The 53,734-nt window shown below is 71.5% G+C and carries 57 protein-coding genes, 1 tRNA gene, 1 pseudogene and 1 riboswitch (2 of these 60 cut by a window edge); of the genes and pseudogenes, 30 read left to right on the top strand and 29 right to left on the bottom strand.

Translation table 11 applies throughout. From position 1 onward, the window contains the following. Positions 1 to 27, bottom strand: partial view of a PTS transporter subunit EIIC gene (locus OIE75_RS13980; RefSeq protein ID WP_307012476.1) — the 5' end (the start) only. It extends 1,269 nt beyond the left edge of the window; the window shows 27 of its 1,296 coding nt (coding positions 1-27); its start codon is at positions 25 to 27; its stop codon lies off the left edge, out of view. 158 nt (positions 28 to 185) lie between these two features. Between OIE75_RS13980 and OIE75_RS13975 the strand changes: the two genes are divergently transcribed. The 4 genes from OIE75_RS13975 (at position 186) to rdgB (ending at position 2,478) form a co-directional block, all read left to right on the top strand. After that, positions 186 to 419, top strand: coding sequence for a glucose PTS transporter subunit EIIB (locus tag OIE75_RS13975; RefSeq protein ID WP_003975905.1), 234 nt, complete (start codon positions 186 to 188; stop codon positions 417 to 419). Between the two features lie 96 nt (positions 420 to 515). After that, positions 516 to 1,253 (top strand): ribonuclease PH, encoded by a 738-nt coding sequence (gene rph, locus OIE75_RS13970; protein WP_329471093.1) that lies wholly within the window; start codon positions 516 to 518, stop codon positions 1,251 to 1,253. 170 nt (positions 1,254 to 1,423) lie between these two features. Continuing rightward, complete coding sequence (locus OIE75_RS13965) at positions 1,424 to 1,828, top strand: hypothetical protein (RefSeq protein WP_122619859.1); 405 nt, start codon at positions 1,424 to 1,426, stop codon at positions 1,826 to 1,828. 47 nt (positions 1,829 to 1,875) lie between these two features. After that, a complete protein-coding gene (rdgB, locus tag OIE75_RS13960; protein ID WP_307012468.1) occupies positions 1,876 to 2,478 on the top strand; it encodes an RdgB/HAM1 family non-canonical purine NTP pyrophosphatase in 603 nt (200 codons plus the stop codon). A gap of 54 nt (positions 2,479 to 2,532) precedes the next feature. On the opposite strand, the gene OIE75_RS13955 is transcribed toward rdgB, so the two are convergent. The 4 genes from OIE75_RS13955 to bcp form a co-directional block, all read right to left on the bottom strand. Beyond that, positions 2,533 to 2,616 (bottom strand) — tRNA-Leu (locus OIE75_RS13955). Next, the gene (locus tag OIE75_RS13950) at positions 2,582 to 3,292 is read right to left on the bottom strand and encodes an HNH endonuclease signature motif containing protein (RefSeq protein WP_329471092.1); all 711 of its coding nucleotides are present in this window, start codon (positions 3,290 to 3,292) and stop codon (positions 2,582 to 2,584) included. Before OIE75_RS13950 ends, OIE75_RS13955 begins: the two co-directional genes overlap by 35 nt. Beyond that, positions 3,289 to 3,942, bottom strand: a complete 654-nt coding sequence (locus OIE75_RS13945; protein ID WP_329473985.1) for an HNH endonuclease signature motif containing protein — start codon at positions 3,940 to 3,942, stop codon at positions 3,289 to 3,291. The genes OIE75_RS13950 and OIE75_RS13945 overlap by 4 nt, the downstream gene beginning before the upstream one ends. A gap of 131 nt (positions 3,943 to 4,073) precedes the next feature. After that, positions 4,074 to 4,541, bottom strand: a complete 468-nt coding sequence (gene bcp, locus OIE75_RS13940) for a thioredoxin-dependent thiol peroxidase (RefSeq protein WP_122619862.1) — start codon at positions 4,539 to 4,541, stop codon at positions 4,074 to 4,076. Between the two features lie 92 nt (positions 4,542 to 4,633). On the opposite strand from bcp, the gene OIE75_RS13935 reads away from it, so the two are divergent. The 3 genes from OIE75_RS13935 (at position 4,634) to OIE75_RS13925 (ending at position 5,820) form a co-directional block, all read left to right on the top strand. Continuing rightward, positions 4,634 to 4,966 (top strand): DUF3618 domain-containing protein, encoded by a 333-nt coding sequence (locus OIE75_RS13935; protein WP_307012461.1) that lies wholly within the window; start codon positions 4,634 to 4,636, stop codon positions 4,964 to 4,966. Positions 4,967 to 5,043: 77 nt separating this feature from the next. Next, positions 5,044 to 5,346 (top strand): GroES family chaperonin, encoded by a 303-nt coding sequence (locus OIE75_RS13930; protein WP_167307483.1) that lies wholly within the window; start codon positions 5,044 to 5,046, stop codon positions 5,344 to 5,346. Between the two features lie 60 nt (positions 5,347 to 5,406). After that, positions 5,407 to 5,468: riboswitch (guanidine-III (ykkC-III) riboswitch) on the top strand. 31 nt (positions 5,469 to 5,499) lie between these two features. Then, positions 5,500 to 5,820, top strand: a complete 321-nt coding sequence (locus OIE75_RS13925) for a DMT family transporter (RefSeq protein ID WP_055417143.1) — start codon at positions 5,500 to 5,502, stop codon at positions 5,818 to 5,820. Here the strand turns inward: OIE75_RS13925 and OIE75_RS13920 are convergent. Continuing rightward, positions 5,814 to 8,240, bottom strand: a complete 2,427-nt coding sequence (locus tag OIE75_RS13920; protein ID WP_329471091.1) for a transglycosylase domain-containing protein — start codon at positions 8,238 to 8,240, stop codon at positions 5,814 to 5,816. The genes OIE75_RS13925 and OIE75_RS13920 overlap by 7 nt on opposite strands. Positions 8,241 to 8,444: 204 nt before the next feature. On the opposite strand from OIE75_RS13920, the gene OIE75_RS13915 reads away from it, so the two are divergent. Genes OIE75_RS13915 through OIE75_RS13900 form a run of 4 tightly spaced genes read left to right on the top strand, consistent with a single transcriptional unit; the run spans position 8,445 to position 11,928 of the window. Then, a complete protein-coding gene (locus tag OIE75_RS13915; RefSeq protein WP_307012456.1) occupies positions 8,445 to 9,251 on the top strand; it encodes an ABC transporter permease in 807 nt (268 codons plus the stop codon). Then, entirely contained in the window at positions 9,244 to 10,086 is an 843-nt protein-coding gene (locus OIE75_RS13910) for an ABC transporter permease (RefSeq protein ID WP_307012454.1), read from the top strand. The genes OIE75_RS13915 and OIE75_RS13910 overlap by 8 nt, the downstream gene beginning before the upstream one ends. Before the next feature lie 21 nt (positions 10,087 to 10,107). Further along, positions 10,108 to 11,103 carry an ABC transporter ATP-binding protein gene (locus OIE75_RS13905; RefSeq protein ID WP_307012452.1) on the top strand — a complete coding sequence of 332 codons (996 nt, stop codon included), beginning with the start codon at positions 10,108 to 10,110 and terminating at the stop codon, positions 11,101 to 11,103. A 33-nt stretch (positions 11,104 to 11,136) separates the two neighbouring features. Then, positions 11,137 to 11,928 (top strand): DUF1707 SHOCT-like domain-containing protein, encoded by a 792-nt coding sequence (locus OIE75_RS13900; protein ID WP_307012451.1) that lies wholly within the window; start codon positions 11,137 to 11,139, stop codon positions 11,926 to 11,928. 71 nt (positions 11,929 to 11,999) lie between these two features. Here the strand turns inward: OIE75_RS13900 and OIE75_RS13895 are convergent, their stop codons facing one another. Beyond that, the gene (locus tag OIE75_RS13895) at positions 12,000 to 13,364 is read right to left on the bottom strand and encodes an SGNH/GDSL hydrolase family protein (protein WP_307012449.1); all 1,365 of its coding nucleotides are present in this window, start codon (positions 13,362 to 13,364) and stop codon (positions 12,000 to 12,002) included. 162 nt (positions 13,365 to 13,526) lie between these two features. On the opposite strand from OIE75_RS13895, the gene OIE75_RS13890 reads away from it, so the two are divergent. The 3 genes from OIE75_RS13890 to OIE75_RS13880 all read left to right on the top strand — a co-directional run bounded on the left by OIE75_RS13890 (position 13,527) and on the right by OIE75_RS13880 (position 16,916). After that, on the top strand, positions 13,527 to 14,945 hold the full coding sequence (locus tag OIE75_RS13890; RefSeq protein ID WP_373462957.1) for a DUF445 domain-containing protein: 1,419 nt from the start codon (positions 13,527 to 13,529) through the stop codon (positions 14,943 to 14,945). 106 nt (positions 14,946 to 15,051) lie between these two features. Continuing rightward, complete coding sequence (locus OIE75_RS13885; RefSeq protein ID WP_329471090.1) at positions 15,052 to 16,530, top strand: MFS transporter; 1,479 nt, start codon at positions 15,052 to 15,054, stop codon at positions 16,528 to 16,530. A gap of 26 nt (positions 16,531 to 16,556) precedes the next feature. After that, complete coding sequence (locus OIE75_RS13880) at positions 16,557 to 16,916, top strand: VOC family protein (protein ID WP_329471089.1); 360 nt, start codon at positions 16,557 to 16,559, stop codon at positions 16,914 to 16,916. 79 nt (positions 16,917 to 16,995) lie between these two features. Here OIE75_RS13880 and OIE75_RS13875 read toward each other — a convergent pair whose 3' ends face one another. Beyond that, a complete protein-coding gene (locus OIE75_RS13875; protein ID WP_125494338.1) occupies positions 16,996 to 17,298 on the bottom strand; it encodes a hypothetical protein in 303 nt (100 codons plus the stop codon). Positions 17,299 to 17,502: 204 nt separating this feature from the next. Between OIE75_RS13875 and OIE75_RS13870 the strand changes: the two genes are divergently transcribed. After that, positions 17,503 to 18,411: an alpha/beta fold hydrolase gene (locus OIE75_RS13870; RefSeq protein ID WP_329471088.1), complete on the top strand. Its 909-nt coding sequence runs from the start codon at positions 17,503 to 17,505 to the stop codon at positions 18,409 to 18,411. Between the two features lie 136 nt (positions 18,412 to 18,547). Continuing rightward, positions 18,548 to 19,021, top strand: a complete 474-nt coding sequence (locus tag OIE75_RS13865; RefSeq protein ID WP_307012441.1) for a carboxymuconolactone decarboxylase family protein — start codon at positions 18,548 to 18,550, stop codon at positions 19,019 to 19,021. Between the two features lie 62 nt (positions 19,022 to 19,083). Here OIE75_RS13865 and OIE75_RS13860 read toward each other — a convergent pair whose 3' ends face one another. The 8 genes and pseudogenes from OIE75_RS13860 to OIE75_RS41440 form a co-directional block, all read right to left on the bottom strand. Further along, positions 19,084 to 20,310 (bottom strand): cytochrome P450 family protein, encoded by a 1,227-nt coding sequence (locus tag OIE75_RS13860; RefSeq protein WP_329471087.1) that lies wholly within the window; start codon positions 20,308 to 20,310, stop codon positions 19,084 to 19,086. Positions 20,311 to 20,321: 11 nt separating this feature from the next. After that, the gene (locus tag OIE75_RS13855) at positions 20,322 to 21,542 is read right to left on the bottom strand and encodes a cytochrome P450 (RefSeq protein ID WP_329471086.1); all 1,221 of its coding nucleotides are present in this window, start codon (positions 21,540 to 21,542) and stop codon (positions 20,322 to 20,324) included. After that, the gene (locus tag OIE75_RS13850; RefSeq protein WP_185832602.1) at positions 21,539 to 22,180 is read right to left on the bottom strand and encodes a GTP-binding protein; all 642 of its coding nucleotides are present in this window, start codon (positions 22,178 to 22,180) and stop codon (positions 21,539 to 21,541) included. Before OIE75_RS13850 ends, OIE75_RS13855 begins: the two co-directional genes overlap by 4 nt. Next, on the bottom strand, positions 22,158 to 22,511 hold the full coding sequence (locus tag OIE75_RS13845; protein WP_125494343.1) for a DUF742 domain-containing protein: 354 nt from the start codon (positions 22,509 to 22,511) through the stop codon (positions 22,158 to 22,160). Before OIE75_RS13845 ends, OIE75_RS13850 begins: the two co-directional genes overlap by 23 nt. After that, complete coding sequence (locus OIE75_RS13840) at positions 22,508 to 22,948, bottom strand: roadblock/LC7 domain-containing protein (protein WP_122619876.1); 441 nt, start codon at positions 22,946 to 22,948, stop codon at positions 22,508 to 22,510. Before OIE75_RS13840 ends, OIE75_RS13845 begins: the two co-directional genes overlap by 4 nt. A 2-nt stretch (positions 22,949 to 22,950) precedes the next feature. After that, positions 22,951 to 24,609, bottom strand: coding sequence for an ATP-binding protein (locus tag OIE75_RS13835; protein ID WP_329471085.1), 1,659 nt, complete (start codon positions 24,607 to 24,609; stop codon positions 22,951 to 22,953). A gap of 514 nt (positions 24,610 to 25,123) precedes the next feature. Continuing rightward, the gene (locus OIE75_RS13830) at positions 25,124 to 26,707 is read right to left on the bottom strand and encodes a hypothetical protein (protein WP_329471084.1); all 1,584 of its coding nucleotides are present in this window, start codon (positions 26,705 to 26,707) and stop codon (positions 25,124 to 25,126) included. Between the two features lie 252 nt (positions 26,708 to 26,959). Then, positions 26,960 to 27,088: pseudogene (locus tag OIE75_RS41440) on the bottom strand (GNAT family N-acetyltransferase); the annotation flags it as partial. 331 nt (positions 27,089 to 27,419) lie between these two features. Here OIE75_RS41440 and OIE75_RS13820 point away from each other — a divergent pair. Next, positions 27,420 to 28,721, top strand: a complete 1,302-nt coding sequence (locus OIE75_RS13820; protein WP_329471083.1) for a hypothetical protein — start codon at positions 27,420 to 27,422, stop codon at positions 28,719 to 28,721. Positions 28,722 to 29,167: 446 nt separating this feature from the next. Here OIE75_RS13820 and OIE75_RS13815 read toward each other — a convergent pair whose 3' ends face one another. From OIE75_RS13815 to OIE75_RS13805, 3 genes are read right to left on the bottom strand one after another with little or no spacing between them, the layout of a single operon-like run. Further along, positions 29,168 to 29,449 (bottom strand): DUF6247 family protein, encoded by a 282-nt coding sequence (locus tag OIE75_RS13815; protein WP_329471082.1) that lies wholly within the window; start codon positions 29,447 to 29,449, stop codon positions 29,168 to 29,170. 49 nt (positions 29,450 to 29,498) lie between these two features. Continuing rightward, positions 29,499 to 29,705, bottom strand: a complete 207-nt coding sequence (locus OIE75_RS13810) for a DUF397 domain-containing protein (RefSeq protein WP_329471081.1) — start codon at positions 29,703 to 29,705, stop codon at positions 29,499 to 29,501. Positions 29,706 to 29,708: 3 nt separating this feature from the next. Next, positions 29,709 to 30,551, bottom strand: a complete 843-nt coding sequence (locus OIE75_RS13805) for a helix-turn-helix domain-containing protein (RefSeq protein ID WP_329471080.1) — start codon at positions 30,549 to 30,551, stop codon at positions 29,709 to 29,711. A 198-nt stretch (positions 30,552 to 30,749) separates the two neighbouring features. On the opposite strand from OIE75_RS13805, the gene OIE75_RS13800 reads away from it, so the two are divergent. Then, positions 30,750 to 31,412 (top strand): ATP-binding protein, encoded by a 663-nt coding sequence (locus OIE75_RS13800; RefSeq protein WP_329471079.1) that lies wholly within the window; start codon positions 30,750 to 30,752, stop codon positions 31,410 to 31,412. Between the two features lie 30 nt (positions 31,413 to 31,442). On the opposite strand, the gene OIE75_RS13795 is transcribed toward OIE75_RS13800, so the two are convergent. From OIE75_RS13795 to OIE75_RS13780, 4 genes are all read right to left on the bottom strand, one after another. After that, the gene (locus tag OIE75_RS13795) at positions 31,443 to 34,574 is read right to left on the bottom strand and encodes a DUF3427 domain-containing protein (protein WP_329471078.1); all 3,132 of its coding nucleotides are present in this window, start codon (positions 34,572 to 34,574) and stop codon (positions 31,443 to 31,445) included. Positions 34,575 to 34,652: 78 nt separating this feature from the next. Continuing rightward, positions 34,653 to 35,159, bottom strand: coding sequence for a hypothetical protein (locus tag OIE75_RS13790; protein WP_329471077.1), 507 nt, complete (start codon positions 35,157 to 35,159; stop codon positions 34,653 to 34,655). A gap of 166 nt (positions 35,160 to 35,325) precedes the next feature. Further along, entirely contained in the window at positions 35,326 to 35,793 is a 468-nt protein-coding gene (locus OIE75_RS13785; RefSeq protein ID WP_329471076.1) for an SRPBCC family protein, read from the bottom strand. 177 nt (positions 35,794 to 35,970) lie between these two features. After that, positions 35,971 to 36,792, bottom strand: coding sequence for a helix-turn-helix domain-containing protein (locus OIE75_RS13780; protein ID WP_329471075.1), 822 nt, complete (start codon positions 36,790 to 36,792; stop codon positions 35,971 to 35,973). Between the two features lie 203 nt (positions 36,793 to 36,995). Here OIE75_RS13780 and OIE75_RS13775 point away from each other — a divergent pair, with 203 nt between their 5' ends. Continuing rightward, positions 36,996 to 37,775 (top strand): SDR family NAD(P)-dependent oxidoreductase, encoded by a 780-nt coding sequence (locus OIE75_RS13775; RefSeq protein ID WP_329471073.1) that lies wholly within the window; start codon positions 36,996 to 36,998, stop codon positions 37,773 to 37,775. 30 nt (positions 37,776 to 37,805) lie between these two features. Here the strand turns inward: OIE75_RS13775 and OIE75_RS13770 are convergent, their stop codons facing one another. Both OIE75_RS13770 and OIE75_RS13765 read right to left on the bottom strand, forming a co-directional pair. Next, positions 37,806 to 38,828, bottom strand: coding sequence for an SEC-C domain-containing protein (locus tag OIE75_RS13770; RefSeq protein ID WP_329471072.1), 1,023 nt, complete (start codon positions 38,826 to 38,828; stop codon positions 37,806 to 37,808). Positions 38,829 to 38,929: 101 nt separating this feature from the next. Then, positions 38,930 to 40,333: an MFS transporter gene (locus tag OIE75_RS13765; protein ID WP_329471071.1), complete on the bottom strand. Its 1,404-nt coding sequence runs from the start codon at positions 40,331 to 40,333 to the stop codon at positions 38,930 to 38,932. Between the two features lie 210 nt (positions 40,334 to 40,543). On the opposite strand from OIE75_RS13765, the gene OIE75_RS13760 reads away from it, so the two are divergent. The 4 genes from OIE75_RS13760 (at position 40,544) to OIE75_RS13745 (ending at position 43,391) form a co-directional block, all read left to right on the top strand. Beyond that, positions 40,544 to 41,092, top strand: coding sequence for a winged helix-turn-helix transcriptional regulator (locus tag OIE75_RS13760; RefSeq protein ID WP_329471069.1), 549 nt, complete (start codon positions 40,544 to 40,546; stop codon positions 41,090 to 41,092). Between the two features lie 103 nt (positions 41,093 to 41,195). Further along, a complete protein-coding gene (locus OIE75_RS13755) occupies positions 41,196 to 41,507 on the top strand; it encodes a DUF6412 domain-containing protein (protein WP_329471067.1) in 312 nt (103 codons plus the stop codon). 143 nt (positions 41,508 to 41,650) lie between these two features. Next, on the top strand, positions 41,651 to 42,370 hold the full coding sequence (locus OIE75_RS13750) for a YidC/Oxa1 family membrane protein insertase (protein ID WP_307012408.1): 720 nt from the start codon (positions 41,651 to 41,653) through the stop codon (positions 42,368 to 42,370). 163 nt (positions 42,371 to 42,533) lie between these two features. Further along, positions 42,534 to 43,391, top strand: a complete 858-nt coding sequence (locus OIE75_RS13745) for a fumarylacetoacetate hydrolase family protein (protein WP_329471065.1) — start codon at positions 42,534 to 42,536, stop codon at positions 43,389 to 43,391. A 62-nt stretch (positions 43,392 to 43,453) separates the two neighbouring features. On the opposite strand, the gene OIE75_RS13740 is transcribed toward OIE75_RS13745, so the two are convergent. From OIE75_RS13740 to OIE75_RS13725, 4 genes are all read right to left on the bottom strand, one after another. Further along, positions 43,454 to 44,665, bottom strand: coding sequence for a DUF4185 domain-containing protein (locus tag OIE75_RS13740; protein WP_329471063.1), 1,212 nt, complete (start codon positions 44,663 to 44,665; stop codon positions 43,454 to 43,456). A 123-nt stretch (positions 44,666 to 44,788) separates the two neighbouring features. After that, positions 44,789 to 45,661, bottom strand: a complete 873-nt coding sequence (locus OIE75_RS13735) for an LLM class F420-dependent oxidoreductase (RefSeq protein WP_329471061.1) — start codon at positions 45,659 to 45,661, stop codon at positions 44,789 to 44,791. Between the two features lie 119 nt (positions 45,662 to 45,780). Continuing rightward, entirely contained in the window at positions 45,781 to 46,257 is a 477-nt protein-coding gene (locus OIE75_RS13730) for a heme-degrading domain-containing protein (RefSeq protein WP_307012400.1), read from the bottom strand. Continuing rightward, complete coding sequence (locus OIE75_RS13725; protein ID WP_329471059.1) at positions 46,254 to 47,345, bottom strand: Gfo/Idh/MocA family oxidoreductase; 1,092 nt, start codon at positions 47,343 to 47,345, stop codon at positions 46,254 to 46,256. Before OIE75_RS13725 ends, OIE75_RS13730 begins: the two co-directional genes overlap by 4 nt. A 110-nt stretch (positions 47,346 to 47,455) precedes the next feature. Here OIE75_RS13725 and OIE75_RS13720 point away from each other — a divergent pair, with 110 nt between their 5' ends. The 7 genes from OIE75_RS13720 to OIE75_RS13690 all read left to right on the top strand — a co-directional run. Further along, positions 47,456 to 48,613 carry an ROK family transcriptional regulator gene (locus OIE75_RS13720; protein ID WP_329473984.1) on the top strand — a complete coding sequence of 386 codons (1,158 nt, stop codon included), beginning with the start codon at positions 47,456 to 47,458 and terminating at the stop codon, positions 48,611 to 48,613. A 99-nt stretch (positions 48,614 to 48,712) separates the two neighbouring features. After that, on the top strand, positions 48,713 to 49,546 hold the full coding sequence (locus tag OIE75_RS13715; RefSeq protein WP_329471058.1) for a hypothetical protein: 834 nt from the start codon (positions 48,713 to 48,715) through the stop codon (positions 49,544 to 49,546). Between the two features lie 80 nt (positions 49,547 to 49,626). Further along, complete coding sequence (locus OIE75_RS13710; protein WP_307012396.1) at positions 49,627 to 50,382, top strand: GntR family transcriptional regulator; 756 nt, start codon at positions 49,627 to 49,629, stop codon at positions 50,380 to 50,382. A 132-nt stretch (positions 50,383 to 50,514) separates the two neighbouring features. Then, positions 50,515 to 51,639 carry a TIGR03364 family FAD-dependent oxidoreductase gene (locus tag OIE75_RS13705; protein ID WP_307012394.1) on the top strand — a complete coding sequence of 375 codons (1,125 nt, stop codon included), beginning with the start codon at positions 50,515 to 50,517 and terminating at the stop codon, positions 51,637 to 51,639. 8 nt (positions 51,640 to 51,647) lie between these two features. Next, positions 51,648 to 52,379, top strand: coding sequence for an HAD family hydrolase (locus OIE75_RS13700; RefSeq protein ID WP_329471057.1), 732 nt, complete (start codon positions 51,648 to 51,650; stop codon positions 52,377 to 52,379). After that, complete coding sequence (locus OIE75_RS13695; protein WP_329471056.1) at positions 52,376 to 53,437, top strand: ABC transporter ATP-binding protein; 1,062 nt, start codon at positions 52,376 to 52,378, stop codon at positions 53,435 to 53,437. The genes OIE75_RS13700 and OIE75_RS13695 overlap by 4 nt, the downstream gene beginning before the upstream one ends. Next, a protein-coding gene (locus OIE75_RS13690; RefSeq protein ID WP_307012389.1) for a 2-aminoethylphosphonate ABC transporter permease subunit crosses the window boundary here: on the top strand, positions 53,430 to 53,734 show its beginning. Its footprint extends 601 nt past the window's final position; the window shows 305 of its 906 coding nt (coding positions 1-305); the start codon lies at positions 53,430 to 53,432; its stop codon lies off the right edge, out of view. The genes OIE75_RS13695 and OIE75_RS13690 overlap by 8 nt, the downstream gene beginning before the upstream one ends.

Below are 53,734 nucleotides of genomic sequence, written 5' to 3'. Positions count from 1 at the left end.
CGGGCTGACCGCGTTGTCGGCACTCATCCGGTCTCCATCCGGTCGCCGGTACACTGGTGTAGACCAGTTGACAGACGGCTCCGTCGCCGTGACGCCATCATTCGGCACCCACCGCACGATGGCTCGCGAAGATGGGCCAACTGTGGGTTACTGCGACAAAGCGGTTCGGATCAGGGAGAAGGAACATGGCCAGCAAGGCTGAGAAGATCGTCGCCGGCCTCGGCGGCATCGACAACATCGACGAGATCGAGGGCTGCATCACCCGCCTCCGCACCGAGGTCAACGACCCCGCGCTGGTCAACGAAGCCGCCCTGAAGGCCGCGGGCGCCCACGGCGTCGTCAAGATGGGCACCGCCATCCAGGTCGTCATCGGCACCGACGCCGACCCGATCGCCGCGGAAATCGAAGACATGATGTGACCCGACCCATCGGGTCCACCGGCAAGGGGCCTTGACCGCGGCGGCTTTTCCACTGCGGTCAAGGCCCCTTCCGCTTGGGCCGCTAGGCTCACCCGCATGTCACGCATCGACGGCCGCACCCCCCAGCAGCTCCGCCCCGTCACCATCGAACGCGGCTGGAGCAAGCACGCCGAAGGCTCCGTCCTCGTCTCCTTCGGCGACACCAAAGTCCTCTGCAACGCCTCCGTCACCGAAGGCGTCCCGCGCTGGCGCAAGGGCAGCGGCGAAGGCTGGGTCACCGCCGAGTACGCCATGCTCCCCCGCGCCACCAACACCCGGGGCGACCGCGAGTCCGTCAAGGGCCGCATCGGCGGCCGCACCCACGAGATCAGCCGCCTCATCGGCCGTTCCCTGCGCGCCGTCATCGACTACAAGGAACTCGGCGAGAACACCATCGTCCTGGACTGCGACGTCCTCCAGGCCGACGGCGGCACCCGCACCGCCGCCATCACCGGCGCCTACGTCGCCCTCGCCGACGCCATCGCGTGGGGCCAGACCAAGAAGCTGATCAGGCCCAGCCGCAAGCCGCTGACCGGCACCGTCGCCGCCGTCTCGGTCGGCATCGTCGACGGCACCCCGCTCCTCGACCTGCGCTACGAGGAAGACGTGCGCGCCGACACCGACATGAACGTCGTCTGCACCGGCGACGGCCGCTTCGTCGAGGTCCAGGGCACCGCCGAGGCCGAGCCCTTCGCACGCGACGAGCTGAACACCCTGCTCGACCTCGCCACCGCCGGCTGCGCGGAACTCGCGGAACTCCAGCGCAAGGCGCTCGACGAGACCCTGGAAAGGTAAAGAGAGAGCCAAAGGCGGCTCAAGGAAGTGCGTGCGGGCGCGCAACTCACGCGCCCGCGACCGCGTCCCTAGCAGTACAGCACCACGGGCGTACGGCCACACCGGCCGTACGCCCGACGCCGCACCGCACACGGGCCGCCCGGCCCGGTGCCAAGGGGAGGACGAGATCCATGGCCGCGAGCCGCCACCGCAGCCTTCGCCGCACCGCCACCGTCGCCACCACGCTGGCCGCCGTCGCCCTCACGGCCGGACTCACCACCGGCTGCGACGCCGTCGACAAGGCCCTCGACTGCGTACGCACGGCGGACGCGATAGCCGACAGCGTCACCGAACTCCAGCAGGCCGTGGAGAACACGTCCGACCCCACCCAGTGGGAGGAGTCCCTCGACTCCATCGACAAGAACCTGGACAAGATCGGCGACCAGACCGACAACACGGACGTCAACCAGGCCGTCGACGACCTCGGCAAGGCCGTCGACAACGTCCGGACCTCGGTGGAGAACGGCGACGAGACCCCCGACCTCAGCCCCGTCACCGACGCGGCCGGCGAACTGACCAAGGTCTGCACGCCGTAGGGGAGGGCCCCCGGCCCGGGCGGCGCGGTCCGGCGATACTGGACCCCATGACCCGCCTGATCCTCGCCACCCGTAACGCCGGAAAGATCACCGAACTGAGGGCCATCCTCGCCGACGCCGGCCTGCCCCACGACCTCGTCGGCGCGGACGCCTACCCGGAGATCCCCGACGTCAAGGAAACCGGCGTCACCTTCGCCGAGAACGCCCTGCTCAAGGCCCACGCCCTCGCCCAGGCCACCGGCCTGCCCGCCGTCGCCGACGACTCCGGCCTCTGCGTCGACGTCCTGAACGGCGCGCCGGGCATCTTCTCCGCCCGCTGGGCCGGCCGCCACGGCGACGACCAGGCCAACCTCGACCTCCTCCTCGCCCAGCTCGGCGACATCGCCGACGAACACCGCGCCGCCCACTTCGCCTGCGCGGCCGCCCTGGCCCTGCCCGACGGCACGGAGCGCGTCGTCGAGGGCCAACTCCGCGGCACCCTCCGCCACGCCCCCGCCGGCACGGGCGGCTTCGGCTACGACCCGATCCTCCAGCCGGAGGGCGAGACCCGGACCTGCGCGGAACTGACGGCGGCCGAAAAGAACGCGATCAGCCACCGGGGGAAGGCGTTCCGGGCACTGGTGCCGGTGGTGCGGGAGCTGTTGGGCTGAAAAGGCCGACGAAAACGGCCTGCGCGTCCTCTTTGGATTCGCAGGCCGTTCGTGTGCGGCGGAAGGGATTCGAACCCTCAAGCCCGGTCAGGGGCCACAGATCCTAAGTCTGCTGCGTCGCCATTGCGCCACCGCCGCCAGCGCTTGCCATGCTACCGGGAGTCGCGCGTCGCCTTGTGCCTCCCCTGCACCAGGTGCTGGTCGTCGCGTGACAGTTGGGACACAGGAGCCGTAGATTCTCGCGTCGATTGTCACTCCTGTCCCCGTTGACGTGATCGACCTCCAAGGTCATCGGTTTTCCGAGCCACTCGGATCCAGTGCCACACTCGGCGCACTCCTCGGGTAGGCCGATCTCGCGGAGTGCACGGCGGAGTGGTGCGGTTCGAGTCCGGTTGCCGTCGTCTCGCCTGACCAGAACATCTTCAGGCCTCTTGGCCAACGTCGGACGTGACTTACCTCGTTGATGTGCCTGTCCCAGGAAGTGCGTGGTGGTGAGGCTCTCCTCTGCTACCCACTGGCGCAGGAGCGCGCGTTGCCCGCCATTGTCCGGGCGCTCCAGGTGACGGAGTGTCTCTGCGATCGAGGATGACTCACCGACCGCGGTACGCAACTCGTCCGAAGAGGGTCGCGTTCGTTTACCCCAGGGCCTGAAGTGCGAGGTGTCGATGTCGAAGTGGGCGAAGCGGCGTGCGAGGTAGCGACGCAGCGTGGCGTAGGGCCGGGTGCCGAAGAAGGCGATGACCTCGTCGATGTCGGAACACTGGTTGGCAGCTTCGAAGAGCCGCTCGCGCGAGTACTGAACGCCATTGTTCATGAGGTGGCTCCCCTGGGGCGCCCCTTGCCGCGTCCTCGGTACTCGTCCGTCGTTGAGTGGCAGTTGGGGCACAGGAACCGAAGGTTCTGGATGCGGTTGTCTCGCCAGTTGCCGTCGATGTGGTCCACCTCAAGCGGTAGCGGTTTGCCACGCCAAGTCGTCTGCACACCACAGAGGCTGCACTGCTCCGGAATGCCGAGTGTCGTCATCGCCCATCTGAGACGGTCACTGTGGATGCGTCGGGGCGCTGCGGGAGCCTGCTCGACGAGCAGGGCCTCAGGGGTGCGCGGGCGGCGCGACTCGCCGCGCCGGGACGGCACCCGAAAGTGCGACACATCGATGCCGTATGCCTTGATCCGTCGGCTGATGTGCGCGTGGTGCCCGCCGACGGCGTCCAGTCCCAGATGCCTCAGCACCTCGTACATGTTCGTCGAGGCCGAGACCGCTTCTTGAAGAACGTCCCTGGTCCATTTCACCCCCTCGCGCTGGAAGTGGGATACGTCCACCCCCAGTCTGCGCATACGCCCTCGGATGTAGGCGCGCGTCGAACTCCTCGGATCCACCCCCAACCACACCAACGCCTCCGACAACGTCCGAGCCCCTCGAGCCGCCTCCTCCAGCCGCTCCCTGCTGTACGCACTCGCCCCCATCAGGCCCTCCGTCCCGGCCACGCGTTCGCAGCCTCGTACGGAGTAACGAACCGACTATCGGACAGTCACGCACGGCATGCGGAAGGGCCCGTACCGGAAGGTTCGGTACGGGCCCCGCAGGAGACCGGGGGTCAGATGCCCAGGTCCTTGATGATCTTGGCCACGTGGCCCGTCGCGCGGACGTTGTACAGGGCCCGTTCGACCTTGCCCTCCTCGTCCACGACGATCGTGGAGCGGATGACGCCCATGTAGGTGCGGCCGTAGTTCTTCTTCTCGCCGAAGGCGCCGTACGCGTCGAGGGCCTTCTTGTCGGGGTCGGCGAGGAGGGTGACCTTCAGCGACTCGGCCTCGCGGAACTTGGCGAGTTTCTCCGGCTTGTCGGGGGAGATGCCGATCACGTCGTACCCGGCGCCGGCCAGCAGCTCCAGGTTGTCCGTGAAGTCGCACGCCTGCTTCGTGCAGCCGGGGGTAAGGGCAGCAGGGTAGAAGTAGACGATGACCTTGCGGCCCTTGTGGTCCGACAGGGACACCTCGTTGCCGTCGGCGTCCGGGAGGGTGAAGGCGGGGGCCGGGTCCCCGGGCTGGAGTCGCTCGCTCATCGAATCAGCGTAACCGGGGGTCCTGACAGTGCGGAGCAGCGAGTAGCTGACAGACTGTGCGGGACAGTGTCAGAGGACTTCGGAGGCGTACGGTGGCGGACACGTCGGACATCAGAACCCCGGCGCAGATCGAGGCGGACATCAAGCGCCGCCGCGAGGTGCTGGCCGAGACGCTCGACGAGCTGGGGATGCGGGTGCACCCGAAGACGATCGTGGGCGACGCCAAGGCCAAGGTCGCCTCCAGCGTCGACCACACCCTCGGGCGCGCGTACGTCAAGGTCAACAGCGCGGTCAGCGATGTGAAGTCGCAGTTCGTGGACGCGGAGGGCGCGCCCCGTCTTGAGCGGGTCGTGCCCGTCGCGCTCGTGGTGGTCGGGGTCGTGGGGCTGCTCGCCCTGGGCAGTACCCGGCGGCGCGGTCGTTGAGCCGGGGCGGGTAGGTTCGGGGCGTGAGCGCCAAGAGAAACGAGCACGGCTCCCAGGACGACAAGCTGCCCATCCGGATGCTGCACGACCGCGTACTCGTGCGGCAGGACACCGGTGAGGGCGAGCGGCGTTCCGGGGGCGGCATCCTGATCCCCGCCACGGCGGCGGTCGGCAAGCGGCTGGCCTGGGCCGAGGTCGTCGCCGTCGGGCAGAACGTACGGACCGTCGAGCCGGGCGACCGGGTGCTGTACGACCCGGAGGACCGCGCCGAGGTCGAGGTGCGGGGGGTCGGCTACGTGCTGATGCGCGAGCGTGATCTGCACGCGGTGGCCGCGGACCGGTTCGAGGGGTCCGAGGACTCCACCGGGCTGTATCTGTAGGAGCCCGCGGGACGGAAGAGGGGTCGGTGACCAGTGTCACCGGCCCCTCTGCGTTGGTTTTGCTACCTTGGAGGGACCCGACGAGACGCGCCGTACCGGGCTGAATGAAAAGACGACGCACCACCGTTCAGTTCGTTCCACGGAGGTGCCGTCATGGCCTGGGTTCTGTTGCTCGTCGCCGGTCTGCTCGAGGTCGGCTGGTCGATCGGGATGAAGTACACCGACGGTTTCACCCGGCTCGTGCCCAGTCTGTTCACCGGTGCCGGGATCGTCGCGAGCATGGTGCTGCTGTCGTACGCGGCCCGGACGCTCCCCATCGGTACCGCCTACGGCGTGTGGGTGGGGATCGGCGCGGCGGGGGCGGCGGTGCTCGGCATGGTCGTGCTGGGTGAGCCGGTGACCGCCGCCCGGATCTTCTTCATCTGCCTGCTGCTGGTCGCCGTCGTGGGCCTGAAGGCGACCTCGGGTCACTGACGCCGGGGTGTCACCGGGACGCCGGCGACGGTGCCGGCGGTCGGGTCGGAGCCACCGCCCCCCGCCCCGTCGGTGTCCCCGCCGCCGCCCTCGGTGGTGCCGCCGTTCGTGGAGTCGTCGCCTCCTCCGCCGCCGCCCGTGGGGCCCGGCTCCGTGCTGGCGCCGCCCGAGGGGCCGCCGGTGGTCGGGGCGCCGGTCTCGCCACCGGAGTCGCCCGAGCCGCCGGAGTCGCCGGGCGAGGTGCTGGTGCCGCCGCTGCCGTCGCCCGGGGTCTCGGTGCGGGAGTCCTCGTCGCCGGTGGACTCGTCGTCCGGTTCGCCGCTGCCGCTCTCGTCGGAGCCCGGTTCGTCCGAGGAGTCGGCGGACGGGGGCGCGGTGACGTCGGCGCCCGTCTGGAGCTGGAGGTCGAAGTCGCTGACCGGTTCGCCCTCCAGCGCCTTGCGGGTGTACTGGCCCCAGATCTCGGCGGGCGCGCCGCCACCGTTGATCCTGGCCAATCCCGTCGCGCCGTACAGCGGCTTGTGGGCGGCGGTCTTCGGGTCCTGGCCCATGACGGCGACGACGGTGGCCAGTTCGGGGGTGTAGCCGGCGAACCAGGCGGCGGTGTCCTCCTCCGCGGTACCGGTCTTGCCGGCCGCGGGACGGCCGGCGGCCTGGGCGGCGGTGGCGGTGCCGTTCTCGACGACGCTGCGCAGGACGGACGTCGTGGTGTCCGCGGACTCGCGGCTGACGGCCTGGCGCTCGCGCCGTTCGGGCAGCTCGACCTCGTGCTTGCCGTCCTTCATGACCTTCTCGACCAGTGTGTACGTGCCGTGCCTGCCGTGGTTGGCGAGGGTCGCGTACGCCTCGGCCATGTCGAGGGGGCTGGCGGTGGCGACGCCGAGGGCGATGGAGGGGGAGGGCGTCAGTTCCGGGGTGTTCTTGGAGAGTCCGAGGTCGATGGCGGTCTGCATGACCTTGTCGGAGCCGACGTCCACGGCCATCTGGGCGTACACGGCGTTGATGGACTTGTCGGTGGCCTCGCGGACGGTGACGTCACCGTAGTCGCGGTGGTCCTCGTTCTCGGGGGCGTAGCGGCCGCCGCTCCAGCCCTTGACGGGGCGTTCGCTGGTGCCGTCGTAGCGCGTGTTCGGGTTGATCGTGTCGCCGTCCTGCGTCTCGGAGTGGTTCTCGACGGCGGAGGTGAACACGAAGGGCTTGAAGGTGGAGCCGACCTGGAAGTCCCGGCGGACGGCGTTGGGTGTGTACTGCTTGACGTAGTCGATGCCGTTGTACATCGCGACGACCTTGCCGCTGCGCGGGTCGACGGAGGCGCCGCCCGCGCGGACGTAGGTGTCGACCTTGCGTTCCTTCTTGTCCAGCTGGGACATCAGCTTGTCGTCGACGGCCTTGACGAAGGCGTTCTGCTTGTCCTTCTGGAGGGTCGTGGTGATGCGGTAGCCGCCGCGGGCGAGTTCCTCCTCGTCCACGATCCCGTTCTTGACCAGGTAGTCCTTGACGATGTTGACGACGTAGCCGCGCTGTCCGGACATGCTGGTGGAGATGGTGGACGCCTTGGGCGTCGGGAACTTCGCGGCGTCGCGCTCGGAGCGGCTCAGCCAGCCCTTGTCGGCCATGCCGTCCATGACGTAGTTCCAGCGGGACTCGGCGGCGCCCTTGTTCTCGGGGTGGGCGACGACGTCGTACTGGCTGGGGGCGTTGAGCAGGGAGGCGAGGTAGGCGCCCTGGCCGGCCGTGAGGTCCTTGGCGTCGATGCCGTAGTAGGCCTGGGCGGCGGCCTGGATGCCGTAGGCGCCGCGGCCGAAGAAGCTGGTGTTGAGGTAGCCCTCCAGGATCTCGCTCTTGCTCTTCTCGCGGTCGAGCTTGATCGAGATGAAGAACTCCTTCACCTTGCGGGTGACCGTCTGCTCCTGGGCCAGGTAGTAGTTCTTGACGTACTGCTGGGTGATCGTGGAGCCGGACTGCTTGCCCTTGCCGGTCGCGGTGTTCCAGCCGGCCCGGACCATGGCGCCGGGGTCGATGGCGGACTCGCTGTAGAAGTCGCGGTCCTCGGCGGCCAGGACGGCGTGCTGGGCGTCCTTGGAGATGCGGGCGAGGCCGACGCTCTCCCGGTTGACCTCGCCGTCCCGGGCGAGGACGCTGCCGTCGGCGTACAGGTAGACGTTGGACTGCTTGGTGGCGGCCGCGTTGGCGGCCGGGATCTGCACCAGGTGGTAGCCGAGGAAGAAGCCGCCGACCAGCAGCAGGAGGCCGATCACACAGGTGCTCAGTACGATGCGCCAGGTCGGGATCAGCCTGCGCCAGCCGGTCCGCTTGGGCCGCTTGGGCTTCTTCGCGTCCCCGTCGCCGGCCGCCTGTGGCTCTCTCGGCGCCCAGCCCTGTTCCGGCTGCTGCGGCTGCGGCTGCGGCTCGTCGCTCATCTCGTGCACGGACTCCTGTTTCGCGTCGTACGGTCTGGACTCGTACGGCCTTGTACGCCTCTGCGCCCTCTGGGCCCTCTGAAGAAGACTCTCGCACCGCGGGTTCCGTTCCCACTCGGCGGCACACCCGTGAAAATCCGTGGCACGGGCGGTCGCCGTCGCACTAGGCTCCTGCGCTTTGGTGCCGATCGGAGGGGGAGGGCCGTGCGCGTGGGCTCGGGGCGGTTGTACGTGGCCGTCGCGGCGGGGGGCTTCAGACGGTACGCGACCTATCGTGCGGCCACCGCCGCCGGGGTGTTCACCAACACGGTCTTCGGACTGATTCTGGTCTACACCTATCTGGCCCTGTGGGAGGAGAACCCGCAGCTCGGGGGATACGACCAGGCGCAGGCCGTGACGTTCGTCTGGCTGGGGCAGGCCCTGCTGGCGGCGCTGGCGATCGGGGGCGGGGGGTTCGAGGACGAATTGATGGAGCGCATCCGTACGGGTGACATCGCCGTCGATCTGTACCGGCCGGCCGACCTCCAGCTGTGGTGGCTGGCGGCGGACCTGGGGCGGGCGGTGTTCCAGTTGCTGGGGCGCGGGGTCGTGCCGTTCGCGTTCGGGTCGCTGTTCTTCCCGGTGGCGCTGCCGGGGGAGGTGTCGAGGTGGGCGGCGTTCCTGGTGGCGGTGGTGCTGGCGGCGGCGGTCAGCTTCGCGCTGCGGTACCTGGTGGCGCTCTCGGCTTTCTGGCTGATGGACGGCATGGGGGTGACGCAGATGGCGTGGCTCGCGGGATTCTTCTGCTCGGGGATGCTGCTTCCGCTGAACGTGTTCCCGGGCGCCCTCGGCGAGGTGGTCCGGATGCTGCCGTGGTCGTCGCTGCTCCAGGCGCCGGCCGACGTGCTGCTCGGCGAGGCCGACGCGCTGGGGACGTTCGTCTTCCAGGCCGCGTGGGCGGTGGCGTTGCTGGCGGTGGGGCGGCTGACGCAGTCGGCGGCGACTCGACGGGTGGTGGTCCAGGGTGGCTGAGACGGCGCGGGTGGCCCGGGAGCGCGGCCGGGTCGCGGAGGGGGTGCGGACGTACGGCCTGATCGCCACGATGTGGATCAGGTCGACGATGGCCTACCGGACGTCGTTCGCGCTGACGACGTTCGGGAACTTCGCGGCGACCGCGCTGGACTTCGTGGCGATCCTGCTGATGTTCTCCCGCGTCGACGCGCTGGGCGGCTGGTCGCTGGGCGAGGTGGCGTTCCTGTACGGGGTGGCGGGGGTGTCCTTCGGGCTGGCCGACCTGGCGGTCGGCTCGATGGAGCGGCTGGGCCGGCGGGTGCGCGACGGCACGCTGGACACGCTGCTGGTGCGCCCGGCGCCGGTGCTGGCGCAGGTGGCGGCGGACCGGTTCGCGCTGCGCCGCCTCGGCCGGGTGACGCAGGGGGTGCTGGTGCTGGTCTACGCCCTGGTGCTGCTGGACATCGACTGGACGGCGGCGAAGCTGCTGCTGATGCCGGTGATGCTGCTCAGCGGGGCGGGGATCTTCTGCGCGGTGTTCGTGGCGGCGGCGGCGTTCCAGTTCGTGGCGCAGGACGCGGCGGAGGTGTCGAACGCGTTCACGTACGGGGGCACGACGATGCTGCAGTATCCGCCGACCGTGTTCGCGCTGGACCTGGTGCGGGGGGTGACCTTCGTGGTGCCGCTGGCCTTCGTCAACTGGCTGCCGGCGGGTTATGTGCTGGACCGGCCCTTCCCGCTGGACCTGCCGGAGTGGGTGGCGTTCACGTCGCCGCTGGTGGCGGTGGCCTGCTGCGCGCTGGCGGGGCTGGCCTGGCGGGCGGGGCTTCTTTCGTACCGGAGTACAGGGAGCTGACGAGTGAGGGAGCCGACGGCGATGACCGAGGGGGAGACCGCCGCGCCGCGGGGCGCGGCCTTCATCGAGCTGGACGGCGTCGAGAAGGTCTTCGACGTGCGCAGGAAGACGGGTTTCCTGAAGCGGGAGCGGCGCGAGGTGCGGGCCGTGGACGGGCTGTCCTTCACGGTGGCGCGCGGGGAGATGGTCGGCTACATCGGGCCGAACGGTGCCGGGAAGTCGACGACGATCAAGATGCTCACCGGCATCCTGACGCCGAGCGGGGGCCGGCTGCGGGTGGCGGGGATCGACCCGTCCCGGGAGCGGACGCGGCTGGCGCACCGCATCGGGGTCGTGTTCGGGCAGCGGACGACGCTGTGGTGGGACCTGCCGCTGATCGACTCCTACCGGCTGATGCACCGCATGTACCGGATCCCGGACGCCCGTTACCGGGAGAACCTGGACCGCTGCGTGGAACTGCTCCAGCTCCAGGAGCTGTTGGACGTGCCGGTACGGCAGCTCTCGCTGGGCCAGCGGATGCGCGGGGACATCGCGGCGGCGCTGCTGCACGACCCCGAGGTGCTGTACCTGGACGAGCCGACGATCGGCCTGGACGTGGTGTCGAAGGCCAAGGTGCGGGGTTTCCTGCGGGACTTGAACGCGGAGCGTGGCACGACGGTGCTGCTGACCACGCACGACCTCCAGGACATCGAGCAGCTGTGCTCGCGGGTGATGGTCATCGACCACGGGCGGCTGATGTACGACGGTCCGCTGGCGGGGCTGCACGAGGCGGGGGAGAGCGAGCGGACGCTGGTGGTGGACCTGGAGCGGGAGCTGCCGCCGATCGAGGCGCCGGCGCCGGCGCGGGTGGTGCGGGTGGAGGGGCCGCGGCAGTGGCTGGCGTTCCCGGCGTCGGCGTCGGCTGCGGGGCTGGTGGCGCGGATCGCCGCGGAGTATCCGCTGGTGGACCTGTCGGTGCGGGAACCGGACATCGAAGCGGTGATCGCCAAGATGTACGCGGAACGCGCGAGCGCGTAGTGCCCGGCGCGGTGACCTCGTAGGCTGCTGTACATGACCGACGACGCCCCGGAGCTCCGCGCATCCGACGCCGACCGTGAACGAGTCGCCGAGGTCCTGCGGGACGCCCTCGCGGAGGGCCGTCTCGACATGAGCGAGTTCGAGGAGCGGCTGGACGCCACGTACCGCGCGCGGACCTACGGGGAACTGGCGCCGATCACCCGGGACCTGCCGGACGGTACGGCGGTCGTGGCGCCCAAGGTGTCGATGACCAAGGAGCCGGCGGCCACGGGGGACTGGGCGGGCCGGATCACCGGCGGTGAGCCCTCGTCGACCTGGGCGGTCGCGGTGATGTCCGGGTTCCAGCGCAAGGGGCGCTGGACGGTGCCCCGGCGGTTCAACTCGTTCGCGTTCTGGGGCGGCGGTGACATCGACCTGCGCGAGGCGGACTTCGCGGACGGCGAGGTCGTGATCAACTGCGTCGCGATCATGGGCGGGATGAACGTGGTCGTGCCGCCCGGTGTCGAGGTGATCGTGCGCGGCATCGGGATCATGGGCGGCTTCGACCACCGCGAGGAGGGCGTCCCCGGCGATCCGGGCGCCCCGCGCGTGATCGTGACCGGCTTCGCCTTCTGGGGCGGCGTCGGCGTCGAACGCAAGCTGACCCGCGCGGAGAAGCTCCGGATCAAGGAGGAGCGCCGCCAGGAGAAGCTGGAGCGCCGCCAGTCCCGGGGGCGGGACCCGCTGGAGCGCGACTCCGACCCCAAGGAACTGGACTCCTCCCGCCACACCTTCCACGACCTGCACGGCGACCGGCGGGAACGGGAACGCCGCCGGGACTCCTGACGGTCACCGGGGCGTTCGCGGGCGGCCGGGACGGCGCGTGCCGGGTGTCCCGCGCCGGCGCCGGGAGCGGCTCACGCCTCGACCGGGACCGCGCCCTTCAGGGAGTCCAGGTCGAGGACCTGGCCCATGCGGGCGTACCCCTTGTCGCTGGGGTGCAGGTGGTCCCCGCTGTCGTAGTCGCCGCGGAGCCGGCGGGGGTCGTAGGCGTCGCGCAGGGCCTTGTCGAAGTCGACGACCTCGTCGAACACGCGGCCGGACCGGATCTCCGCGTTGACCTGCTGCCGCATGGCCTCGCGGGCCGGCGTGTAGTTCCGGTAGCCGCCGAACGGCATGATCGTCGCGCCGACGACCCGCAGCCCCCGCGCGTGCGCCCGGTCGGTCAGCGTGCGCAGGCCGGCGAGGATGGAGTCCCGGTCGGCGAGTTCCGGGCTGTTCAGGATGTCGTTGACGCCGAGGACGATCACGACGACCTTGACGTTGGTGCGTTGCAGCACGTCCCGTTCGAAACGGCTCAGCGCGCTCGGGTTGTCGGCGGGCCGCCCCGTCCTGCTGGTCAGGATCCGGTTGCCGCTGATGCCCTGGTTGACGACGCTGTAGCGGGGCGCGTCCCGCCCGTCCCCGGCGGCCTCGTGCAGCCGCTCGGCGAGCACGTCGGTCCAGCGGTGGTTGGCGTTCGTCTCGGAGCCGAAGCCGTCGGTGATCGAGTCGCCGATCGCGACGACGGTGCCGTGGGCCTCGTTGCTCAGCACGTCCAGCGCCGTCAGGTAGCGCCAGAACGGCGTCTCGGTGGTGTACGCGACGGCCGTGACGTCCGCCGTGCGGTCGCCGGCGGCCAGGTAGCTGGTCTGCCGTGCCTGCGGGTGGTAGGTGACCGGGCCGGAGGGCACCGGGGAGTACGTGGTGACCAGGACGTCCGCGCCGTACGGGACGGCGATCCGGGCGATGTCGCTCATCACCTGGCCGCCCGCCGGGATGATCACCCGGGGGCTGCCGCGGAAGGTGAGCCGGCGCATCGTGTCGGCGACCGCGGCCGCCGTGTCCGGGCCGGCGGCCAGGGCGATGGAGGCGTGCGTGACGGTCAGCGGCGACTGCCCGTACAGGTTGGACAGGGTGATCCGCGCGCTGGTGCCGCCGACGCCCGCGTGCACGACGTTGCGGACCGAACGGCCCGCCATGCCCGTCGTCTCGGTGCCCGGTTCGGCGGCCGCGGGCGAGGTGGACCACGCGCCGACCCACGAGCCGGTGGAGGCGGGAGCGGCGTCACCGCGCGGGAGACGACCGCCCGCGAGCGGTGACTGGTTCGTGCTGCCGTCGTCCGCGGACGCTCCGGCGTATATGGCCGCGGAAATCGCCACTATCAAGGTGACGATCGCCGCCAGCAGGGCACGGTGCTTGGTGGGAGGTGCCCCCGCACCCCCGTCACGACCCCGGGTCATGTTGTGCTGTCTCCTCGGGCGAGGGGAGCCCCGAGGCTCCGGTCCGATGAACCCATGATGAGGCATGGGCCGGGGAAAGGCCGCACCAGCCCCGGGCGTTCCCCCTCACGGACAGACGCGGGGAACTTGTGTTCCGTTCCAGGAGTCGGTCAGGAAGGGACAATGTGTGCGGGACGGATCAGCGAACGGGTGGAGCGGATGGAACGCACGAAGGCGGAACTTCCCGGCGGTTCCGGGGACACCGGCGGTGCCGGAGAGCGCACGGGGACCGGGGCGGGCGCCCGCGGACCCGGCGCGGGGGCGTTCCGTGACCGCGCGATGACCTCCTTCAGCCCGGCCGACGAGGAAAAGCGCCGCGGCGTACGCCGAATGAAGCTCACCGCGACCGGACTGCTGCTGTTCGTCGCCGTGGTGTACGTGCTGGCCGAGTGGGCCTCCCACCGCGGCGCGGGCGCCTGGGCGGGCTATGTCGGCGCCGCCGCCGAGGCCGGCATGGTCGGCGCCCTCGCCGACTGGTTCGCCGTCACCGCACTCTTCCGCCACCCGCTCGGCATCCCCATTCCGCACACCGCGATCATCCCCAGGAAAAAGGACCAGCTCGGCGTCTCCCTGGGCGAGTTCGTCGGCGAGAACTTCCTCTCCGAGGACGTCGTGCGGCAGCGGCTGCGCGCCGTCGGCATCGGCAGCCGGCTCGGCGCCTGGCTCGCCGTGCCCGAGCACGCCGACCGGGTGACGGCCGAGCTGTCCGCCGCCCTGCGCGGCGCCCTCACGGTGCTGCGCGACTCCGACGTGCAGGCCGTGGTGGGGGAGGCGATCACGCGCCGGGCCGACGCGCAGGAGATCGCCCCCGGCATCGGCAAGCTGCTGGACCGGATCGTCACCGACGGCGGCCACAAACGCGCCGTCGACCTGGTCGTCTCCCGCGCCCACGACTGGCTGATCCTGCACGCCGACTCCGTGATGGACGCCGTACAGGGCGGGGCGCCCGGCTGGACGCCCCGGTTCGTGGACAAGAGGGTCGGCGAGCGGGTCTACAAGGAGCTGCTGCGCTTCGTCACCGAGATGCGCGACATGCCCGCCCACCCGGCGCGCGGCGCCCTCGACCGCTTCCTCGCGGACTTCGCCTCCGACCTCCAGTCCGACACGGACACCCGCGCGCGCGTGGAGCGGCTGAAGACCGAGGTGCTGGGCCGCGGCGAGGTCCAGGACCTGATCGCGTCCGCCTGGACGGCCGTACGGTCCATGATCGTCTCCGCGGCGGAGGACGAGCGCAGCGAACTGCGGCTGCGGGTGAGGGCCTCGCTGCTCTCCCTGGGCGCCCGGATGGCCTCCGACCCGAAGGTGCAGGGCAAGGTCGACGGGTGGGTGGAGGGCGCCGCGGTGTACGTGGTGACGACCTACCGCCGCGAGATCACCTCCCTGATCACCGACACGGTGGCGAGCTGGGACGCCGAGCACACCACCAAGAAGATCGAGGCGAACATCGGCCGCGACCTCCAGTTCATCCGCATCAACGGCACGGTGGTCGGCTCGCTGGCCGGGCTGCTGATCTACACGGTCTCCCGCATGCTGGGGGCGTAGGCCCCGTCCGGCTCCGGTCCGGCGGGCCCTCTGCCACCCGGCGCGACGGGCGTGTTCCCTCCGGTGCCGGGCACAAGGGAGGCGTTCGCTCGACGGAGAGGGAGCCATGACAGCAGAATCGGCGTCGGGTTCGGTGCCCGCCTCCGCCGGGACCGTCACCACGGCCGTCCCGGCCCGCCTGGACCGCCTGCCCTGGTCGCGATGGCACTGGATGATCGTGATCGGCCTCGGTACCGTCTGGATCCTGGACGGTCTGGAGGTCACGATCGTCGGCAATGTCGCCGGACGCATCGCCGAGGACGGCAGTGGCCTCGACATCACGTCCGCGCAGATCACCGGCCTCGCCGCCGCCCTGTACGTGGCGGGCGCGTGCTCCGGGGCCCTGTTCTTCGGCTGGCTGACCGACCGCTACGGCCGCAAGAAGCTGTTCATGGTCACGCTGGTCGTCTACCTCGCGGCGACCGCGCTGACCGCCCTGTCCTTCGAGTCCTGGTGGTTCTTCCTCTTCCGGTTCCTCACCGGCTTCGGCATCGGCGGCGAGTACGCGGCCATCAACTCCGCGATCGACGAGCTGATCCCGTCCAAGTACCGGGGCCGGGTCGACCTCATCATCAACGGCAGCTACTGGCTGGGCGCCATCGGCGGCGCGCTGCTGTCCATCGTGATGCTGGACACCGACATCTTCCCCAAGGACCTCGGCTGGCGGCTCAGCTTCGGCCTGGGCGTCGTCCTCGGCCTGGTCATCCTGCTCGTACGGCGGCACGTGCCGGAGAGCCCACGGTGGCAGTTCATCCACGGCCAGGGCGAGAAGGCGGACACCCTCGTCTCGTCCGTCGAACGGGAGATCGAGGAGGAGAAGGGGGCGAAGCTGCCGCCGCCGGCCGGTGAGATCACCATCCACCAGCGCAAGAGCATCGGCTTCGGTCTGATCGCCAAGACCGTCTTCCGCCGCTACCCGCGCCGCGCCGTCCTCGGCCTCTCCCTCTTCATCGGCCAGGCCTTCCTCTACAACGCCATCACCTTCGGCTTCGGCACCATCCTCATCACCTTCTTCGACGTGCCGACCGGCAGCACCGGCTACTACTTCGCCGTCATCGCCGCCGGCAACTTCCTCGGCCCGCTGCTCCTCGGCCCGCTCTTCGACACGGTCGGGCGCCGGATCATGATCTCGGGTACGTATCTGCTGTCCGGCGTGCTGCTCTTCGGCACGGCGTACCTGTTCGACCGCGGCTCGCTCACGGCCACGACGATGACGGCCTGCTGGTGCGTGGTGCTGTTCTTCGCGTCGGCCGGCGCGTCCAGCGCGTACCTGACCGTCTCCGAGATCTTCCCGATGGAGACCCGGGCCATGGCCATCGCCTTCTTCTACGCCCTCGGCACCGCCGCCGGCGGCATCAGCGGCCCGCTGCTCTTCGCCGACCTGACGGAGTCCGGCGTGGTCGGCGACACTGTTCTGGCCTTCCAGGTCGGTGCCGGGCTGATGTGCGCGGCCGGTCTGGTGGCGGCGTTCCTGGCGGTGAAGGCGGAACAGCGTTCGCTGGAGGACATCGCCGAACCGCTGTCCTCAGTCAAGGCACAGACCTAGGGAACAACGGGATCAGGAGCCACCCGATGACCATCCGCAGAATCGTCCCCAACCTGCACATCGAGTCCGAGGAGCTGTGGAACTCGAGCCGTGACTTCTACGGGCTCCTCGGCTTCGAGGAGGTCATGGACATGGGCTGGGTGACGACCCTGGCCTCGCCGTCCAACCCGACCGCCCAGATCAGCCTCTTCACCGAGGAACGCACCGCGCCCGTCGTCCCCGACCTGAGCGTGGAGGTCGAGGACGTCGACGCGGTCTACACCCAGGTGGCCGCGTCGGGCGCGGAGATCGTACGGGAGCCGCAGGACGAGGAGTGGGGCGTACGGCGCTTCTTCGTACGGGACCCGAACGGCAAGGTCATCAACGTCCTGACCCACCGCTCCTGACCCGGCCCTCGCACGGCACACCGGCCGGCCCCGACGCCCGCCGCTCAGCGGCCGCCGGTCGGCCCCGACGCCCGCCCGCTCAGCCGCGCCGGTCGGCCACCGCCCAGGAGGCCAGGGCCACCGCGCCGGCCACGCCGAGGACGGCGGGCCAGGCGCCGACCTTCTTGGCCAGGGGGTGGGATCCGGCGAAGCCCGCCACGTAGGCGGCCGTCAGGGCGCCGGCCGCCGCACCGCCGGCCCGCTGCCGCCACTGCTGTGCGGCGGCCGCCCCGGCCACGGCCAGTACGGCCCCGCCCAGCTCCCGCCGCTTGGTCCAGCGGGCCACGCCGTACCCGCCGACGAGCCCGCCCGCGGCGACCGCCGCGCTGGGAACCTTCGCCATCTCTGCCTCCTGCCACGCCTCCGACTGATGGTTCCGAGGCTAATCACCGTCGCGCCCGGCGCACGCGCCGGGGTGAGCGCCTCTCTCGTGCCCGTGGGCGCGGGCGCACCCCCCGTTCGGCCGCAGGCCGTGCCCTGGCCGCGTCACTTCCGGGTATCCGCACGGTTGAGGGGTGGACGGACCGACCGAGGGAGCGCGCAGCCGATGAACACGCAGAGTCCGGGCACGGACCGGCCCCGCGCCCGGTCGGTCCGGGTGGACGGAGCGAGGGTGGCCTGCTGGGAGTCGGGGCCGCCCGACGCCGAACCCGTGCTGCTCCTGCACGGCTACCCCGCGAACCACCACTGCTGGCGCCACCAGGTCCCGCCCCTCGCGGCCCGCCACCGGGTCGTCGCTCCGGACCTCCTCGGCTGGGGCGAGTCCGACCGCCCCCTCCACCTGCCCTTCGACTACGACACCGAGGTCGCCCGGATCGGCCGCCTGCTGGACGCCCTGGAACTCGACTCGGTGAACCTGGTCGGCCACGACTACGGCGGCTTCCTCGCCCTGGGCTTCACCGAGGCCCACCCCGCGCGGGTGCGCAGGCTGGCCGTCCTCAACAGCCGCGCGCACGCCACGTTCACCCGCCGCTGGTACGCCGTCTTCAGCCTGATCGGCCTCGCCGGACGCACCCCCGCACTCCGGCCCGTGGCGCTGCGCCTGCCGTACGCCGCCCTCCACCGCCGCACCTTCGCCCCGCTCGTCCGCGCGGGCCATCTCGACGCCCGCCTCCTGGACGGCTACGTCGACTGGATGGACACCCCGGAGGGCCGCCGCTGGCTGCTCCACTACTTCGGTGACTACCGCACCCCGCCCCGCCCCGAGCTGCGCCGCCGCCTCGGCGCGGTGACCTGCCCGACGGCGGTGGTCTGGGGCCGCGCGGACCCGTACCTGAGCCCGGACATCGCGACCGGGCTGGCCGCGGCCGTGCCCCGCGCCGAACTGACGATGCTGGACGACGCGGGGCACTGGGTGATGGACGAACGCCCGGCCGACGTCACGGCCGCCCTCCTCAGGCTGCTGGAACGGCCCGAACGGCCCGAACGGCCCGAAGGACCCGCCCGGCGCGGGTGAGACGCAGGTCACATGCACGGACCTCCGTGGCCTGTCACATCACGCCCGCGCGCTCCGTCGTACCGGTGTAGCCCCAGAGCGCACCCCCGGCCACCCGGCCGGACCGGTCGGACGACCCACGACGGAGGAACCCCTCATGGAAGCTCGACTCAACCTGTTCTCGAACGCCCTCGCCGGCAAGCTCCTGCGCCACATCAACTCGGCGGGCAAGGCCGTGACCGACTCGGCGCTGCCGGCCGCGACCCAGGAACTGGTCAAGATCCGCGCCAGCCAGATCAACGGCTGCGGCTTCTGCCTCGACATGCACACCAAGGACGCCGCGAAGGCCGGGGAGACCTCCCTGCGCCTCAACCTGATCGCCGCCTGGCGCGAGGCCAAGGTCTTCACCGACGCCGAGCGCGCCGCCCTGGAACTGACCGAACAGGGCACCCGGATCGCCGACTCGGGCGGCGGCGTCACCGACGAGGCGTGGGCGAAGGCCACCGAGCACTACGACGAGGAACAGCTGACCGCGCTGGTCGGACTGATCGCCCTCATCAACACCTACAACCGCATGAACGTCATCACCCAGCAGCCGGCGGGCGACTACGAGCCGGGCATGTTCGGCTGACCGGGGGGCCTCCCGGCCGGTGGACGGCGCGCCCCGAACGCCGGGGCGCGCCGTCCGGCGGGTCAGTCGGCGTACAGCCGGACCGGCAGCCGCTGGTGGCCGTTGCTGATCAGCGAGGGCACGGGCGGCAGTTCCTCCGCCGGATCGGCGAGGTGGATGCCGGGGAAGCGGTCGAAGAGGCTCTGCAGCGCCAGCACGACCTCCATGCGGGCCAGCGGCGCGCCGAGGCAGAAGTGCACGCCGTGCCCGAACGCCAGGTGGTCCTTGACCACGCGCGTCGCGTCGAAGGTGTCGGCGTCGGCGTGCCAGTCAGGGTGCCGGTTGGCGGCGGCGTAGGAAGCGAGGATCGCCTCCCCGCGGGCGATGGTCCGCCCGTCCGGCAGGGCGATGTCCGTGACCGCGTACCGCAACGGCAGGTGCTTGACCGCCGGTTCGTGACGCAGCGTCTCCTCCACCACGTCGCCCCAGGTGACCGCGGACTTGCGGACCAGTTCCAGCTGGTCGGGGTGGGTCAGCAGGGTGTGCACGGCCTGGTCGATGACGTTGACGGTGGTCTCGTAGCCGGCGCTGATCATCAGCAGCAGCGTGTCGCGCAGTTCCTCGGGGGAGAGCCGGGCACCGTCCTCCTCGTCGTCCCGGGCCGCGATGAGCAGGGACGTCATGTCGTCGCCCGGCGTGGCCCGCTTGTCGGCGATCAGCTCGTCCAGGACCCCGTACAGGCGGGCGGTGTTGGTCTGCGCCTCGGCCTGGCTCAGCGTCGTGTCGAAGACACCGTCGACGAGGGCGCGGAAGCCCTCCCGCTGGTCCTCGGGCACGCCCATGAGGTGACCGATCACCGCGATGGGCAGCGGATACGCCAGTTCCTGCCGCAGGTCGACCGGCCGGTCGGCGGGCAGCTCTGCGAGCCGGTCGACGAGCCCGGCGACCATCCCCTCGACGGCCGGCCGCATCGCCTCGATGCGACGGGCGCTGAAGGCCGGGGCCACCAGCCGGCGCAGCTTGCGGTGGTTGGGGCCGTACGCGGTGAACATGTTCTCCACCGCCACCCACAGAGCGAGCGGCCAGGTGGCCACCACCTCACCGAACGCGGGCCAGTGCGCCCGCGCGTCCTTGGAGACGTCCGGACTGGTCAGGAGCTGTTTGAGCAGGGCGGGATCGGTGATCGACCAGGCTTCCACACCGAGCACGTCCACCCGCGTGGCCGCGCCGCGGTCCCGCAGGGCGCGGTGCTCGGCGTGGTGACCGGCACCGGTGGGGTCGAGGACGAGGGGAGACTGCTGGGTCGCCATGACCTGGCTCCTTAGTGTGCGGCGGGGAAGGTGACGGGCAGCGATTCCAGAGCCCGGTGGAACGGGCCGGGACGCCAGGTGAGGTCGGCGAGGGGGCGGGCGAGGTCCGTCTCCGGCAGCGCGTCCAGGAGGTGGGTGACCGCGGTCTCCGCGATGAGGTAGGCGTGCGAACGGGCGGGGCAGGTGTGCGGGCCGATGCTCCAGGCCAGATGGGCCCGGTTGCCCGCGTGCCGGCCCTCGGGCACGCCCTCCGTCAGGGCCGGGTCGTTGTTCGCGGCCGCCATGGAGATCACCACCGGCTGGTCGGCCGGCAGCAGCACCCCCTCCACGTCGATGGGGTACGGGGGATAGGAGATGCAGTAGTTGGCCATCGGCGGGTCGGTGTAGAGGACGGCGTCGAGCGCGTCGCGCACCGTGGACAGCCCGGCGTGCAGGTCGGCGGAGAACTCCTCGTCGGTGAGGATCTTCAGGATCGTGTTGCTGATCAGGTTGGTCAGCGGCTCGATCCCGGCACCGTAGAGCGTGACGAGCTGATGGCCCATCTCCTCGTCGGTCAGCTCGGCGGGGTGCAGCGTCAGCCGGGACGTGATGTCGTCGCCGGGGTGCTGCCGGCGCAGGGTCACGAGGTCGGAGACGGCCTGGGCGAGGATCTCGTTGCCGCGCTGGGCGTTGGTGGTGTCGAAGATCTTCGCCATGCCGTCGGCGATGCGCTGCCCGATCTCGTCCGGGCAGCCCAGCAGCGCGCTGAGGACGCTGAAGGCGATGGGGAACGAGTACTGGGTGAGCAGGTCCGCCGAGCCGGCGGCGCGGAACCCGTCGATGGCACCGTCGGCGACCTTCTCGACGAGGGCGCGCAGTCCGTGCTGGTCGACCTTGTCGATGGCGTGGGTGTTGGCGGACCGGTAGCGGGCGTGCTCGGCGCCGCCCGAGCGCAGCGCGTTGGGCCGCCACTCCATCATCGGCCGGACCGGGCACGTCGCCGGGATCAGCTTCTCCCAGGCACGCGGGTCGGCCGGGAAGCGCAGCGGGTCGTTGAGGATGCGGCGGGCCTGGTAGTAGCCGATCACCAGGGTCGCGGGGACACCGGGCGCCAGATCGACGGGGACGAGCGGACCGTGCGTGCGCCGCATGCGCCGGTACGCGGCGTGCGGATCCGCCGCGAACTCCGGGTCGTACAGGGCGATCCGGCCCGGTGGGGTCGTCGGCGCGGGCTCGGCGGAGGGCAACGTCATGGGCGGGACTCCAGGAGGGCGGCGGCTGAGCGGTGCTCGCGCTGTTGCTTGTGCTCGGAGAGGTACTCCGTGAGCGTGATCAGGGCGTGCAGCGAGGACGTGCGGTCGCGGGCGTCGCAGGCCGTCAGGGGGGTCGCGGGTTCCAGGGCCAGCGCCTCGCGCAGCTCGGCCTCCGGGTAACCCGGCGCGCCGGGAAAGGTGTTGATGGCGACGGCGTACGGGATGCCCGCGCCGTCCAGGAGACCGAGGGCGTCGTGGGAGGCGTCGAGGTCGCGGGTGTCGGCGAGCACGAGACAGCCGAGGGCGCCCTCCGCCAGGTCCTCCCACAGCGGCTGGAACCGGGACTGCCCCGGCAGCCCGAACAGGTACAGCGCGAGCCGCCCGTCGGCCATGTGGATGCGGCCGAAGTCCATCGCCACGGTCGTCGTCGTCTTGTGCGGGGTGCCGCGCAGGTCGTCCACGCCGGCGCTGGCCTGCGTGATGGGTTCCTCCATCCGCAGCGGCCGTACCTCCGAGACGCTGCCGATGAACGTCGTCTTGCCGACGCCGAAGCCGCCCGCGACCACGATCTTGGCCGACCGCGTCACCGAGGCCGGGACGTAGGTGACGGGCGGGTCAGACCATGGAGCGCAGTCCACGAAGTACCTCCTGCAGCAGGTCGAAGTCGGGCTGGTGCTCGGTCGCGGCGACCGGGCTGGAGAGGTGGCCGGAGTCCATCAGCGAGGAGACGAGGATCCGCACCGTGGAGGGCGGCAGCTCCAGCGCGGCGGCGATGTCGGCGACGGCCAGGCCGCCGTCCGCGCCGGCGAACAGCCGCATCACCCGGCGGGCGTCCGGGGCGAGGGTGTCCGTGGGGCCGGTCGCGGCGATGACCACGCTCTCCGGGCGCACGTCCTCGCGCGCCCGGACCTGGCCCCCAGTACGGACGTAGGGCCTGACCATGTCGGGGTCACGCCGCGGCCCCGTCATGCCGTCGAGCCGCCTTCCGCGCCCCCCGCGCCCTCCGCGACCGGCACGCGCTCCGCCGTGCCCAGTTCGTGCCCGACCCGGGTGGCGAGCCGCACCATGTGGTGGGAGATCAGCCCGACGTCGGCGTCGGGGCCGGTCGTGCACACCGACAGCATGGTGTTCTTCGCGGCGGTGGTCGTCAGCCCGATGCAGCCGACCGACTCGATCAGCAGCTGGCGCATGCCCGCCCCGCCGGTGAACTCGTCCCAGGCCTTGCCTGCCGCCCGCAGCGCCGCGGTCAGCGCCGCGAACTTCTCCCCGTCGTCCTGGCCGATCGTCGCCGTACGGGCCTTCAGCAGCCCGTCGCTGCTCATCAGCACGGCGTAGCGGACGCCCTCGACGGTGCCGAGTTCCTGGTCGAGCAGCCAGCCCAGGCTGTTGGTGTGTGTGTCTTGCACGATCAGTGTCCTTCGTCGTGAGCGGCGTCGCGGGCGGCCGGATGGGGGGCGGTGTGGGCGGCGGTGGGGGAGGCTTCGGTGGCTGCGCGGGGGGTGTCCCGGTCCGTGCTTTCGGCACCCGGCGCGGCCGGTGCGGGCTCCTCGTCGCGCCCGCGCCGGGTGCCGGCGGCCCAGGCGGCGGCGACGGCCGGACGGCCGGGCTCGGTGTCGGCGGCCGGTGCGGGGCGCGGCCGCGCCGGGGTCGGGGCGGGCGAGCGGCGGCGGACGGTGAGGCCGCTGGCGGTGGTGGTGGGGGGTGCGGGGGCCGTCGCGGTCGCGGGTGCGGGCGCTGATGCCGGTGCCGGTGCCGGCGCGGGCTCCGGGCTGGGGGTGGCGGGTTCGTGCTCCGGCGTGGGCTCGTGCGCGGGCTCGGTGGTGAGGGCCGGCGCGGGGGTGGGGGCGGGCGCCGGGGGCGTGGGGCCGGCGGCCGACGCGGTCGCGGCGACGGGCTGAGCCGTCCCCGTGGCGGACCCCGTCGCCGTTGCCGCCACAGCCGCGGCGGCGGTCCCCGCCCCGCTCAACGCCGCGGGATCGACGAGCAGGTTCTTCGGCAGGACGACCATGGCCCGGGTCCCCTGGTAGATGTTCGGCGCGGTCAGCTCGACGCGGAAGCCGTAGTTCTCCGCGAGCAGGGACGCCACGCGCAGCCCGGTCTGGGGGTGGGCGCCGAGGCGGGTGATGTCGTCGCGCTGCTCGCCGGACATCACGTTTCCGGCCCACAGCAGCCGCTCGTCGTCCATGCGCAGCCCGGCGTCGTCCACGATCAGGAAGCAGGCGTGGTGCCCCTGTTCGAGTGAGACGTGGACACTGGCGGCGGGCGGGGAGTAGCGCAGCGCGTTGTCCAGCAGGACGGCGAGCGCGTGCACGACCGCCTCCACCGCGCGCCCCTCGACCACCACGGACCCCATCTCGGGGTGCTTGATCCGCTCGTACCCCTCGATCCGGCCCATCGCCGCACGCGTGATGTCGGTCAGCGAGGTGGCGGGCCAGCGCCGGGACAGCTTGTCCCCGGCGAGTACGGAGTACCCCGACGCGGTGAGCAGCATCTGCTGGGCGAGGTGGTCGATCTCCACCAGCGTCGCGTACGCCTCGTCCGAGATGTGCCGCCGTACGCCCTGGCTCACGGCCCGGCCGAGCCGCGCCGACCGCGCGACGACGTTGTTGGCGAAGCCGCGCACGGCGGCCCGGGCCACGCCGACGGACTCGTGCCGCACCTGCGCGACGTACCGCTCGGTTTCCTGCCGGACCTGCTCGGCGGCCTGGGCCGCGGCATGGCCGGCCGCCGCCCGCTCCTGCCCCCGTACCTCCGCCACGGTCGAGGCCACAGCCCCGGCGACGGCACGCAGCCGCTCGGCGAGCGGGGTCCCGTCGAGCTGCGCCGGCACGGGGAGCCCACCCCCTTCGAGCCCTTCACCGCCCTTGGCCGCCGCGGGGATCACGGTGGCCGCGAGGTGCCCCACGCACTGCTCCGCCGCGACGAGTTGCAGGGTGAGCCGGTCGGCGTGCTCGCGCAGTTGCTCGGCCCGGCGCCGGGCCTCGTCGCGTTTGCGCCGGAAGTACCACGCGGCCCCGACTCCGGCCACCGCCAGCAACGCGGCGGCGCTCACTATCAGTTCAGTCATCAGGTCCTCACGGATCGGAAGCCGTCGGTGGGGGTGGGCCGTGACCGGCGGACGGTGGCGCGAAGGCGCGAAGCGCGAGGCGTGGGACGACGCACCGCCACGCCCGTGGCACGGCCGGGGGTCGTCAACAGGCCGAAGAGAACCGGTGCTGTCTCCCGGGACCACCGCGCGCCGAGGAGTCGGCGATCCGTGGGACGGTGAGGGCGACGCACGACATGGGTCTCCAAGCAACACACGAGGCCTGTACGAGCTGGGGGCGACGACGACGCGGACTCGAAGCGCCCCAGGACCCCGCAGGCCCCGCACCGCATCGAACTCCCTTACCCGCGACCGTCGTTCGACGTACGGGAAGGGACCCTACCGCTTGCGCTCACGCCTCGTGTCAGCCTCGTGACCATGAACTGGGGCCGCCGGGGGATTGAGGCGAAAAATGCGCCGATGGCAGTCGACCCCACTTGGCCGAAAAGGGGTTGGCCTTGTGGGATGACACCCTGGTAATTGACGGAGGCGTGTGTCACCCCGACGCCAGCTGCTCCGCGATCTCCTTGATCCAGCCGTCCGTCCTGGAGGGGTCGTTGAGGCTCGCCACCCACGCCTCCTGGTCGAGCTTGTGGTCGGCGGGACCCGACTTGAGCGCGATGAGCAGGGACATGCCGGACTGCCGCATCTCCTCGGTCGTACCGCCGCTTCCGGCGATATCAGGCCCCGCGGCGAGGGCGTAGATCTCCCGCGCCATGGCCGCCCGCTCGCCCTTGGACACCTTCTTCCAGAACTTCAGGGCGTGCTGGAGCGATTCCTTGCGGGACGCCGCCTCGGCAGGGGTCTCGCCCTCCTTCGCCCAGACCTCCGGGTGGCGGACCTCTTCGTAGCGCTTCGTGGCGGCGCGGAGCGCCTTGTAGAGGGTGACGCCGAGGACGAGTCCGGCGCCGGCACCGGCGAGGCCCCAGCCGACCGGATTGGACGCGAGCCCGGCCGTCCCCGCCGCGACCGCGGTCACGACTCCGGCGGCGGCCTTGGTGGACTCGCCCACCGCGCCGCCGACCGTCTCCTTGCCGATCTTGGTGAGCTGCTTCTTCTTCGCGTACCCCTGGACCGTGCCCAGCTTCTCCACGTTCTTCTCCGCGCGCTGGAGCGTCTCGGCGGCGTCACGGGCCTCCCCCATCGCCTCCCAGGCGGCGTCGACGGCCTCGCCGATCAGCTCCAGCCGTCCCTCGCCTTCCTGCTTCCAGTAGGCGTCCAGCGCGACGTACGCCTCCGCCGCGGCCCAGTTGGCGTGCTCCCGCGACTCGTTCAGCCGGGCCAGGGACTCGGCGTGGACGAGCTGCGGATCCCCCAGCTCCTTCACCCGCTTGTACTTGCGGGCCGCACCGCCGACCCGGAACACGGACCGGACGCTCTTCATCCCGGCGACGGCGGCGCTGGCGACACCGCTCGCCTCGGAGGCGACGGCGGCGTCCGCCGCCTTCTGGATCTTCGTCACTTCCTTGGCGATGGCCGCGCTGTAGGCCCCCGAACCGGCGGCCCCGACGACCGCGTCGGTCCCCTTGGTCTTGGCCCTCTTGTTCGCGGTGTGGTGTGCGGCCCCGTCCCCGGCCTTCTTGGCGTCCTTCATGCTCTTGTACGCGTCCATACCGCTGACCACGGTGCCGGCGGCCTCGGTGAGGAGGTTCCCCGACGCGGCGGAGGTCCCCGAGGCGGCGGCGGAGTGCTTGAGCCCCTCATTGGCCGAGACGGCGGCCTGCTGGGTGAAGCCGGCGTTGGTGGGCGTCTGGACGCCCTTGATCCAGGTGTCGATGGGTTCGAGATTCTTCTTGAACCGGTCGAGCAGCCCGGCGATCCGGTCCCGGTAGTTCTTCCGCTTCTTCGCCCCGTCTTCACCGGCCCCCTCCGGCGCCTTGCCCTTGCCCGCGCTGCGCGCACGCTGCACCGCCGCGGTCGCGGCCCGGTTTCCGGCGCTCCCCTGGATCCCTAGCAGCGCCTGCTCCGTCGAATTCCCGTACGGAGCCCCAGCCCGCTGGCTGCCTCCCGGACGCTGCTTGGCCGACGTCAGCGTGGCTACGGATGGCCGAGTCGAGGTGTGCCGAACCGGGGTGCTCATGGACGTACCTCTCCTGCGCAGGACCGGGCGAGGTGAAGGTAGCCAGGCATGGCGAACAGGAGGGGGGCGGCGGGGAAATTCCTCACGGACGGTGCGGAACGAGCTTCCTGTGGTCGGCCGCCTTCTTCGCCGTGGGCGGGCTGATCGCGGCGCTGCTCTACCGGTTCGGCGTTCCCCGCGGCGGCGGACCCCGACGTCGTCCCCGCCGTTCACATGTGGGCGGCGCGCCTTCTGGCTGTCTCTGCCCGCCCCTCAGCGAGCGGGTCCCGGCCCGTCCGACGGCCGCCAGTCCCGCCTGAGCAGCCCGGACACACAGGAGTCGGACACCTCGCCGTCTACGACGCAGTCCTCCCGCAACGTCCCCTCACGCACGAAGCCCAGTAGCGCATCACGGAGGTGCTGCTGTGCAGAGCGAAAAGACGGTCCGCGTCGGCCTCGGCGAAGGGCCGCAGCCGCAACCGACCGGTTCGCAGCACGGGAGTGGTCAGAGGCATGCACCTCATCCTGCGCCCTCATGGAGCAGGCGGAACATCGGATGTCCGCGCCGGTTCCGGTTCCGGTCCCGCTGTCCTGCCCCCCATGCAAGGGCGCCAGGGGCGGAATAGGCCCCTCCGTGATCATTTGTGGCTAGTTCGGGTCTCACACCACCGCCCTGTGTGGCCGCTACATTCACCCCGACCGAACCCACTCGACCAGGGGGGAACAGGCAACGATGCGCTCCACAGGACCCGTCAGTCGCATCGGCAGATCACTCATGGCGGTGACCGCCACGGCGGCCGCTGGGGCGGTTACTGCCTTGAGTCTTGGCGTCTCACCGGCTGCCGCGGCACCCACCGACATGACGGCGCCCCGGCCCGGCGACAGCTGTACGGCGGCCGACCTGGGCACACGCCACCCGTACATCAAGACCACCGAAGTGTCCCCGACGATCACCCACTTCAAGGGCTGGTACGTCACCGAGGGCACCACCGGCCAGCAGACCGTCAGTACCGACACCACGACGGTCATCGCGGTCTCCGTCGGCCTCAACGACACGATCGAGACCAGTTTCGCCGTCGAGGCGCTCAGCAACGTCAAGGCGACAGTCGGCCTGGACGTGAAGCTCGAGTACACCTCCACCAGCAAGGAGTCGAACTCGGTCACCTGGAACTTGACCCAGCCGGGCTACTACGGCTTCTACAAGGGCACCAAGAAGGTCACCGGAACGTACGGCAGCCTCAACTGCAACCGCGCCCAACAGGACGACGGAAGCTGGGCGTTGGAGTGGACCGAGGGTCCCGGTGGTGGCAGCTTCACCACCTTCACCACCCTTGAGGAAGGCGCGGTGCGCTGCCAGGACAGCGTGCCCGCCGACAGCATCATGGCCAGGGCACAAGCCCTCCTCGACTGCGGCTCGGCCGCCGCGAAGGCCGACCACCCGGCGGGCGCGAAGGCCGACCACCCGGCGGGCGCGGTGGCGCAGACGGCTCGGCAGGAGCAGGACCGCGTCGCCCCCAGCCCGGCTCCCACCAGTGGCCCCTCCGCCGAACAGCCCGGGGCCACCGGGACCGGTGCGCGCGCCGCCCTCGACTGCTCGGCCGAGGCGTACAAGATCGCCGTACCCGGCAAGCCCCTGTCCTGGGGCGCGCCGCTCCTGGCGGACGACGGTGTCCGGCTGCGGCCCTCGACGATCTTCAGCGCCCACCTGGACCACTGGCGCCTGTGCGACGTGACGGAGAACAACGGGGTCATCGAGGCGTCCCTGTGGAACTGGGGCAACGGTGGGTGCGCGACCATCGCCGAACAGAACGCGGCCACCGACCGGGCGGTCCTGAAGACGGCCCCCTGCGCGGAGGACGACCTCCAGCGGTTCTACATCTACCGCGACGTACCCGGCAGCTCGAAGATCGGAGTGCAGAACAAGTACACCGGTTCCATGATGGGCTACGACCGGTACGCGGACGGGGAGTTCATACGCCAGTACTCCAGCGGCAGGCAGGACGGTACGGGCACGTTCGATCTGACCGGAGTCTGACAGTCGACATCCCGCGAGCGGCCCCGCGCGTGAACCCAGAGCCTCCGGTTCCGTGCGGGGCCCTTCGTGTGCGGCGCAGAGAGGCCGCCAGGGCACGCGTCACCCGCTCAGGGGTCGTCCATGAGCAAGGGCATCGGTTCGTGCTCGTGGTCGAGGAGTCCGTCCTGCACTAACTGGTGTCGGTCGCAGGCCTTCGAGGAGCTGAGGGGCATGGTCGGCTGCGGGGCGGAGGTACGAAGGCTGATCCTGGAAGCCATTGAGGCGTTGCGGTAGACGTTCGCCCCGCGGCAGTCGTCCGTCACGTGTGCCTCCATCAGCCCCCTCCCGGCATCGGCCACGCCTATTCGATGACGGCAGGCCCCACGCTGTCCGGTGGTGGACCGTGGCGCCCGGCCGCGAGGCCTGAGGGGAGGTGGGACGGCGGGTTTCTTACCTCTTGAAATCGCTCACTCGCCCCTGGCCTCCCGCTTCAGCCGCATCGTGAGGTCGATGCCCTCCTGGACGGCGGCCTCGAAGTCGGGGTCATGGCACAGGCGGATCCGTCCCCGGTAGTCGACGATCACTGTGGCCACGGCCGTGAGATCGGCCTCCGATGAAACCTCCAGAGCGCGCCGCAAATCACTCTCGAAGTTCTCCTTGTCACCGGGGGACCCGAGATCTGCCCTCAGAGCTGCCCTTACGTCCCCGATGGTCCGCAAGGGCAACGGTGAGTACACGTCGATCTCCACGACCTTGCCCTTCGGTGTGAGGTGAACAGGCCGCACCCGCCTCTGTCGGTCAGGAGGACGGCTGCGAGCCGTGGCGCACTGAGCCGATGAACAGGCGCCAGCTGCTCAGCCGCACGTCCAGTGTGGGGCCATCGGCGCACTTGGAGTCGCGTATCAACGCGCCATGTGGGATGTACGCGCACTCAACGCATTCAGTGCCGCTGCCCCCGCTGTAAGAGGACTTGAACCAGCGGGGCTCCGGGCTGGCTGCTATCAAGACTCACTCCTTGCTGACCCGGTCGATGAGTTCGACCGAGGACTCGAGGTCGAGCGCCTGGGCGCTGAGGTAGTCGAAGGCCAACCTATATCGCTCCAGTTCCTCCGGCTTCTCCATGAACACTCCGCCACCGAGGAGGTCCACATAGACGACGTCCAGCTCACGGGCTTGGCCGCGAAGTGTGACGAAGCTTCCGACTGCGGCGGCATGTGCTCCCAAGGAGAACGGAAGGACTTGAATGGTGACGTGCGGTCGCTCCGCGCAGGCCAACAGGTGGGTGAGTTGCTCGCGCATGACGTCACGGCCTCCGACCTGGCGTCGGATGGCGGCTTCGTCGATAACGCACCAGATGCGTGGGGGCTCTTCGCGCTCCAGCAACTCCTGCCGTTTCATGCGGATGTCGACCATGTGCTGGACTTCGCGTTCGTCGCACTGCACCTCTGAAGCGCGATGGACCGCCTCCGCGTAGGTGCGCGTCTGGAGGAGCCCCGGGACGTACATGCACGCGTAGTGGTCCTCGCGTACGACCTCGTCTTCCAAGGTCAGCATCAGGTTCATGGAGTCGGGGATGGGGTCGGCGAGTGATCGCCACCATCCTTGGATCTTGGCGCCCTTCGCCAACTCCACGAGAGCGAGGCGTTCTTCGTCCGTTGCAGAGTACTCACGGCACAGGGCGTCCACGGCCGGCCACTTGACCGTGCCCTCCTTCGTCTCGTAGCGGCTCAACGTCGCCTTCGAGATGCCGACGCGGGATCCTGCCTCTTCGAGCGTGAGTCCCTTGCGTTCCCGGAGCCGTCGCAGATCGGCGCCGAGTTGGCGCCTACGAGTGGTGGGTCCGACTGCCATGTCCTCAGTCCTTCGCGTTGGTCCAGTAGATCGTGATGCTCCGCTGGTGGCGGCGGCAAGACGGTGTGCGCCGGGGGCGCGCGACGAAGTTTTTGCCCCCGCCGATGCCTAGTGAGAGTTCCATTTCGAGAGTTTCAATGCAACTCTGAGTCGCGACCGCATCACAGTGAGGTATCGACGGTGGGGAGTGGACAGGACATGGATGACGTCCTTTGGAGGCCGACGCAGCCGTGGAGGCTGTCGTTTCTGGCGGAGGCCGATCAGGTGTGGGCTCTTCGACGCGCTCTGCGGATCCACCTGGAGTACTGGGGGCTAGGCGAGCTGACGGATGCCGCCGAGCTCTGCGTAAGTGAACTCGTCGCCAATGTGATCAAGCACGTCGGACGGGCGACGCCGACCACGCTGGTCGCTTCGCTCGGGGGCCCCCGCCTGCGCATCGAGGTTCACGATCCCGATGCTCGCGCCCTTCCGACGCTCACGTGCGCGACTCTCGATGCAGCGGCGGGCCGGGGAATGACACTGGTCGACGCCGTGAGTGATCGCTGGGGCGTGGAGCTCACCGGTGATCGCAAAATTACCTGGTGCGAGTTCCGCATGGACGCGATCCGGGTCGAACGGCAGAACATGCCGATGCCGCGGCTGGCGCGAGCCGCGGACGTACTAAGTCTTTACAGCGGTTCGCGACTGACGCAGGAGCCCGTTGCTCCAAGCCGGTTGGCGACGGCTACGGCGGAAGATGCCGCGATCAACGCCATTGCCGACCTGCTCTACTGGTTCCGCGCGCAAGGATGGGACGTAGACGACGCGCTCGACCGGGCGCAGTCGCACTTCGAGGCGGAGTGCGAAGTGCGACTGTCCTGAGTCGTTCCGGCCACGGTCGACGTACGTGGATCAACTTGCCTGGATCGCCGCCGAGTAGGACCACACGTCGGCCGGGAGCGGGTGATCGAGGTGCCAGGTGATCGCCATCGGCTTACTGCCGGTGTGCTCCACGTACGTTGCCGGGCCCAGAAGCATCCACGGCTGAGATTTGCCCGTGTCCGTAGTCGCGTAGCGGCGCATGAACAGCAGGATGTGGGAGCCGCGGCGGGCGTGCTGCTGGTAGCGCTTGCCCGTGGCGGAATCAGGGGAAGTCGCGTTCTGGGACTCCCAGTGAAAGAGGTTCGGGCTGATCGCGTAGTCCTTGTACCGGACGGTGGGCGAGAAGTCCTTCTCGTCTTTCTCAAGCGTGATCAGCAGCGCGTCTGTCTGGAGCTCTTCCGTCCACTGCACGCCCTGGGCAAAGGATCTCGGCATCTGCCCACCGAACCGGGCGATGCCGAGCGCGGCCAGTATCTCCGACCGGTTGTACGAGCTGTGGACCTTCAGCGGCACAGAGCGGAGGCCATCGGACAGCGGGATCGGGACATGGTCGGCTCGGTCGATGACGTACGACAGCACCTGCCGGAGTTCATCCCTCAGGGCTCGCTGCGGACGCAGCGTCGCAAGCCCCTCCGGGTAGCTGGTGAACCCGCCCGCGTTGTCCCACAGGTTGAAGAACAGCATGCGGGCGTAGGCCTGGGCGGTCTGGTCGAGCTCCTCGTACGGAGGGGCGTCGTCCGCCAGAAGGCGCAGGTACGCCTGCGCACGCTCGGGATCGTCCACGTGCAAGAACGCGTGGACTCGCTTGAGTAGGCCCTCCTCGCCCGGCGTAGCCGGTTCGGTGACCAGGCCGGCACGACGCAGCACGAGAGTCCACGAGTTGCCGTTCTTGTACAGCTCCTTGATCTCTCGGCGGCTCTCCCGGAGGTAGTCGGCGAGCAGAGGCGTGCTGTACTCCTTGACCTCCTTCACCAGCGTCTTCACCGTGGCGGCCAATTGCGTCCTGATGTTGTCGAGGACCAGACTCTTGGCCTTTCCCTCCAGGATGATCTGGCAGCCCGACGGCAACTGCGGAAAGCCGCGCTCGATGTGCTCGACCAGTCGATTGCGCGACAGGTTGGTCATGGCTCGGAACTGTTCCTCGAAGCGGAACTCCGCTCGGTGCTGCCCGATGAAGTCCAGGACCGTGAGCACCGGCTTCGTGTCTGTACGCCGTAGTCCCCGTCCCAGCTGCTGGAGGAAGACGGTGGCGCTGTTGGTGGGCCGCAGCAAGAGCAACGTGTCCACGTCCGGGATGTCGAGACCCTCGTTGAACAGGTCCACCGAGAAGATGACCTGGAGCTTGCCTTCCTGGAGGTCACGCAGCGCTTGAGCGCGCACCTCGGATGACGAGTCGCTGTCGAGGGCCGCAGCCTGGAAACCGGCCTTGCGGAAGTAGTCGGCCATGAAATGGGCGTGCACTTTGGTGACGCAGAAGCCGAGCGCCCGCATGGTGCCGGGGTCGGAGATCTTGTCCCGGACCTGCTTGACGATGATGCGCGCTCGCGCGTCGTTGCCCGTCAGGACGTTTCCGAGCTCCTGATCCGTGTACGAACCCTTCTGCCAAGTGAGGTTGGTGAGGTCGGTTCCGTCAGGGATGCCGAAGTAGTGGAAGGGAGACAGTAGGTCGTTCTCCAGGGCTTCCCAAAGCCTCATCTCGGCGGCGATGCGGCCGTCGAAGAATTCGTCCTGGACATTGAGCCCGTCCATCCGCTCCGGGGTGGCGGTGAGTCCCAGCAGCTCCTTCGGCGCGAAATGTTCGATCACTCGGCGGTACGTACCGGCCGTGGCGTGGTGGAACTCGTCGATGACGATGAAGTCGAAGTGGTCTGGCGCGAGCTGCTCCAGCCTCTGGACGTTGAGTGACTGGACGCTGGCGAAGACGTGGGTCCACTCCTGTGGATCGGCCCCGCCGTACAGCAACTCGCCGAACGAGGCGTCGTCCAGCACTTCGCGATACGTACGCAAGGACTGCTTGAGGATCTCCTTGCGATGCGCCACGAACAGCAGCCTGGGTCGACCGGAGGTCGCCTGATTGCTCAGATCGCGGTAGTCGAGGGCGGCCATCACTGTCTTCCCCGTGCCGGTCGCCGCGACCAGCAGATTGCGGTGTCGCCCGCGGATCTCGCGCTCTGCACTGAGGCGCTCCAGCATGTCCCGCTGGTGCGGGAAGGGGTGCACCTGAAGACCGGAAAGGTTGATCTTCAAGTCTGTGGTCGACGCCGTCCCACCCGCCTGGGCCAGCGCCGCGTCGAGGCGCTTGCCGTCCTCATCCGGGTCGTACGTCTCGAACGCCGCGTCGTTCCAGTACGCCTCGAAGGTAGCCTCGAACTTGTCCATCACCGCGGGTGTGGCCACCGACGACAGTCGTACGTTCCACTCCAGGCCGTCGAGTAGCGCCGCACGGGACAGGTTCGAGCTCCCGACATACGCCGTGTCGAATCCGGTCCCGCGCCGGAACAACCACGCCTTGGCGTGCAGCCGGGTCGAGCGGGTCTCGTAGTTCACCTTCACGGTGGCGCCGAATTCGCGCACCAGCCTGTCGAGCGCGCGTCGGTCCGTGGCGCCCATGTAGGTCGTGGTGATGATCCGGATCGGGACGCCCCGCTCCTTGGCTGCGAGGAGTGAGTCCTCCAGTACACGGATGCCGTACCACTTCACGAAGGCACAGAGCAGGTCGATCCGATCGGCAGTGGCCAACTCTGCCCGCAACTCCGCGCCCAGGTTGACGTCCTCGGGGGAGTTGGTGAGAAGAGAGCTCTCGGAGAGAGGCGTGAGCGGACGGATCGCGTACGCGCCGGGCGCCTCCTGCTCCGCCAGAGCAAGCAACTGCCGAGGCCCCTCGATGATGGCGCTGACGGGGTCGGTATCACTTCGCTCACTTGCGTCCGCGGCCAGAGACTCAAGAATGCGGTTCGCAAAGGGAACTCGCTGATCAGGGCGGAGTTGGTTGAGGCGGCGGGCCACTATGTCACCGATGTGCCGGGCCAGCACGTGGGGTGACGATTCTGCCCCGACCTCCGTGTCGACGGCCTTCCATCCTGCTGCCTCAAGGCGTGCCAGTTCACCGCGAACTTGATCCGTGATCAGCTGTTCGTAGACCCCCGCGACCGGCTTCTCCACTATGCCCCCTTCATCACCCTGTTGGCGTGGTGGCAGTTCTAGCAGGAGCCACTGACACCCGGAGCGGGGTGGGCAACCTCAGGACGTATCGCGGAGCCGTTCCAACTCGGCTGCCCGGCGTAGGTCCTTCGGGCGGCCCAGTGCGCGTTGCATGTGGATGAGGTCCGGGAGGGTCGGGATTCGGATTTCGAGGCCGTCGGGGGCGGTCGCGGTCTCGGACCTGGCGAGGACGGCCCGTAGGTCCACTCCGCCCCACGGCAGCGATGGCGTGCAGCAGTCCCCGCATGCCCGTTCGGAGTCGAACGTGGCCTTGGGGCGCAGTAGCAGCTCCGGGTCGGTCGACGCGTCGGATGCGTCGTCCGCCCGGAGCTTGCAACCCGCGGCGGCGAACGCTGCCCCGAGTACCGAGGCGCTCCTCGGGTCCGCGTCCCACAGCAGGTCCAGATCTCCGGTCAGCTCGGTGAATCCGTGCATGATGCCGGCCACCTGACCGATGACGATCACGTGGGCGCCGCTCGCCTGGAGCGCCGCGAGTAGGGGGAACGGGTCGACGCCCCTGGCGCTGTCGGTTGCGATGGTTCCCACGGTGTCGTCGGCGGCGTCGTGCGTCCGGCCGGCGGTTGGGCGCGTGCTGGTCAGCGTCTCGATACGGGATACGGCGTCGCGCAGCTCTGTACTCGCATCCGTACAAGAAACCACTCGCGGCGCGCGAGCCGCATCCCTGTTTGCCGACCACGACGGAAGAGGGCTGTCAGGCCTTCGTCCCGTCCGCCAGGAACGCCGTCAGCCCGTCCAACAGCATCCCGCTTCCCTCCTCCGCCATCTCCCGCTCCTCCACCGAGTCGCAGGTCTGGCGCAGGACGAGCAGCGTGTTGCGCGGGCCCTGTTCCGTCAGTTCGACGGTCATCGTGGCCTGGTCCGGGCGGCCCGGGACGTCCATGCCGATGGTGAGGGCGCGGTTCTCGGTGACCTCGACGTAGGAGCCCGTGAGGGGGAACTCCGTGCCGTCGGGTGTGCGCATCGTGGCCTTCCAGGGGCCGCCCGGGCGGACGTCCATCTCGACGGAGCCGGGGGCCGCGTGGGCCCATTGGGCGTACTGGTCGGGGGTGGTCCAGGCCTGCCAGACCTTGGACGCGGGGGCGTCCAGGGTGCGGGTCAGGGTGTAGGAGAGGCCGTCGGCCGGGGCGGGGGCCGGGGTGGGGGTCTGCTCGGTGCTCATGGCGTTTCTTCTCCTCGTGTGCCGCGGAAACCGCTCCGGTTCCGGCGGGATCCGTCAGGGATGTCGCACCTGTAGACGTCCGGCACGGCGGGAACTCATCGGTCCGACCAAGCCGCCTCGGGGAGACAGAGAGATGGCGCCCAGTGTCCGGGGCCCCGGTCGACCACCCGCCCCCCGTCAGCGGCCCGCCGCCGTCGATCCGAGCAGCGCCAGCCGTTCCGCGTCCGGCGTGCCCGGGACCGGGTGGAAGGCGACGAGCATCATGCCGTCCGTGTCGGTGATGTGGAGCTTCTCGCGGCTGAGGGTGAGGTCGCCGACCTGCGGGTGCCGGAAGAGCACGGTGGCGCTGCCGCGGGGGCGTACGTCGTGCCGGGCCCAGAGTCTGCGGAAGAGCGGGCTGGCCAGGGACAGCTCCCCGACGAGCTCGATGCAGCGGGGGTCGTCGGTGTCCGTGCCGACCGCTTCCCGGAAGCCGGCGACGAGGGCCGCCGCCGCTCCCTCCCAGTCGGGGAAGAGGCTCTGCTCGGCCGGGTCGAGGAACACGTCCCGCAGCCGGTTGCCGCCCGTGACCAGGCGCGGGGAGAGCGCGGCGGCGAGCGGGTTGGCCGTGAGGACGTCGAGGTGGCGGCCCTCGACGAAGGCGGGCACGGGCAGCAGCTCGACGAACCGGGCGGTGCTGGGCGGCACCGTCTCCCGGTGCCGGCGCCGGGTACGGCGGGGTCGGTCGGCGGCCAAGCCGAAGAGGTGGGCGCGGGTGTCGTCGTCGAGCCGCAGTACCCCGGCGAGCGATTCGAGGACCTGGAGGGACGGCCTGCGGTCCCGGCCGCGCTCCAGGCGCAGGTAGTAGTCGGCGCTGATGCCCGCCAGCATCGCCACCTCCTCGCGCCGCAGCCCCGGCACCCGGCGCACGCCCCTGACGGGGATGCCGGCCTCCTCGGGCGTCACCAGCTCGCGCCGGGCGCGCAGGAACTCGCCCAGCAGATTCGGCTGCTCGTTCATACGTCCACGCTCATAGGTCCACGCTCATAGGTCCACGCCTATACGTCCACGCCAGGCCGCCTCCGGGCCGGCGGCGGGCCGGGAGAGGGGGTCCTGTCACTCCCCCGGATACGCGGGGAACTGGCTGGGCGCGCGGACCGGGGCGAGGGTGGGAGACGTCCCGAACCTGCCGGCCGCAGCGCCGGTCACCGACAGGAACCCACATGAGCAAGCTCGCACTCGTCACCGGCGCGACCTCCGGCATCGGCCGGGCCTTCGCCGAACGCTTCGCCGCCGACGGCTACGACCTGATCGTCGTCGGCCGCCGGGAGGACCGCCTCGCCGCGTTCGCCGCCGCGCATCCCGAGGTCGCCGTGCGCGCGGTCGCCGCCGACCTGTCCACCGAGGCCGGTATCGACGCGGTGGCGGCGTACTGTGCCGACGAGCCGCTCGACGTCCTCGTCAACAACGCGGGCGTCGCCCACTACATGCCGCTGGCCGACCTGCCCGCCGACAAGGCCCGGGAACTGGTGAACGTCAAGGTTCTCGCCCCCACCCAGCTCATGCGCGCCGCCGTCGGCGGCATGCGGCGCCGGGGCAGCGGCACCGTGCTCAACGTCGCCGGGATGATCGCCTTCTCGGGCCCCGCCGGCAAGGAGCAGATGCCGCGCCGCGCCGTCTACGCGGGTGCGCTCGCCTACCTCGTGGCGATGTCCCAGACGCTCGCCGCCGAGGTCGAGGACTCCGGCGTCCGCGTCCACGTGGTGTGCCCGGGCGTGGTCGCCACCGAGTTCCACTCCGTGCAGGGCATGGACCTCAGCGGCGTCCCGCGCATGAGCGCCGCCGACGTCGTCACCGGCGCCCTGCGCGGCCTCGAACTCGGCGAGACCGTCAGCGCGCCCGGTGTCGAGGACCACCGCCTCCTGGAGAACGTCTTCGCCGCCGACCTCGCCGCCTTCGGGGGCCAGAGCACCGACCTCGCGTCCCGCTACCGCGACGCCTGACCCCGCCCCGTATCCGCCACCGACGCGCGCCTAGTCCGAGCCGTGGCACTCCCCGTACGCCCGCCCCGACCCGCACCAGCAGGCCGCCCCCCGCTGCGGCGGCCACGCGACCGCCAGCCCCCGGGCCGCCAGTGTCGTCGCGTACTGGGGGAGCAGGGACGGGTCGGTCGGGGACGCGCTCTCCGACGCCGCGAAGGCCTCGTAGGACGGGACCGTGCCCGGGACCACGCCCAGGTTCGGGGTGCCGGACGAGGCCAGCTCGCGCAGAGCCGCCTCTATCGTCGCCAGGTGCTCCTCGTAGGAGGGGTACTCGGCGGCCAGGGCCGGGTACGCCTCCAGCAGTTCCGTCAGCTCGCCGGCCGGCCAGTGCAGCATCGCCACCGGGAAGGGGCGGGACAGGGCAGCGCGGTAGGCGCCCAGCTCGGCGCGGAGGCGGGAGATCTCCGCCTCCAGGTCCGCCGGGTCGTCCGAGCCCAGGGACCAGACCCGCTTCGGGTCGTGCAGCTCGTCCAGGGAGACCGGCATGGTGTGGAGGGTGTCGGCCAAGGCGTCCCACTCGTCGTGGGGCAGGCCCAGCATCCTGCGGACGCGGTGGCGGCCGTAGAGGAGGGGGTGGGTCGAGTACGGGGGCTCCGCGCCGTCCGTCAGGAGCAGACGGGCTCCCTCCGTGAGCGTCTCGTGCGCCGCCTCCAACTCGTCGTGGGACTCCAGGGCCTCGGCCACGATCACCCAGGCCGCCGGGTCGCGCGGTGCCGCAGCGCGGACCCCGTCGATGATCGCCCTGGCCTCCGCCTCGTGGTCGTACTCCCAGAGGTTCGACGCCTTCAGGGCGCGGACCAGGGACGGGTTCTCCAGCTCGGGGGAGCCGGGGGCGGAGGACAGCAGGCGGTCGTAGAGCGTGGTCGCGGCGGGGCGGTCGCCGGACAGCTCCAGGTGGGCCGCGGCGCGCAGCAGCAGGGCCTCCGCGTCCTCGGGGTAGAGGCCGGCGGTCCGCTCAAGGCGGGCCGCTTCGGCGGCGTGGTCGACGTTCTCGGCGGGCGTGTCGGGGCGCATGGGGGACACCGTACTGCCGGGAGGTGACGAAGGTCAGGCACCCGGGTGGCGGACACCGGCGGCAGCCGGGCGGGCCACCGGGCGGTTCGGCCGCCGCCGGGTCAGTCCCGCTCCCGAAGGGTCCCGACCAGCACCCCGGCCGCCACCGCCAGCCCGGCCGACACCCACAGCGCCGTGTCCGCGCCCCGGCCCAGGCCGCCCGCCGACGTCACGATCGCGATCGTCAGGGCCACCCCGGCGCACGAGCCGATGTAGCGGAACGTCTGCTGTGCGCCCGAGCCCATCGCGGCCCGCCCCACCGGCACCGACTCCACCGCGAGCAGCGGCAGCGCGGCGTTCACCAGGCCGCTGCCCACGCCCGCCACCACCAGGCCGGGCAGGAGCCGGTGCCAGGAGCCCGCGTCCACCGCGCCCAGCATCGACAGGGCGCCGCCCGCGTGCAGGGCGAAGCCGACGGCCAGTTGCAGGCGCGGGGAGACGCGGTGGGCGATGCGGCGGGCCTGGAGGGACACCACGAAGGACGGGCCGGACCAGACCAGGAAGAGCCAGGCCGTGTCCAACGCGGACAGGCCGAGCGCCTGTTGCAGCAGCGCCGGAAGGAAGCTGAACAGGCCGATCATCGCGAGGCCCGTGAACAGCCCGCCCGCGGACGACGCCAGGAAGCGCGGGCGGCGCAGCAGCGACAGGTCGATCATCGGGGTGGCCGCCCGGCGCTCCAGTACGGCGAACAGGGCGCCCAGCAGTACGGCGGCCACCAGCAGCAGCCCGACCGGTGCCCGCAGCCAGCCCTCCCGTCCCAGCGTCAGCGCGGCCACCAGCGCGACCAGCGCCGACCCGAACGTCACCGCCCCGGCGAGATCCGGCCGGCCACCCCGTGGCGACCGCGACTCCGACAGGGCTCGCGTCCCCAGCCCCGCCACCACCAGGGCGACGGCGCCCAGCACCCCGTACGCCACCCGCCAGTCCGGGATCGCCCCGGCGACGAGCGGGCCGGTCGCGATGCCGCCGCTCACGAAGGCGCCCCACACGCCGGTCGCGCGCAGCCGCCCCGCGGGCGTCGGGAAGGCGTGCACGAGCAGGCCGAGGCTGCTGGCCAGCAGCGCCGCGCTCGACGCGCCCTGCGCGATGCGGGCCAGGGTGAAGAGCCAGGTGGTCGACGCGAACGCGCCCAGCACCGTGGTGATGCCGAGGGCCAGCGTGCCGGAGACGAAGATCCGGCGGCGCCCGTAGTCGTCGGCCAGGCTGCCGACCACCAGCAGCAGCGCGGCCAGGCCCAGCGGGGTGCCGTTCAGCAGCCAGGCCTGGGCGGAGACCGGGGTGTGCAGGTCGGCGGCCGTCTGGGGGAGCGTGACCATGGGCGCGGTGTACGTCATCAGGGCCACGGCGGTCGCCGCGCTGGTCAGGGCCAGGGTGCGGCCGGGGTGCGGGGGCGAGGAGTCCCGGTCGGTGCCCGGACCGTCCGGGACGACTGCGGTTCGCACGGGATCCGTGCCGGTGTCGGTCATGGCTGCCCGCCCTCTCGATTCGCTGTCATGCGTGATGCGTGATGCGTGATGCGTGATGCGTGATGCGTGATGCGTGATGCGTGATGCGTGATGCGTGATGTGTGATGTGTGGGGGTGTGGGTTCGGTCAATGAACTGAACGTGCGGTCAACCTAGCATTATCGGTTCGGTCAATGAACCAACAACGGGAAAAGTGGCTACAGTGGACGGCATGGCACTGGGCAAGGACTACGCGACACAGGAGTGTTCGATCGCCCGCGCGCTGGAGGTCGTCGGCGAGCGGTGGACGCTGCTGGTGATCCGCGACGCGCTCTACGGCGTCCGGCGCTACAACGACTTCCTCGTCCACCTCGGCATCCCGCGCGCCGTCCTGGCCAACCGCCTCCAGGCGCTCACCGCCGAGGGCATCCTGGAGAGGCGCCGGTACCAGGAGTCGCCGCCCCGGGACGAGTACGTCGTCACCGACCGCGGCATCGCCCTGTGGCCGGCTCTGCGGGCGCTGGGGGTCTGGGGGCGCGAGCACCTCGGCGGGGAGCCGATGCGCACCTTCTGGCACGCCGACTGCGGCACGGAACTCAGTCCGTACGGCGCCTGCCCGGCCTGCGGGTCGGTCGTGGCCGTCCGCGACATCCACATGAAGCCGGGCCCCGGACTCGACCCCGACCCGGCCGACCCCGTCAGCCGGGCGCTGCTCGGACCGCGCCGGCTGCTCCAGCCGATCGAGACCGAGCCGCAGCCGCCGGCGGCCGATCCCGCCTAGCGCCCGCGCCGCCTCTCGTATGAGTCAAGTCCTGTATAACTGGGCAAACCCGCGTACGAGAACGTACGCGTGCGAGAACGCAGGGGAGAGGGGGGAGCCGCCGATGAGCCAGGAACGGGCCGTCCTGCGCCCCCTGCTCGTCCTGCTGCTCGTCCTCCTCCCCGTCGCGCTCGTCGACGTGGGCAGCCTCTCCGCGACCGTCGCGCTCGCCGCGACCGCCGCCGTCGGCTCCGCGCTCGCCGTCTGCGCCGTCATCGCAGCGCGCTGCGTGCCCGCCGTGCCGCCGACCCGGGTGCGTACGGCCATCAGGGACCGGGACCTGCGTACCGCGTTCCTGCCCCAACGCGATCCCGACGCCGCCGGCCGCCGCCGGCCCCGAGCGCCCGGACACGCCCTCCCGGCGACCACCGCGTAGGGCACCCGCTTCACCGAAGCCACGGAAGCCACGGAAGTCACCGAGGCCACCGAAGCCACGGAAGTCACCCCCGCGCGGGGCGTGTCGTCATGCCGCAGTCCCAGTTCCGGCACGACGAAGACCCTCGGAGGGCTCACCCACTCATGTCCGTTTTCGCCAGCCTGGTCGAGCACCTCGCCGACCTGCTCCAGCCGCTGTTCGGCGCCTCCGCCGCGGCCGCCGCCATCGTCCTGTTCACGGCCCTCGTACGGCTCCTCGTCCACCCGCTGTCCCGGGCCGCCGCCCGCGGGCAGAAGGCACGCGCCGAACTCCAGCCGAGGATCGCCGAACTGCGCCGCACGCACGCGAAGAACCCCGAGCGGCTGCAGCGGGCCGTCCTCGACCTGCACACCGAGGCGAAGGTGTCCCCGCTGTCGGGCTGCCTGCCCAGCCTGTGCCAGATCCCCGCGTTCTTCCTCCTCTACCACCTCTTCTCCAGCACCTCGATCGGCGGCGAGGCCAACGCGCTGCTCTCCCATCAGCTCCTCGCCGCCCCGCTCGGCGGGCGGTGGGCCGACGCGCTCGGCGACGGCGGGCCCTTCGGGGGCGCCGGTCTCGTGTACGCCGTGCTGTTCGCCGTCGTCGCCGGGGTGGCGTTCTTCAGCTACCGGCTGACCAGGCGGACGATGGCCGACCGTCCCTTGCTGCCCGAGGCGGAGGGGGAGGGGCAGCGGGTGCCCGGGCTCGGGGCGATCACCGGCGTCATGCCGTTCATGTCCTTCTTCACGCTCGTCACCGTGGCGGTGGTGCCGCTGGCCGCCGCGCTGTACGTCGTCACCAGCACCACGTGGAGCGTCGTGGAACGGGCCGTCCTGTACCGGTAAGGCTCAGGCGCCGGGTGAGGCTACGGTCCAGTACGTGAACGGGGTATTGCGGAGTGGACCCTGACCTTGGAGGATCGACCAACCCTCCGATGGCGTCGCGTCCCTGCCGCACCCAGGTCGCACCTCGTCGGACGGGCTGCCCGAGACCGAGGAGTTGGGGATCATGAAGCTGTTGCGAGTCGGTACGGCGGGGTCGGAGCGCCCCGCGCTGCTCGACGCCGACGGGATCCTGCGTGACCTGTCGGGCGTGGTGACGGACATCGACGGAGCGCTGCTCGCCGACTCGGCCGCGCTCGACCGGGTACGGTCCGCCGCCGAGGCCGGTGAGCTGCCCGCGCTGGACGGTGCCGGCCTGCGTGTCGGGCCGCCCGTGGCGCACATCGGCAAGGTCGTGTGCATCGGGCTGAACTACCACGACCACGCCCGCGAGACCGGGGCCGAGCCGCCCGCCGAGCCCGTCGTCTTCTTCAAGGCGGCGGACACGGTGGTCGGGCCGCACGACACCGTGCTCGTGCCGCGCGGCTCCGTCAAGACCGACTGGGAGGTGGAGCTGGCGGTCGTGATCGGGCGCACGGCCCGCTACCTGGAGTCGGCGGAGGAGGGGCTCGCGTGCGTCGCGGGGTACGCGGTCGCGCACGACGTGTCGGAGCGGGAGTTCCAGATCGAGCGCGGCGGCACCTGGGACAAGGGCAAGAACTGCGAGACCTTCAACCCGCTGGGCCCCTGGCTGGTGACCGCCGACGAGGTTCCCGACCCGCAGCGGCTGCCGCTGCGGCTGTGGGTGAACGGCGAGCTGCGGCAGGACGGGACGACGGCGGACCAGATCTTCCCCGTCGGCGAGGTCGTGCGGTACGTCAGCCGGTTCATGGTGCTGCGTCCCGGTGATGTCATCAACACCGGGACGCCGGCGGGGGTGGCGATGGGACAGCCCGAGCCGAAGCCGTACCTGCGCGCCGGGGACGTCGTCGAGCTGGAGATCGACGGGCTGGGGCGGCAGCGGCAGGAGCTGAAGGACGCCTGACGCCTCGCGGGCGCGGACGGGCTCGGGCCGGGTCAGTCCGGCTCAGTCCGGCTCAGTCCGGCTCAGGGCGCGATGCCGTCGTACTGGAGCACCCAGTACGGCGGCTCGTGCAGCTTGCCGTTCCACTGCGAGACGATCAGCGTCAGCGAGTTCGGGCCGGCGCTGCCCGGGTGGATGTAACCGCCGTAGAGGAACGGGACCTGGGGCTTCCCCCAGTGGCTCGGGGGGAGCCGGTTGTCGCCGACGACCTGCGGCTTGGGCGCCGACCACACGGCGTCCGGACGCGATGCTGTGCGCGTGCAGATCGAGTAGTCGGTGACGTCGAAGTAGCTCATGCAGTAGGTGCCGCCGATCCGCTTGACGGAGAACTCCCCGATGTTGTTGCCCGACAGGATGACCGAGGGCGGGGCGGAGCGCGTCCACCGCCATCCGCCGTCCACGAAGGCCCAGTTCTCCTGCGCCCCGAAGTTCCCGGCGCGGAAGTCGTCGGGGCGGATGCGGAACAGCTGGATCGCGCCGCCGTCCGCGGTGTTGACGTGGGTGCCGTTCCAGCGCTTGGAGAAGATGTACAGCCAGCCGTCCGGGTCGATGCCCGCGAACGACCACATGCCGTACATCGACTGGTTCACGCCCTGGGTGTCGCCCGCCCAGTGGTACGGGTAGTCCTGCCACGTCACGCCGTGGTCGTCGGAGTAGGCGACGCCGGACATGAGCGAACCGTCGTACCCGGCGGGCGGCGTCCAGGTGGCCACGGAGGTGTACTGGATGTACGTGCGGCCGCCGAACTCGATGCAGTCGTTGGGGATGCGGCTGACCTCGAAGCCGTGCCCGTTGTCCCGGTCGTGGCCGTAGGCGAACAGCTGGCCCGCGCGGCCGGCGGTGGGCATGGCCCAGGTGAAGGAGATGGGGGTGGCGCCGGAGGCGTCGAAGCGGTCCTGGTTGAGCATCACCGGGGAGCCGATGTACTCCCCGGTCTGCTGGATGCCCCGCCAGGCGTCGCCGAAGACGTAGCCCCAGGTGCCGTCGTGTTCGCGGTAGTACGGGATGGCGAGGTCGCCGGAGCCCAGGCCCTGGGCGGCGGCGGAGTCCCCGGGTTGGTCGCACAGCGGGGTGCCCGCCTGGAGCACCCGGGCCGTGGCGCCGCGTGGCGCCGCGGCGGCCGGCGCGGTCGCTCCGGTGACGCCGAGGGCGCCCATGGCGAGCCCCATCCCGGCCTTGAGGGCGGTACGGCGGCTCGCGTCGCGGTGTGGGTTCGACTGTGCGGAGTCGGACATCGGCACTCCCCGTTCCGGCTGAATTAGAAATTCGCTCTAATTCCTAGCAGGATCCCGGTGGTGCCTACAGCCACTAATGAGACAAGGGTGGAGGCGAGGGCCGGGACATGGGTGGGTGACCGCTCAGCCCAGCAGCGCGGCGAGCCGCCGCCAGCCCTCCCTGGGAGTCCGCGTCATGTCGTCCTCCACCACCTGGAGGGCCACGTGGTCGGCGCCGGCGTCGAGGAAGGCGTCGATCCGGGCGCGGATCGTGGCCTCGTCGCCCCAGGCGAAGACGGCGTCGATCAGGCGGTCGCTGCCGCCGCCGGCGACGTCGTCGTCGGTGAAGCCCAGGTTGAGGAAGTTCTTCGTGTAGTTCGGCAGCTCCAGGTACCGGGCGAGGTAGGCGCGGGCCGTCGCGCGGGCGCGGGCCGGGTCGGAGTCGAGGACCACCTTGAACTCCGGGGCCAGCAGCGGGCCCTCGCCGAGCCGCTCGCGGGCCTGCGCGGTGTGCTCCGGGGTGACCAGGTACGGGATCGCGCCCGCGGCCCGGTCCCGGGAGAGGTCCAGCATCTTCGGGCCGAGCGCGGCCAGCACCCGGTGACCGGACGGCATCCCGGCCCGGTCCAGGCCGTCGAGGTAGTCGACCATCGTCGAGTACGGGCGGCTGTACTCCTTCACGCGCGGGCCGTGGCTCACGCCGAGGCCGAGCACGAAGCGGCCCGGGTGCGCCACCTCCAGCTCGGCGAAGCTCGCCGCCGTCTCGGCCACCTCGTGCTCCCAGATGCTCTGGATGCTGGTGCCGACGACGATCCGCGAGGTCGCCTCGATCAGCGGGGCGGCGTGCGCGGCGGAGGTGTTGCCGCCCAGCCACAGGGCGCCGTAGCCGAGTCGCTCCAACTCGGCGACGGCCTCGACGCGTTCACCGCCGCCCGCCGGGTCCTCGGCGCGCAGCTGCACGCTCCAGACGCCGTACCGTCCGACCGATTCCCGCAAAGAAGCCGTCGTGTCGCTCATCAGCCGCGATCCCTCCGAGAGGCGTTGTGATCGTCATGCGTACACCGCGTGCCAACCGGAGGGGGCGGGTCTTGATTCCCGGGGTGCCGCCGTACGGGTGTACGGGCCGGGCGTACGGGCTACTCGCCGAGGAAGCGCTCCAGGGCCTCCACGACGAGCCGGTGGTCGTCCACCTGCGGCAGCCCCGACACCGTCACGGAGCCGACCACGCCGACGTCGGCCACCGTGACCGGGAAGGAGCCGCCGTGCGCCGCGTACCGGTCGGGGTCGAGCCGAGAGGACTCCTCGAACGTCGTGCCCTTGGCCCGGAATCGGGAGCCGACCAGGTACGACGCCGAGCCGTACCGCTCCACCACCCGGCGCTTGCGCGCGATCCAGGCGTCGTTGTCGGGGGTCGAACCGGGCAGCGCGGCGTGGAAGAGCTGCTGTCCGGCGCGGTGGATGTCGACGGCGACGGGCGCCTGCCGCTCGCGGGCCAGTTCCACCAGCAGGGAGCCCAGCGCCCACGCGTCGTCGTGGGTGAACCGGCGGAAGACCAGGCGGCGTTCCTGCTCCTCCAGCTCCGCCACGGTCGGTACGGATGCCTCGGCGCTCACAGGGTCACCACCACTCCGTCGCGGGCGGACCGGCGGGCCGCCTCCAGTACGTCCAGGGCGGCGGCCGCCTCCCGGCCGTCCACCGGGTTCGGGCCGCCCTCCAGCAGGGCCTTCGCCACGGCCGCGTAGTAGGCCGGGTAGTCGCCGGGGACGGTCGGCGCCACGCTGCCGCCGCCGGTCACCGGGGACTCGCCGGAGCCCAGCCGGCCCCACAGTGCCTCGTCCTCCTCGCCCCAGCCGGGGCCGGGGCGGGCGCCCTCGCGCAGCGCCGCCTCCTGCGGGTCCAGGCCGTGCTTGACGTAGCCGGCCTTCGAGCCGAGCACCCGGAAACGGGGGCCGAGCTGGGCGGCGGTGGAGGAGACGTAGAGGTGGGAGCGGACGCCGCTCGCGTGGGTGAGGGCGATGAACGTGTCGTCGTCCGCCTCCGCGCCCGCGCGCCGGACGACGGACTCGGCGTATACCTGCGTGACCGGGCCGAACAGGACCAGGGCCTGGTCGACGACGTGGCTGCCGAGGTCGTACAGCAGGCCCCCGATCTCCGCCGGGTCGCCGGACTCGCGCCAGCCGCCCTTGGGCTTCGGCCGCCAGCGCTCGAAGCGCGACTCGAAGCGCCACACGTCGCCCAGGGCGTCCTCGGCGATCAGCTCGCGCAGGGTCAGGAAGTCGTTGTCCCAGCGGCGGTTCTGGAAGACGGAGAGCAGCAGGCCGCGCTCCTCGGCCAGCGCCGCCAGCTCGCGCGCCTCGGCCGCCGTGCCCGCGACCGGCTTGTCCACCACGACCGGCAGACCGGCCTTCAGGGCCGTCGTCGCGAGCGGCACGTGCGTCTTGTTCGGGGACGCGATGACGACGAGGTCCAGCTCGGCGGCCCGGTCGAACAGCTCGTCCGGGCTCGCCACGGTCCGTACGTCGGGGAACTCGGCGCGGGCCTGCCGCTGCCGCTCCGGGTTCGAGGTGACCACGGTGTCCAGGGTCAGGCCCTCGGTGGCGGCGATCAGCGGGGCGTGGAAGACGGAGCCCGCGAGGCCGTAGCCGACGAGGCCGATGCGCAACGGACCGCCGGGGGCGTGGGCGGGGGGAGTACCAGTCATGCCTCCCACTTTCGCAACGGTGTTGCCAAAGTGCAAGCGCCGGGGACAATGGGGGCGTGAACGGAGCGAACGGCGGAGGTACGGCGGCGGGCGGGGCCCTGGGTGGCGGCATGCGGGCCGGTTCCGGCGGGGCCAACCTGCTCGCCCTGCGCAGCCACAACACCGCCCTCGTCCTCGACCTGCTGCGCGGGGCCGGCCCGGAGGGCATCAGCCGGCTCGAACTCGCCGAGCGGACCGGGCTCACCCCGCAGGCGGTCAGCAAGATCACCGCCCGGCTGCGCGACCGGGGCCTGGCCGCCGAGGCCGGACGCCGCGCGTCCACGGGCGGCAAGCCGCGCACGGTGCTGCGCCTGGTGCCGGAGGCGGGCCACGCGGTCGGCGTCCACCTGGACCGGGACGAGCTGCGGGCGGTACTGGTCGACCTCGACGGAACGGTGGTGGGGGAGCGGCGTGCGCCGTTGGACCTCGGCGCGGGTGCGGAAGCCGTGGTGGAGGCGGTGGCCGGGGCGGCGCGGGAGCTGACCGCGGACACCCTGCGCCCGCCGGACGGCACCCTCGCCGCCGCGCCCACCCTCCTCGGCCTCGGCGTCGCCCTCCCCGGTCCGCTCGACCACGTCCGGGGCGTGCTGCACCGGGTCACCGGCTTCCCGGAGTGGGACGGCTTCCCCCTGCGGGACGCGCTGGAGCGGCGGCTGGGCGTGCCGGTCGTCGTCGACAAGGACACCAACGCGGCGGCGCTCGGTCTCACGGCAGGCGGTGCGGTCGGTGGGAGGGGCGGCGCGGTGGGCGGCGACGGCGGGTCCTTCGCCTACCTGCATCTCGGTACGGGGCTCGGTGCGGGCCTCGTCATCGGTGGCGGGGTGCACCGGGGCGCCCGGACCGGGGCCGGGGAGTTCGGGCACCAGGTCATCCAGCTGGACGGGCCGCCCTGCACCTGCGGCGCCCGCGGCTGCATAGAGGCCCTGTGCCTCGCCGCCGTCGGCCGCGGCGACCTCGCGGAGGCGGCCCGGGTGCTCGGCGCGGGTGCCGCGAACCTCGTCGGGCTGCTCGACATCGACCTGGTCCTGCTGGGCGGCCGTACCGTCGCCGCCGCACCCGGCGCCTTCGTCCAGGGGGTGGGCGCCGTCCTCGACGCCCGGGCCCGGCGCGAGGGCGGCCAGGAGGGTGCCGTACCGGTGCGGATCGCGCCCGGCGGGGTGCGCGGGGTCGCGGAGGGCGCGGCCCAGCTGCTGCTCGCGCCGCTGTTCGGGCGGGGGGACGGCGGCTGAGCCGGGTGCGCCGAACGGGCGCACCGCCGCCGCCGTTCGAGGGGCGTGCCCCGAACGGCGGTGCCGTGGGGCCGGATCCTCCGACACGCTCATGTGTTTATGCGACTGTTCACGCCCACGTCCCCCCGCCCGGTGGCGGCAGCCGCCCTGCTCGCCGCCTGCGCCGCCGCGTCCGCCGTCCTCGTGCCCGCCGTCCCCGCGCACGCGGAGTCCCCGGATCCCCTGCCCGCCTGTACCGCCCCGGACGACCACACCTTCCCGCTCACCACCCGCGTCCACGGCGGCCCCGACCGCTACGAACCCGGCGGGGGCTTCGGCGTGTGGTACCTGGACCTCACCAACACCACCTCCCGCACCTGCTCGGGCGTCCACCCGGTCGTCGTCCTCGTCGACAAGGAGGGCGCCCTGGAGCCGTCGCAGCCCCAACTGGAGTTCTACGACGGCGCCGACCCCCGTCCCGTCGGCTTCGAGAAGACCGACCGGGACGAACTGATCGGCGCGTTCGGCGAGGGCGAGGGCGAGAACGGGGTCGATGAGGGCGACGGCGCGGCCACCGACCGCTTCGCCGGCTTCACCGTCGCCGCCGGCAAGACCCTCACCGTGAAGCTGCGCCTCTCGCTGACCTCGGACACCGCCCCCGGCGAGGTCACCGCCAACGCGGCGGTCGTCCAGCGCCGGGGCGGCGACGGCGAGTGGATCGGCCAGTCGAACGACTACCGCTTCCGCATCGGGTCCGGCACCTCCGCCGAGGCGTCCCCCGACGCCGCCCCCGACAGGTCCGCCACCCCGGAGGACCGGAGCACCGGCACCCCCTCCGCCGACGAACTCGCCGGCACCGGACCCGGCCGGGTCGAGACGGCCCTGGCGGTCACCCTCCTCTTCTTCGCCGCCGGCGGCACGGCCGTTCTGCTGACCCGCGGACGCCGCCGCTGACACCCCGACCCCACCGACCCCACCGAACCCACCGTCCCCACGGCCCCACCGCCCCCACCCTCGTCTGCGACCATCCCTGCGTGGACTATCCGAACGACCAGGCCCCCGGCGCCCCCGTCCGCTCCGGGATCCCGGAGCACGGCCGCGTGCCGAAGTACTACGCCGTCAAGGCGCGGATCGACCGTCTGGTCGGCGAGCTGGGGGAGGGCAGCGCCATCCCCACCGAGCGGGACCTCTCCGAGCGGTACGAGGTCGCCCGCGAGACCGTGCGGCAGGCGCTGCGCGAGCTGGTCCTCGAGGGCAAGCTGCGCCGCCAGGGCCGCAACACCGTGGTCGCCGGCCCCAAGCTGGCGCAGCCGCTCTCCCTGGCCAGCTACACCGAGGGCGTCCGCCGCCAGGGACGTACGCCCGGCCGCGCGCTGGTCACCCTCGACCGCTTCCCCTGCCCCGACGCGCTCGCCGCCGAGACCGGCCTCACCCGCGGGGAGCCCGTCTGGCACCTGGAGCGCGTGCTGCTCGCCGACGACGAGCGAGTCGGCCTGGAGAGCACCTACCTCTCCGTGGCCCGGCTCCCCGACCTGGACAGCACCTTCGACCCGGACTCGTCCTTCTACGCCCACCTCGCCGGGCAGGGCATCGCCTTCGGCGACGCCGACGAACGCATCGAGACCGTGCTCGCCACCCCGCGCGAGGCGTTGCTCATCGGCACTCCGCCGGCCCTCCCGATGCTGCTCATCCACCGCGTCTCCCGGGACACGGAGGGGCGCCCGCTGGAGCGGGTCCGGACGCTCTACCGGGGCGACCGCTTCTCCTTCACGGCCCACCTGCGCGGCTGAAAACCACCACTCGCCCAGACCGCCGAAGCGTAACGAAAAGATAACGGGTCTAGCCCAAACGTGATGACCAGTTCACGCTCTCGTTGTCAGCCGGATTCCTCCGGTTCCCCCTTGGCAAGGAGCGTGGCCGTCGTGAGAGTGATAGTCGTCGGAGCCGGCGTGGTGGGCACCATGCACGCCTGGCACGCAGTGAACCGCGGCCATGAGGTCGTACAGATCGAGCGCGAGACGGAGGCCCGCGGCGCCTCGCTGCGCAATTTCGGCCAGATCTGGGTCAGTGGCCGCGCGGGCGGCGAGGAGCTGGAGACCGCGCTGCGGGCCCGGGAGCTGTGGGAGGAGATCGGCGCCCGGATCCCGGCGCTGGGCTTCCGCCCGAACGGCTCCCTCACCCCGGTCCGCGGCGACCTGGAACGCGCGGTCGCCGAGGCGGCCGTGGCCCGCCCGGACGCCGCCGCCCGGGGACACAAGCTGCTCACCGCCGGTGAGGCGCGCGCGCTGAACCCCGCCCTGCGCGGCGATTTCGACGCCGCGCTGTACTGCGAGCGGGACGCCGCCGTCGAACCCCGCACCGCCCAGCTCGCCCTGCGCGCCGAACTCCGCCGGTCCCCGAAGTACACCTTCCTGCCCGGCCGCGAGGTCCGCGACGTCATCGGCGAGAACGCCGTCCGCGACGACCACGGCGACACGCACACCGGCGACGCCGTCGTCCTGTGCACCGGCGCCTGGCTCGGCGGCCTGGTCCGCGAGCTGGCCGGGCCCGGCCTGCCCGTGCGGCGGGTCCGCCTCCAGATGATGCAGACCGACCCCCTCGGCGAACCCCTCACCACCTCGGTCGCCGACGCCGACAGCTTCCGCTACTACCCCGCCTACGGCTCGCCCGCCCGGGACGAGCTGAACGCGCGGCAGCCGCAGCCGGCCACGGCCGCGGAACACCGGATGCAGCTGCTGATGGTGCAGCGCGCCGACGGCGGACTGACCATCGGCGACACCCACGAGTACGAGCACCCCTTCGCCTTCGACACCGTCGAGGACCCCTACGACCACCTCACCGGCGTCGTCGAGTCCCTCCTCGGCCGGCCGCTGCCCAAGGTCCGCCGCCGGTGGGCCGGGGTGTACGCGCAGTGCACCGACACGAGCCGCGTCGTGCACCGGCAGCGGGTGCGCGACGGCGTGTGGCTGGTCACCGGGCCCGGCGGGCGCGGCATGACCTGCTCACCCGCGATAGCCGAAACCACCGCGAACGACCTGGGTTGGTGAACCCCCTCATGACCACTTCCACGACCACTTCCAGGGCCCCTTCCGTGACCGAGGACATCCGCCTCGTCGTCCTCGACATGGCCGGCACCACCGTCGCCGACGGCGGCCTCGTCGAGCGCGCCTTCGACGCCGCCGCCCGCGCACTGGGCGTCGAGCCCGGCACCCCGGACCACGCCGAGAAGCTCGACTACGTCCGCGCCACCATGGGCGAGTCCAAGATCTCCGTCTTCCGGCACCTGTTCGGCGACGAGAACCGCGCCCGGCACGCCAACACCACCTTCGAGAAGGCGTACGGCGAACTGGTCGACGGCGGCCTGATCGCCCCCGTCCCCGGCGCCCGCGAGGCCGTCGAGGAACTGACCGCCGACGGCCGTACCGTCGTCCTGACCACCGGCTTCGCCCGCGTCACCCAGGACGCCGTCCTCGACGCGCTGGGCTGGCACGACCTGGTGCCGCTCACCCTGTGCCCCGCCGACGCGGGCGGACGCGGACGGCCCTACCCGGACATGGTGCTGGAGGCGTTCCTGCGCACGAAGGCCGCCGACGCCGTACGCCAGGTCGCCGTCGTCGGCGACACCTCGTACGACGTGCTCAGCGGCGTACGGGCCGGCGCGGGGCTGGTCGCCGGGGTGCGCACCGGGGCCCACGGCGACGGCGCCTTCCGCGAGGCCGGCGCCGGACACGTCCTCGACTCGGTCACCGGCCTGCCCGCCCTCCTGCGGGGAGCGGACGGCGTATGAGCACCACCGGCAGCGGCATCCGCTTCGACTCGGTCACCGTCGCCTACGACGGCAACGTCGTCCTCGACGCCCTCGACCTCACCGTCGAACCCGGCGAGGTCATGGCGCTGCTCGGGCCGTCCGGATCCGGCAAGACCACCGCGCTGCGGGCGGTCGCCGGGTTCGTACGGCCCGCCTCGGGGCGGGTGTTCCTCGGCGACCGCGACGTCACCGGCCTGCCCCCGCACCGGCGCGGCATCGGCATGGTCGTCCAGCAGTACGCGCTCTTCCCGCACATGCGGGTCGAGGACAACGTCGCCTTCGGACTCCGCGCCCGCAGGGTCCCCCGGGCCGAGATCCGGGAACGGGTCGCCGAGGCGCTGGACATGACCGGCATGGGCGCCTACGCCCGCCGCCACCCCCGCGAGCTGTCCGGCGGCCAGCAGCAGCGCGTCGCCATCGCCCGCGCGCTCGCCATCCGGCCCGGCGTCCTGCTCCTCGACGAACCCCTCTCCGCGCTCGACGCCCAGCTCCGCTCCGGCATGCTCGCCGAACTGGCCCGCCTGCACCGCGAGCTGCCCGACGTGTCGATCCTCTACGTCACCCACGACCAGGTGGAGGCCCTGACCCTCGCCGACCGGATCGCGGTCATGGACAGGGCGAGGCTGCGCGCGTGCGGGACGCCGAGGGAGTTGTACCGGGCGCCGGCCGACGAGTTCACGGCGTCCTTCGTGGGCGGCGCGAACCTGCTGCCGGTGACCGTCGGAGCCGGGGGAGTGTCCTTCGGAGGTGCGGACATCAAGGTCGACACGGGGGGTGCCGCGCCTGGCGCGTCGGCCGTCCTGTGCGTGCGGCCGCATCTCGTCGGGCTCGGGGACGGCCCCAACCGGCTCACCGGGACGCTGGGGGAGATCCAGTGGCGGGGGGCGACGCACCGGCTCTTCGTCGACGTGGGTGGTCATCGGGTGATGGCGGACCTGCGTGAACTGAAGGCTCCGCCGGTGCACGGGGAGTCCGTAAGCCTGCATTTCGCACCCGAGGACGCGGTGTTGCTGCCCGCCGGGGTGGACCATGGCTGAGGTCGTCCGTAAGCCGCGGGCCGCCGTTGGCTGGTCGCGCCCCGGCGGCGGCAGCCGCGAACCGAGCACAGGCCCGCGCCCCTATGGAGCGCTCTTCTGGGCCCTGCCTCCCGTGGCTCTCCTGGCCCTCTTCTTCCTCTATCCGCTCGCCCTCGTCGTCCAGCAGTCCTTCCAGCCCGACAGCGGTGGGACCTCCCTCCAGCCGTACGCCGACGTGTTCGCCTCGTACGCGTTCCGGGAGGCGTTGTGGACCACCGTGTGGCTGGCGGCGGCCGCCACCGTCGGATGTCTGGTGCT

It is taken from the genome of Streptomyces sp. NBC_01723, assembly GCF_036246005.1.
Lineage (GTDB): Bacteria > Actinomycetota > Actinomycetes > Streptomycetales > Streptomycetaceae > Streptomyces.
Note: the sequence above shows the minus strand (reverse complement) of the source record. Positions and strands in the feature narration are given on the sequence as shown.

What these genes read in the sequence shown, in the direction of transcription:
- OIE75_RS13975 (WP_003975905.1), top strand. Translation starts at nt 186, where the DNA reads ATGGCCAGCAAGGCTGAGAAGATCGTCGCCGGCCTCGGCGGCATCGAC.
- rph (WP_329471093.1), top strand. Translation starts at nt 516, where the DNA reads ATGTCACGCATCGACGGCCGCACCCCCCAGCAGCTCCGCCCCGTCACC.
- OIE75_RS13965 (WP_122619859.1), top strand. Translation starts at nt 1,424, where the DNA reads ATGGCCGCGAGCCGCCACCGCAGCCTTCGCCGCACCGCCACCGTCGCC.
- rdgB (WP_307012468.1), top strand. Translation starts at nt 1,876, where the DNA reads ATGACCCGCCTGATCCTCGCCACCCGTAACGCCGGAAAGATCACCGAA.
- OIE75_RS13950 (WP_329471092.1), bottom strand. Translation starts at nt 3,292, where the DNA reads ATGAACAATGGCGTTCAGTACTCGCGCGAGCGGCTCTTCGAAGCTGCC.
- OIE75_RS13945 (WP_329473985.1), bottom strand. Translation starts at nt 3,942, where the DNA reads ATGGGGGCGAGTGCGTACAGCAGGGAGCGGCTGGAGGAGGCGGCTCGA.
- bcp (WP_122619862.1), bottom strand. Translation starts at nt 4,541, where the DNA reads ATGAGCGAGCGACTCCAGCCCGGGGACCCGGCCCCCGCCTTCACCCTC.
- OIE75_RS13930 (WP_167307483.1), top strand. Translation starts at nt 5,044, where the DNA reads ATGCTGCACGACCGCGTACTCGTGCGGCAGGACACCGGTGAGGGCGAG.
- OIE75_RS13925 (WP_055417143.1), top strand. Translation starts at nt 5,500, where the DNA reads ATGGCCTGGGTTCTGTTGCTCGTCGCCGGTCTGCTCGAGGTCGGCTGG.
- OIE75_RS13920 (WP_329471091.1), bottom strand. Translation starts at nt 8,240, where the DNA reads ATGAGCGACGAGCCGCAGCCGCAGCCGCAGCAGCCGGAACAGGGCTGG.
- OIE75_RS13905 (WP_307012452.1), top strand. Translation starts at nt 10,108, where the DNA reads ATGACCGAGGGGGAGACCGCCGCGCCGCGGGGCGCGGCCTTCATCGAG.
- OIE75_RS13900 (WP_307012451.1), top strand. Translation starts at nt 11,137, where the DNA reads ATGACCGACGACGCCCCGGAGCTCCGCGCATCCGACGCCGACCGTGAA.
- OIE75_RS13895 (WP_307012449.1), bottom strand. Translation starts at nt 13,364, where the DNA reads ATGACCCGGGGTCGTGACGGGGGTGCGGGGGCACCTCCCACCAAGCAC.
- OIE75_RS13890 (WP_373462957.1), top strand. Translation starts at nt 13,527, where the DNA reads ATGTGTGCGGGACGGATCAGCGAACGGGTGGAGCGGATGGAACGCACG.
- OIE75_RS13885 (WP_329471090.1), top strand. Translation starts at nt 15,052, where the DNA reads ATGACAGCAGAATCGGCGTCGGGTTCGGTGCCCGCCTCCGCCGGGACC.
- OIE75_RS13880 (WP_329471089.1), top strand. Translation starts at nt 16,557, where the DNA reads ATGACCATCCGCAGAATCGTCCCCAACCTGCACATCGAGTCCGAGGAG.
- OIE75_RS13875 (WP_125494338.1), bottom strand. Translation starts at nt 17,298, where the DNA reads ATGGCGAAGGTTCCCAGCGCGGCGGTCGCCGCGGGCGGGCTCGTCGGC.
- OIE75_RS13870 (WP_329471088.1), top strand. Translation starts at nt 17,503, where the DNA reads ATGAACACGCAGAGTCCGGGCACGGACCGGCCCCGCGCCCGGTCGGTC.
- OIE75_RS13865 (WP_307012441.1), top strand. Translation starts at nt 18,548, where the DNA reads ATGGAAGCTCGACTCAACCTGTTCTCGAACGCCCTCGCCGGCAAGCTC.
- OIE75_RS13860 (WP_329471087.1), bottom strand. Translation starts at nt 20,310, where the DNA reads ATGGCGACCCAGCAGTCTCCCCTCGTCCTCGACCCCACCGGTGCCGGT.
- OIE75_RS13855 (WP_329471086.1), bottom strand. Translation starts at nt 21,542, where the DNA reads ATGACGTTGCCCTCCGCCGAGCCCGCGCCGACGACCCCACCGGGCCGG.
- OIE75_RS13845 (WP_125494343.1), bottom strand. Translation starts at nt 22,511, where the DNA reads ATGACGGGGCCGCGGCGTGACCCCGACATGGTCAGGCCCTACGTCCGT.
- OIE75_RS13835 (WP_329471085.1), bottom strand. Translation starts at nt 24,609, where the DNA reads ATGACTGAACTGATAGTGAGCGCCGCCGCGTTGCTGGCGGTGGCCGGA.
- OIE75_RS13830 (WP_329471084.1), bottom strand. Translation starts at nt 26,707, where the DNA reads ATGAGCACCCCGGTTCGGCACACCTCGACTCGGCCATCCGTAGCCACG.
- OIE75_RS13820 (WP_329471083.1), top strand. Translation starts at nt 27,420, where the DNA reads ATGCGCTCCACAGGACCCGTCAGTCGCATCGGCAGATCACTCATGGCG.
- OIE75_RS13805 (WP_329471080.1), bottom strand. Translation starts at nt 30,551, where the DNA reads ATGGCAGTCGGACCCACCACTCGTAGGCGCCAACTCGGCGCCGATCTG.
- OIE75_RS13800 (WP_329471079.1), top strand. Translation starts at nt 30,750, where the DNA reads ATGGATGACGTCCTTTGGAGGCCGACGCAGCCGTGGAGGCTGTCGTTT.
- OIE75_RS13785 (WP_329471076.1), bottom strand. Translation starts at nt 35,793, where the DNA reads ATGAGCACCGAGCAGACCCCCACCCCGGCCCCCGCCCCGGCCGACGGC.
- OIE75_RS13780 (WP_329471075.1), bottom strand. Translation starts at nt 36,792, where the DNA reads ATGAACGAGCAGCCGAATCTGCTGGGCGAGTTCCTGCGCGCCCGGCGC.
- OIE75_RS13775 (WP_329471073.1), top strand. Translation starts at nt 36,996, where the DNA reads ATGAGCAAGCTCGCACTCGTCACCGGCGCGACCTCCGGCATCGGCCGG.
- OIE75_RS13770 (WP_329471072.1), bottom strand. Translation starts at nt 38,828, where the DNA reads ATGCGCCCCGACACGCCCGCCGAGAACGTCGACCACGCCGCCGAAGCG.
- OIE75_RS13765 (WP_329471071.1), bottom strand. Translation starts at nt 40,333, where the DNA reads ATGACCGACACCGGCACGGATCCCGTGCGAACCGCAGTCGTCCCGGAC.
- OIE75_RS13760 (WP_329471069.1), top strand. Translation starts at nt 40,544, where the DNA reads ATGGCACTGGGCAAGGACTACGCGACACAGGAGTGTTCGATCGCCCGC.
- OIE75_RS13755 (WP_329471067.1), top strand. Translation starts at nt 41,196, where the DNA reads ATGAGCCAGGAACGGGCCGTCCTGCGCCCCCTGCTCGTCCTGCTGCTC.
- OIE75_RS13750 (WP_307012408.1), top strand. Translation starts at nt 41,651, where the DNA reads ATGTCCGTTTTCGCCAGCCTGGTCGAGCACCTCGCCGACCTGCTCCAG.
- OIE75_RS13745 (WP_329471065.1), top strand. Translation starts at nt 42,534, where the DNA reads ATGAAGCTGTTGCGAGTCGGTACGGCGGGGTCGGAGCGCCCCGCGCTG.
- OIE75_RS13740 (WP_329471063.1), bottom strand. Translation starts at nt 44,665, where the DNA reads ATGTCCGACTCCGCACAGTCGAACCCACACCGCGACGCGAGCCGCCGT.
- OIE75_RS13735 (WP_329471061.1), bottom strand. Translation starts at nt 45,661, where the DNA reads ATGAGCGACACGACGGCTTCTTTGCGGGAATCGGTCGGACGGTACGGC.
- OIE75_RS13725 (WP_329471059.1), bottom strand. Translation starts at nt 47,345, where the DNA reads ATGACTGGTACTCCCCCCGCCCACGCCCCCGGCGGTCCGTTGCGCATC.
- OIE75_RS13720 (WP_329473984.1), top strand. Translation starts at nt 47,456, where the DNA reads ATGCGGGCCGGTTCCGGCGGGGCCAACCTGCTCGCCCTGCGCAGCCAC.
- OIE75_RS13715 (WP_329471058.1), top strand. Translation starts at nt 48,713, where the DNA reads ATGCGACTGTTCACGCCCACGTCCCCCCGCCCGGTGGCGGCAGCCGCC.
- OIE75_RS13700 (WP_329471057.1), top strand. Translation starts at nt 51,648, where the DNA reads ATGACCACTTCCACGACCACTTCCAGGGCCCCTTCCGTGACCGAGGAC.
- OIE75_RS13695 (WP_329471056.1), top strand. Translation starts at nt 52,376, where the DNA reads ATGAGCACCACCGGCAGCGGCATCCGCTTCGACTCGGTCACCGTCGCC.